Origin of the sequence: Moraxella pluranimalium (genome assembly GCF_002014825.1) — a bacterium.
Taxonomy (GTDB): domain Bacteria; phylum Pseudomonadota; class Gammaproteobacteria; order Pseudomonadales; family Moraxellaceae; genus Moraxella; species Moraxella pluranimalium.
In genome coordinates, this window is sequence record NZ_MUYU01000019.1 from 1 (window position 1) to 52,812 (window position 52,812).

Annotated in this window: 48 protein-coding genes, 5 tRNA genes and 2 pseudogenes; 30 read left to right on the forward strand and 25 right to left on the reverse strand. The window is 46.7% G+C overall.

Going from position 1 to position 52,812, the window contains the following annotated elements; translation table 11 throughout:
• Window positions 1–304 precede the first annotated feature (304 nt).
• A tRNA-Phe gene (locus B0680_RS08060) sits at window positions 305–380 on the reverse strand.
• Window positions 381–508: 128 nt separating this feature from the next.
• On the opposite strand from B0680_RS08060, the gene minC reads away from it, so the two are divergent.
• From minC to minE, 3 genes are all read left to right on the forward strand, one after another.
• The gene (gene minC / locus B0680_RS08065; protein ID WP_078254599.1) at window positions 509–1,339 is read left to right on the forward strand and encodes a septum site-determining protein MinC; all 831 of its coding nucleotides are present in this window, start codon (window positions 509–511) and stop codon (window positions 1,337–1,339) included.
• A gap of 176 nt (window positions 1,340–1,515) precedes the next feature.
• The gene (gene minD, locus B0680_RS08070) at window positions 1,516–2,331 is read left to right on the forward strand and encodes a septum site-determining protein MinD (protein WP_078254644.1); all 816 of its coding nucleotides are present in this window, start codon (window positions 1,516–1,518) and stop codon (window positions 2,329–2,331) included.
• A gap of 2 nt (window positions 2,332–2,333) precedes the next feature.
• On the forward strand, window positions 2,334–2,615 hold the full coding sequence (minE, locus tag B0680_RS08075; protein WP_078254600.1) for a cell division topological specificity factor MinE: 282 nt from the start codon (window positions 2,334–2,336) through the stop codon (window positions 2,613–2,615).
• 150 nt (window positions 2,616–2,765) lie between these two features.
• On the opposite strand, the gene topA is transcribed toward minE, so the two are convergent.
• The 3 genes and pseudogenes from topA to B0680_RS08090 form a co-directional block, all read right to left on the reverse strand.
• Window positions 2,766–5,393, reverse strand: coding sequence for a type I DNA topoisomerase (topA, locus tag B0680_RS08080; RefSeq protein WP_078254601.1), 2,628 nt, complete (start codon window positions 5,391–5,393; stop codon window positions 2,766–2,768).
• 160 nt (window positions 5,394–5,553) lie between these two features.
• Window positions 5,554–6,153, reverse strand: coding sequence for a hypothetical protein (locus B0680_RS08085; protein ID WP_078254602.1), 600 nt, complete (start codon window positions 6,151–6,153; stop codon window positions 5,554–5,556).
• A gap of 7 nt (window positions 6,154–6,160) precedes the next feature.
• Window positions 6,161–8,812, reverse strand: a pseudogene (locus B0680_RS08090) (DNA translocase FtsK); the annotation flags it as partial.
• Window positions 8,813–9,181: 369 nt separating this feature from the next.
• Here B0680_RS08090 and trxB point away from each other — a divergent pair.
• Entirely contained in the window at window positions 9,182–10,132 is a 951-nt protein-coding gene (gene trxB, locus B0680_RS08095; protein WP_078254604.1) for a thioredoxin-disulfide reductase, read from the forward strand.
• Between the two features lie 137 nt (window positions 10,133–10,269).
• Here the strand turns inward: trxB and B0680_RS08100 are convergent, their stop codons facing one another.
• Window positions 10,270–11,304: a porin gene (locus tag B0680_RS08100; RefSeq protein WP_158078315.1), complete on the reverse strand. Its 1,035-nt coding sequence runs from the start codon at window positions 11,302–11,304 to the stop codon at window positions 10,270–10,272.
• A 423-nt stretch (window positions 11,305–11,727) separates the two neighbouring features.
• The gene (locus B0680_RS08105) at window positions 11,728–12,828 is read right to left on the reverse strand and encodes a porin (protein WP_078254606.1); all 1,101 of its coding nucleotides are present in this window, start codon (window positions 12,826–12,828) and stop codon (window positions 11,728–11,730) included.
• Window positions 12,829–13,199: 371 nt separating this feature from the next.
• On the opposite strand from B0680_RS08105, the gene aat reads away from it, so the two are divergent.
• A complete protein-coding gene (gene aat, locus B0680_RS08110; RefSeq protein ID WP_078254645.1) occupies window positions 13,200–13,952 on the forward strand; it encodes a leucyl/phenylalanyl-tRNA--protein transferase in 753 nt (250 codons plus the stop codon).
• 77 nt (window positions 13,953–14,029) lie between these two features.
• On the opposite strand, the gene B0680_RS08115 is transcribed toward aat, so the two are convergent.
• From B0680_RS08115 to rsmH, 7 genes are all read right to left on the reverse strand, one after another.
• Window positions 14,030–15,262: a multidrug effflux MFS transporter gene (locus B0680_RS08115; RefSeq protein WP_078254607.1), complete on the reverse strand. Its 1,233-nt coding sequence runs from the start codon at window positions 15,260–15,262 to the stop codon at window positions 14,030–14,032.
• 263 nt (window positions 15,263–15,525) lie between these two features.
• On the reverse strand, window positions 15,526–16,623 hold the full coding sequence (gene mraY / locus B0680_RS08120; protein ID WP_078254608.1) for a phospho-N-acetylmuramoyl-pentapeptide-transferase: 1,098 nt from the start codon (window positions 16,621–16,623) through the stop codon (window positions 15,526–15,528).
• 28 nt (window positions 16,624–16,651) lie between these two features.
• Complete coding sequence (locus B0680_RS08125; protein ID WP_078254609.1) at window positions 16,652–18,130, reverse strand: UDP-N-acetylmuramoyl-tripeptide--D-alanyl-D-alanine ligase; 1,479 nt, start codon at window positions 18,128–18,130, stop codon at window positions 16,652–16,654.
• A gap of 46 nt (window positions 18,131–18,176) precedes the next feature.
• A complete protein-coding gene (locus tag B0680_RS08130) occupies window positions 18,177–19,736 on the reverse strand; it encodes a UDP-N-acetylmuramoyl-L-alanyl-D-glutamate--2,6-diaminopimelate ligase (RefSeq protein WP_078254610.1) in 1,560 nt (519 codons plus the stop codon).
• Between the two features lie 35 nt (window positions 19,737–19,771).
• Window positions 19,772–21,835, reverse strand: a complete 2,064-nt coding sequence (locus tag B0680_RS08135; RefSeq protein WP_078254611.1) for a peptidoglycan D,D-transpeptidase FtsI family protein — start codon at window positions 21,833–21,835, stop codon at window positions 19,772–19,774.
• Between the two features lies 1 nt (window position 21,836).
• Window positions 21,837–22,205: a cell division protein FtsL gene (gene ftsL / locus B0680_RS08140; RefSeq protein ID WP_078254612.1), complete on the reverse strand. Its 369-nt coding sequence runs from the start codon at window positions 22,203–22,205 to the stop codon at window positions 21,837–21,839.
• A 71-nt stretch (window positions 22,206–22,276) separates the two neighbouring features.
• Complete coding sequence (gene rsmH / locus B0680_RS08145) at window positions 22,277–23,260, reverse strand: 16S rRNA (cytosine(1402)-N(4))-methyltransferase RsmH (RefSeq protein WP_078254613.1); 984 nt, start codon at window positions 23,258–23,260, stop codon at window positions 22,277–22,279.
• 403 nt (window positions 23,261–23,663) lie between these two features.
• Between rsmH and gltX the strand changes: the two genes are divergently transcribed.
• The 4 genes from gltX (at window position 23,664) to B0680_RS08165 (ending at window position 26,393) form a co-directional block, all read left to right on the forward strand.
• Window positions 23,664–25,166: a glutamate--tRNA ligase gene (gene gltX / locus B0680_RS08150; protein WP_078254614.1), complete on the forward strand. Its 1,503-nt coding sequence runs from the start codon at window positions 23,664–23,666 to the stop codon at window positions 25,164–25,166.
• 200 nt (window positions 25,167–25,366) lie between these two features.
• Window positions 25,367–25,442: transfer RNA gene (locus B0680_RS08155), tRNA-Ala, on the forward strand.
• Window positions 25,443–25,552: 110 nt separating this feature from the next.
• A tRNA-Glu gene (locus B0680_RS08160) sits at window positions 25,553–25,628 on the forward strand.
• 78 nt (window positions 25,629–25,706) lie between these two features.
• Window positions 25,707–26,393 (forward strand): metal-dependent hydrolase, encoded by a 687-nt coding sequence (locus B0680_RS08165; protein WP_078254615.1) that lies wholly within the window; start codon window positions 25,707–25,709, stop codon window positions 26,391–26,393.
• Here the strand turns inward: B0680_RS08165 and B0680_RS08170 are convergent.
• Genes B0680_RS08170 through B0680_RS08185 form a run of 4 tightly spaced genes read right to left on the reverse strand, consistent with a single transcriptional unit; the run spans window position 26,390 to window position 29,578 of the window.
• Window positions 26,390–26,833, reverse strand: a complete 444-nt coding sequence (locus B0680_RS08170) for a hypothetical protein (RefSeq protein WP_078254616.1) — start codon at window positions 26,831–26,833, stop codon at window positions 26,390–26,392. The two genes, B0680_RS08165 and B0680_RS08170, sit on opposite strands and share 4 nt — an antisense overlap.
• Window positions 26,830–27,693: a DUF3025 domain-containing protein gene (locus B0680_RS08175; protein ID WP_078254617.1), complete on the reverse strand. Its 864-nt coding sequence runs from the start codon at window positions 27,691–27,693 to the stop codon at window positions 26,830–26,832. Before B0680_RS08175 ends, B0680_RS08170 begins: the two co-directional genes overlap by 4 nt.
• Window positions 27,693–28,580 carry a class II glutamine amidotransferase gene (locus tag B0680_RS08180; protein WP_078254618.1) on the reverse strand — a complete coding sequence of 296 codons (888 nt, stop codon included), beginning with the start codon at window positions 28,578–28,580 and terminating at the stop codon, window positions 27,693–27,695. Before B0680_RS08180 ends, B0680_RS08175 begins: the two co-directional genes overlap by 1 nt.
• Window positions 28,580–29,578, reverse strand: coding sequence for a homoserine kinase (locus tag B0680_RS08185; protein ID WP_078254619.1), 999 nt, complete (start codon window positions 29,576–29,578; stop codon window positions 28,580–28,582). Before B0680_RS08185 ends, B0680_RS08180 begins: the two co-directional genes overlap by 1 nt.
• A gap of 175 nt (window positions 29,579–29,753) precedes the next feature.
• Between B0680_RS08185 and hisF the strand changes: the two genes are divergently transcribed.
• The 6 genes from hisF to B0680_RS08215 all read left to right on the forward strand — a co-directional run bounded on the left by hisF (window position 29,754) and on the right by B0680_RS08215 (window position 34,065).
• Window positions 29,754–30,536, forward strand: coding sequence for an imidazole glycerol phosphate synthase subunit HisF (gene hisF / locus B0680_RS08190; RefSeq protein ID WP_078254620.1), 783 nt, complete (start codon window positions 29,754–29,756; stop codon window positions 30,534–30,536).
• A gap of 175 nt (window positions 30,537–30,711) precedes the next feature.
• Complete coding sequence (ribH, locus tag B0680_RS08195) at window positions 30,712–31,206, forward strand: 6,7-dimethyl-8-ribityllumazine synthase (RefSeq protein WP_078254621.1); 495 nt, start codon at window positions 30,712–30,714, stop codon at window positions 31,204–31,206.
• A gap of 231 nt (window positions 31,207–31,437) precedes the next feature.
• Window positions 31,438–31,965, forward strand: a complete 528-nt coding sequence (nusB, locus tag B0680_RS08200) for a transcription antitermination factor NusB (RefSeq protein ID WP_078254622.1) — start codon at window positions 31,438–31,440, stop codon at window positions 31,963–31,965.
• Window positions 31,966–31,967: 2 nt separating this feature from the next.
• Window positions 31,968–32,897 carry a thiamine-phosphate kinase gene (thiL, locus tag B0680_RS08205; protein WP_078254623.1) on the forward strand — a complete coding sequence of 310 codons (930 nt, stop codon included), beginning with the start codon at window positions 31,968–31,970 and terminating at the stop codon, window positions 32,895–32,897.
• A 9-nt stretch (window positions 32,898–32,906) separates the two neighbouring features.
• Window positions 32,907–33,503 carry a nucleotidyltransferase family protein gene (locus B0680_RS08210; protein ID WP_078254624.1) on the forward strand — a complete coding sequence of 199 codons (597 nt, stop codon included), beginning with the start codon at window positions 32,907–32,909 and terminating at the stop codon, window positions 33,501–33,503.
• On the forward strand, window positions 33,484–34,065 hold the full coding sequence (locus B0680_RS08215) for a phosphatidylglycerophosphatase A family protein (RefSeq protein ID WP_078254625.1): 582 nt from the start codon (window positions 33,484–33,486) through the stop codon (window positions 34,063–34,065). The genes B0680_RS08210 and B0680_RS08215 overlap by 20 nt, the downstream gene beginning before the upstream one ends.
• A gap of 39 nt (window positions 34,066–34,104) precedes the next feature.
• On the opposite strand, the gene B0680_RS08220 is transcribed toward B0680_RS08215, so the two are convergent.
• A complete protein-coding gene (locus B0680_RS08220) occupies window positions 34,105–34,533 on the reverse strand; it encodes a VOC family protein (protein ID WP_078254626.1) in 429 nt (142 codons plus the stop codon).
• A 186-nt stretch (window positions 34,534–34,719) separates the two neighbouring features.
• Between B0680_RS08220 and glmU the strand changes: the two genes are divergently transcribed.
• The 5 genes from glmU (at window position 34,720) to B0680_RS08245 (ending at window position 38,774) form a co-directional block, all read left to right on the forward strand.
• Window positions 34,720–36,075 (forward strand): bifunctional UDP-N-acetylglucosamine diphosphorylase/glucosamine-1-phosphate N-acetyltransferase GlmU, encoded by a 1,356-nt coding sequence (gene glmU / locus B0680_RS08225; RefSeq protein WP_078254627.1) that lies wholly within the window; start codon window positions 34,720–34,722, stop codon window positions 36,073–36,075.
• Between the two features lie 197 nt (window positions 36,076–36,272).
• On the forward strand, window positions 36,273–37,298 hold the full coding sequence (locus tag B0680_RS08230; protein WP_078254628.1) for a PTS transporter subunit IIC: 1,026 nt from the start codon (window positions 36,273–36,275) through the stop codon (window positions 37,296–37,298).
• A gap of 107 nt (window positions 37,299–37,405) precedes the next feature.
• Window positions 37,406–37,481 (forward strand) — tRNA-Gln (locus tag B0680_RS08235).
• Window positions 37,482–37,551: 70 nt separating this feature from the next.
• Window positions 37,552–37,627 (forward strand) — tRNA-Gln (locus B0680_RS08240).
• A 193-nt stretch (window positions 37,628–37,820) separates the two neighbouring features.
• Window positions 37,821–38,774 (forward strand): ribose-phosphate pyrophosphokinase, encoded by a 954-nt coding sequence (locus tag B0680_RS08245; RefSeq protein WP_078254629.1) that lies wholly within the window; start codon window positions 37,821–37,823, stop codon window positions 38,772–38,774.
• Window positions 38,775–39,013: 239 nt separating this feature from the next.
• On the opposite strand, the gene putP is transcribed toward B0680_RS08245, so the two are convergent.
• Window positions 39,014–40,513, reverse strand: coding sequence for a sodium/proline symporter PutP (gene putP / locus B0680_RS08250; protein WP_078254630.1), 1,500 nt, complete (start codon window positions 40,511–40,513; stop codon window positions 39,014–39,016).
• A gap of 396 nt (window positions 40,514–40,909) precedes the next feature.
• Here putP and rplY point away from each other — a divergent pair.
• The 3 genes and pseudogenes from rplY to B0680_RS08265 form a co-directional block, all read left to right on the forward strand.
• Window positions 40,910–41,200: pseudogene (gene rplY / locus B0680_RS08255) on the forward strand (50S ribosomal protein L25); the annotation flags it as partial.
• A gap of 104 nt (window positions 41,201–41,304) precedes the next feature.
• A complete protein-coding gene (pth, locus tag B0680_RS08260; protein ID WP_078254632.1) occupies window positions 41,305–41,886 on the forward strand; it encodes an aminoacyl-tRNA hydrolase in 582 nt (193 codons plus the stop codon).
• A 20-nt stretch (window positions 41,887–41,906) separates the two neighbouring features.
• Window positions 41,907–42,914 carry a calcium/sodium antiporter gene (locus tag B0680_RS08265; protein WP_078254633.1) on the forward strand — a complete coding sequence of 336 codons (1,008 nt, stop codon included), beginning with the start codon at window positions 41,907–41,909 and terminating at the stop codon, window positions 42,912–42,914.
• 40 nt (window positions 42,915–42,954) lie between these two features.
• Here the strand turns inward: B0680_RS08265 and B0680_RS08270 are convergent, their stop codons facing one another.
• Both B0680_RS08270 and rpsU read right to left on the reverse strand, forming a co-directional pair.
• Entirely contained in the window at window positions 42,955–43,449 is a 495-nt protein-coding gene (locus B0680_RS08270) for a c-type cytochrome (RefSeq protein WP_078254634.1), read from the reverse strand.
• 124 nt (window positions 43,450–43,573) lie between these two features.
• On the reverse strand, window positions 43,574–43,789 hold the full coding sequence (rpsU, locus tag B0680_RS08275) for a 30S ribosomal protein S21 (RefSeq protein WP_078254635.1): 216 nt from the start codon (window positions 43,787–43,789) through the stop codon (window positions 43,574–43,576).
• Between the two features lie 329 nt (window positions 43,790–44,118).
• On the opposite strand from rpsU, the gene B0680_RS08280 reads away from it, so the two are divergent.
• On the forward strand, window positions 44,119–44,475 hold the full coding sequence (locus B0680_RS08280; protein ID WP_078254636.1) for a hypothetical protein: 357 nt from the start codon (window positions 44,119–44,121) through the stop codon (window positions 44,473–44,475).
• Window positions 44,476–44,535: 60 nt separating this feature from the next.
• Here B0680_RS08280 and B0680_RS08285 read toward each other — a convergent pair whose 3' ends face one another.
• Together B0680_RS08285 and B0680_RS08290 are read right to left on the reverse strand one after the other, a co-directional pair.
• Complete coding sequence (locus B0680_RS08285) at window positions 44,536–45,066, reverse strand: hypothetical protein (protein WP_143821397.1); 531 nt, start codon at window positions 45,064–45,066, stop codon at window positions 44,536–44,538.
• A 120-nt stretch (window positions 45,067–45,186) separates the two neighbouring features.
• Entirely contained in the window at window positions 45,187–45,423 is a 237-nt protein-coding gene (locus B0680_RS08290; RefSeq protein WP_078254646.1) for a DUF2788 domain-containing protein, read from the reverse strand.
• 218 nt (window positions 45,424–45,641) lie between these two features.
• Between B0680_RS08290 and B0680_RS08295 the strand changes: the two genes are divergently transcribed.
• Together B0680_RS08295 and B0680_RS10880 are read left to right on the forward strand one after the other, a co-directional pair.
• Window positions 45,642–46,412 (forward strand): SPOR domain-containing protein, encoded by a 771-nt coding sequence (locus B0680_RS08295; protein WP_078254638.1) that lies wholly within the window; start codon window positions 45,642–45,644, stop codon window positions 46,410–46,412.
• 54 nt (window positions 46,413–46,466) lie between these two features.
• Window positions 46,467–46,637 carry a hypothetical protein gene (locus B0680_RS10880; RefSeq protein ID WP_169835336.1) on the forward strand — a complete coding sequence of 57 codons (171 nt, stop codon included), beginning with the start codon at window positions 46,467–46,469 and terminating at the stop codon, window positions 46,635–46,637.
• A 94-nt stretch (window positions 46,638–46,731) separates the two neighbouring features.
• Here B0680_RS10880 and B0680_RS08300 read toward each other — a convergent pair whose 3' ends face one another.
• Window positions 46,732–48,162, reverse strand: a complete 1,431-nt coding sequence (locus B0680_RS08300; RefSeq protein ID WP_078254639.1) for a lytic murein transglycosylase — start codon at window positions 48,160–48,162, stop codon at window positions 46,732–46,734.
• 264 nt (window positions 48,163–48,426) lie between these two features.
• On the opposite strand from B0680_RS08300, the gene B0680_RS08305 reads away from it, so the two are divergent.
• Window positions 48,427–49,134: a nitroreductase gene (locus tag B0680_RS08305; protein ID WP_078254640.1), complete on the forward strand. Its 708-nt coding sequence runs from the start codon at window positions 48,427–48,429 to the stop codon at window positions 49,132–49,134.
• Window positions 49,135–49,242: 108 nt separating this feature from the next.
• On the opposite strand, the gene msrA is transcribed toward B0680_RS08305, so the two are convergent.
• Window positions 49,243–49,761: a peptide-methionine (S)-S-oxide reductase MsrA gene (gene msrA, locus B0680_RS08310; RefSeq protein ID WP_078254647.1), complete on the reverse strand. Its 519-nt coding sequence runs from the start codon at window positions 49,759–49,761 to the stop codon at window positions 49,243–49,245.
• Window positions 49,762–49,837: 76 nt separating this feature from the next.
• On the opposite strand from msrA, the gene cmoA reads away from it, so the two are divergent.
• The 3 genes from cmoA (at window position 49,838) to B0680_RS08325 (ending at window position 52,757) form a co-directional block, all read left to right on the forward strand.
• Window positions 49,838–50,599, forward strand: a complete 762-nt coding sequence (gene cmoA / locus B0680_RS08315) for a carboxy-S-adenosyl-L-methionine synthase CmoA (RefSeq protein WP_078254641.1) — start codon at window positions 49,838–49,840, stop codon at window positions 50,597–50,599.
• A 17-nt stretch (window positions 50,600–50,616) separates the two neighbouring features.
• On the forward strand, window positions 50,617–51,642 hold the full coding sequence (gene cmoB, locus B0680_RS08320) for a tRNA 5-methoxyuridine(34)/uridine 5-oxyacetic acid(34) synthase CmoB (RefSeq protein WP_078254642.1): 1,026 nt from the start codon (window positions 50,617–50,619) through the stop codon (window positions 51,640–51,642).
• A gap of 191 nt (window positions 51,643–51,833) precedes the next feature.
• Window positions 51,834–52,757 carry a DUF808 domain-containing protein gene (locus B0680_RS08325; RefSeq protein WP_078254643.1) on the forward strand — a complete coding sequence of 308 codons (924 nt, stop codon included), beginning with the start codon at window positions 51,834–51,836 and terminating at the stop codon, window positions 52,755–52,757.
• Window positions 52,758–52,812 lie beyond the last annotated feature (55 nt).

The following is a 52,812-nucleotide window of genomic DNA, read 5'->3' on the forward strand; positions in this document are numbered from 1 at the left end:
TCAAGGGGAATTTGTGAAATTTTTACATATTTTTTATAACTTATTGATTTTCAATATTTAAATTTATTTTTTGGTTATATGGGTCTATTTTTACAGGCAAATTATCGCTTTAGACTTAAGGTTATTTGCATATTACTTGGTAGAATATCCTTTCACTTGCACATTTATATATGATTCTTTATCTGCGTATCACTTTAAGCAAGTGATTTGCCATGATCTAATAAAGGATGCCCACCAGCCCAAAAAACTTACCAAATAGCAAAACAAAAAAGCCTTCCGACATCATCGAAAGGCTTTTTTAATATGGTGGCGAGAGGCAGGATCGAACTGCCGACACACGGATTTTCAATCCGTTGCTCTACCAACTGAGCTATCACGCCAAAGTGGTGCATATTAAACCGTATTTTGGATGGTTTGTCAAGTGTAATTTACTCATATTTGCTATTTTTTCATCACCAAAAAAATGTTACAATCAGTGGATAACTTGATTAAGAATTATGGTACATCTATGACCCAAGCCGTCACCTTATATGGCAAAATGCTAACCTTTAGCCGTCTAAAAATCACCACCAATGATTTGGCGCAAATCCGCACCGAACTCGGTCGTGCACTCGAAGACAACCCAATCGCCGACAGCCTACCCATCGTCATTGATAGTGATGTCGATATTGAGCTTGATGCATTGATTGATATGCTATGGCTACTCAATGTCCAGCCAATCGGCGTGGTCAGTGGCGCGCTTGATGATCAGGCACACGATTTGCGTTTGGCGATTTTCCCTGCTGATGGCAAGCGCATCGAACGCCTGCCAAACTCTGATAAAGCAGATAAAGTCATCAAAGCCGAGCCAGCCCAGACACCTGCCCAAAATAGCTCAAGCAACAATGCCAACAATACAAGCAGTGCAGATGCCAAACCTGATGCCGAGCCTGTCTCAGCGGCAGCATCAAGCACCCAACAAGGCGCAACCTTAGTCACCGCCCAAGACCACAGCGTACAGCTTAGTAGCGGTATTCATACGCAGATGCTACGCTCGGGTCAGAGCCTGCAGCATCTTGGTGGCGATTTGACCATCATCGGCGGTGTCAATGACGGCGCTGAAGCCATCACCGATAATAGCCTGCATGTCTATGGTCGTGGTCTGGGTCGCTTGGTCGCTGGAGCGACAGGCGATAAGAATGCTCGTATTTTTTGCCAAAAATTCAATCCGTCACTGGTATCAGTCGCAGGGACTTTTTGTCTGCGTGACGCCATCCCAAGCGAGATGATTGACCAAGCTGTACAAGTCACTTATGATGAAGATAAGGGCTTGGTGTTCACCTTATTAAATCAGTTATAAGCATCTGTGAACATAACAGCAATTAGCAAAAATTAACATTTTCATCGCATAAAATTCATCAGATGAATTGATGATGACCGCCAAATATGCTATCCTAAAGCAAATTTATGGCGGTCTTATTTTTGGAACAATTTTTCCTACCGCTTGAGCGATTTTATCAGTTAAGGAGTGCCATTGTGGCAAAAATCATCGTAGTAACTTCAGGTAAAGGCGGTGTGGGCAAAACCACTACCAGCGCATCATTTGGTGCAGGTCTTGCCAAGCGCGGCTTTAAAACTGTCATCATCGACTTTGATGTGGGTCTTCGTAACCTTGACCTTATCATGGGCTGCGAAAACCGCATCGTCTATGACTTTGTCGATGTCATCAGCGGTAATGCCAAGCTGACCCAAGCACTGGTCAAAGATAAGCAATACGAAAACCTATTCATCCTACCTGCATCACAAACTCGTGACAAAGACGCACTGACCGACGAAGGTGTCGCCAAAGTGATGAAAGAGCTGTCAGAAGATTTGGCATTTGACTACATCGTCTGCGACAGTCCTGCCGGTATCGAGCGTGGCGCACAGCTAGCCATGTATCATGCTGATGAAGCACTCATCGTCACCAACCCTGAAGTATCATCAGTGCGTGACTCTGACCGCATCATCGGCATCCTACAAAGCCGCACCAAAAAAGTCGAAGAAGGCGGTAGCGTGCGTGAACATCTGGTCATCACTCGCTACAACCCAACTCGTGCTTCAGAAGGCGAAATGATGGACTATCGTACCATCGCTGATGAAATTTTGCGTGTGCCACTCATCGGTATCATCCCAGAGAGCAACACTGTCCTAGAAGCATCGAACCAAGGTCAGCCTGTCATCCATTTCACCGACTCGGCAGCCGGTCAGTGCTATGAAGATATCGTTGCTCGCTTCTTGGGCGAAGAAGTGCCACTGCGTCATCTAGAAGTGAAAAAGAAAGGTTTCTTTGAACGACTATTTGGGGGTTAATGATGAAAAAAGGATTTTGGAGTTCGCTTTTTGGTGGTGGTAATAGCAACCCAAGCAGTGCCGATATCGCCAAAGATCGCCTAAAAGTCATCGTTGCAAGCCATGATCGCCTAAATACTCGTTTGACCGCTGAGCGTATCGAGCAGATGAAACGAGAAATCTTGGCAGTGGTCGGCAAATATGTCAATGGCGTCAATATTGATGATCTAAACATCAATCATCGCCACGAAGACAGCGTTGATGTCCTTGAGATGAATATCAGCCTACCTGATCGTAAGGCTTAAATCTCTGCATTGGCACTCAAGTTGATGCTTGAGACAAATTGGTCAAGTACATTGCTTGACCAATTTTTTTATCTGTTTATAGAAACGAAAAAGCAAATCCGCGATGGATTTGCTTTTTTCATGTATGCAATGAATGGTTTATTCTTACAATTACTCACTCATCCAAGCGCCATTTCGCCAAACTAGCGCAAAACGAGTTGCCTTGCCGTCTTTTTCAGATCCGATATACTGCTCGGCATTTTTGCGACTCCAGCGTAGGATGGTCGGATTGCCATTATCATCGACATCAGGCGCATCAAACAGATAATGGAATTTTGGCTCTAGCTGGTCTTTGATGCTACGCAGTTCGGTGAGTTTTGGCGGACGAGTTTCACGCACTTTCGGGAATTTTGATGCCGCCAAAAATAGCCCTGCCGCCCCTTCACGCAGTACATAATGATCATCAAACTTCTGCGAGCGTAGCTCAGGCATGGCAATCGCCGTCATGCGCGGTGGCGCAGCTTGACCATTTTTGAGCACTTTGCGGGTATTATCACACTTACGACACGCAAAATACGCCCCAAAGCGACCGGTCTTAAGCTCCATTTGCCCATCGCATTTATCACAGTCAATGGTCGGCGCATCATTGGTCGCCCCACCGACTTCAAAGACACCCTGCTCAAGCAAATAGCCATCGCAGTCAGGATTATTACCGCAGATATGTAGCTTTAGCCCGCCATCGACGATATAGCCATCCATCGCTGCATTGCATTTTGGACAGCGTTTTTTCTCCATCAGCGCATTGACTTCGGCTGAATCATCATCAGCATCGAACTCAAATGCCGATACTGGCATCAGATTTTTGGTGCCTTTGCAGCGTTCTTTTGGTGGTAGATTGTAGCCTGTACAACCCAAAAATACCCCCGTACTACCTGTACGCACCTGCATTGGGCGAGTACAGATATCGCAGTGAATATCAGGCACATTGGTTGGGTCATTCGGACGCATACCGTGACTGGATTTGGCAGTTTCTAGCTTTGTCTTAAAGCCATGATAAAAATTATCCAGCACCGCTTTCCAGTCTTCGTGCCCCACCGCCACTTCATCCAGCTTATCTTCTAGCCCTGCGGTAAAGGCATAATCCATCAAATCAGGGAAACTCTCCACCAAGCGTTCGGTGACAATATCGCCCATTTTCTCGGCATACAGGCGTTTATTTTCAAGCTTGACATAGCCACGCTCTTGAATGGTTGAGATAATCGATGCATAAGTCGATGGACGACCGATGCCACGACTTTCAAGCTCTTTGACAAGGCTTGCCTCACTATAGCGAGCAGGCGGCTTGGTGAAGTGCTGTGATGGCTCAACGCTAATCAGTGGCAGACTCTCACCGACCTTGACCGCAGGCAATAGCACATCATCGCTCTTGGCAGGTGGCTGTACTCGGGTATAGCCGTCGAACACGAGCGTACGGCCTTTTGCCTTGAGCTCGACATTACCCGCAGTGACAATCAAATTCACCGATTGATAGCGAGCAGGTGTCATCTGACAAGCGACGAACTGACGCCAAATCAGCTCATACAGGCGCTGCGCATCTCGCTCCATGCCAGTTAGTTGTGATGATTTGACCGCTACCGATGATGGGCGGATGGCTTCGTGCGCTTCTTGGGCGTTTTGTTTATTGCCATAAAAATTTGGCTTATCAGGCAAATAAGCATCGCCAAAGTTTTGGCTGATATAGCCACGCACTGAATTTAGCGCATCTTGGCTCAAAAATGTCGAGTCAGTACGCATATAAGTGATGTGACCTGCTTCATATAGGCGCTGCGCTAGAATCATCGTCTTTTTGACGCTAAAGCCCAAGCGAGTGCTGGCTGCCTGTTGTAGTGTCGATGTGATAAATGGTGCCGATGAGCGTGATTGGGTTGGTTTCTCATCGATGCTTGAGACCACAAAGGCTGAATTTTGTAGGACTTGCACCACAGCATCGACTTCGGCTTGGTTGCTCATCTTGAGCGTTTTACCATTTTGCTTGGTGGCTTCTAGGCGTAATGTCTCGCCCGCTGCGCTGTTATTGGTATGAATTTCCCAATATTCCACAGGGACAAAGGCACGAATCTCTCGTTCACGCTCAACAACCAGACGAGTCGCCACCGACTGCACACGCCCTGCTGACAAGCCACGAGCAATTTTCGCCCACAGTAGTGGCGACACCATAAAGCCGACCACACGATCAAGGAAACGGCGTGCCTGCTGTGCATTGACACGGTCGATGTTCAGCTGGTCTGGATGCTCAAAGGCGTTTTGGATGGCGGTTTTGGTAATTTCGTTAAACACCACACGGCTGTATTTGGCATCATCACCGCCGATGACTTCTTTTAGGTGCCAAGCGATCGCTTCCCCTTCTCTATCCAAGTCCGTCGCCAGATAAATCTTATCGGCATCTTTGGCAAGTGCTTTGAGCTCTCGGATGACTTTGGTCTTATTTGGCAACACTTCATAGACCGCCTTCCAGCCGTGTTCAGGATCAACACCCATACGGCGTACCAACGCACGCTCGGCTTTTTGTTCACGAGACAGTCCTTCATCATCCGCTTTGGCAGTCTTGGTGGTTGTGCCGCCGACAGGCAAATCACGCACATGACCGACACTTGAGCGGACGATGTAGTCATTGCCCAGATATTTATTGATGGTTTTGGCTTTGGCAGGCGACTCCACAATCACCAAGGCTTTGCCCTTGGCGCTGGCTGTGGTCGTGCTTGCCGCAGCTTTGGTGGTGGTTTTTTTGGTGGTTGCCATGTCTTTGCCTTAATATTATCCAAATTCGCAATGATCCCTTGCGAAGAAATGTTACTAAAACTGCCTTTATAGGGGGTAATGAGCAATTTGTCAATTACTTTAGCGAAATTTTTATCAAAAAGTCAATGCACAATTGCAAATTTTAGCGATTTTTTTGGGTTTATGCCTGCTGTACACGCATCGCCCACGCCTGCAACGATGCCTGCATCGCCGTCAAATCCGCCGTCGCTTGTGCTTTATCCAGCTTATGTGCTTTGTGGCTAAATTGGTATTTATCATCGAGCCAATACAGGGCAATGGTATTTGCCTTGATGGATAAGCCAAGTACACACCCGCCAATGCTATCAGGTAGCTCAATCGGCACACCATCAAGCACACGCACTTGACGCTCGCCTTTTGGGGTATTGACCACGCCAATATCCATCAGCTGCCATACGCCGTCATGAGCAAGATACTGTGCCATCGGCAAGGATAATTCATCCATCACAAGGCTATACTGCGCAATCATTGGTGTGGTTTTTTTGGTACTTGGCAAACTTGCATCACTTGATTTGGCGGTACGCATAGCATCATAACGAGCAGTTAGCCAAGTTGGGCATGCCACAAGCTTAGGATAAATGCCAAATTGCCGTGCCATCAAGCGAAAATCCGCCACTCGTGTCTCATACGCCTTTGGGCGAGCACCCATAAAATTACCAATGGCAAAGCCTGCCACGCCAAGCACCACTAAGGTCGCAATCGCCCCACTAGATAAATCCATCTCTCACCTATAACAATAATTGGCGCTTGCCACTGTGGTCCATCGCTGTGACCAGTCCACGCTCTTCCATTTGGTCAAGTAGGCGAGCAGCACGGTTGTAGCCGATGCTAAATTTGCGCTGTACCGCCGAAATCGATGGCTTGCGTGTCTCCACCACAAAGGCGGCGGCCGCTTCGTACAGCTCATCAGCAGATGCGCCACCACTGCCCATATCGCCACTGCCTTCACCTTCAAAGGTGTAGCTGTCAGACAAATCGATATAATCAGGACTGCCGCGCTCACGCCACGCATCACAGACACGGTTGACTTCATCATCATCGACGAATGCGCCATGCATACGCTCTGGGTTATTTTTGCCCGGCCCGATAAACATCATATCACCATGACCGAGCATATCTTCAGCGCCGCCTTCTTCGATGATGGTACGGCTATCGACTTTTGAGTTTACTCTAAGTGCCACACGAGCAGGCACATTCGCCTTGATAAGACCTGTCACGACATTGACCGTCGGACGCTGTGTGGCAAGTAGTAGATGAATACCTGCGGCACGAGCTTTTTGAGCAAGGCGTACGATTGGCTCTTCGGCAGTCTTGCCAAGCTGCATAATCATATCAGCAAATTCATCAGCGACGATGACAATGGTCGGCAGTGGTTTTAGCTTTGGCGGTTTGGACTGACTGACGCTATCATTCATCTGCCATAGCGGGTCATAAATCGGCTCACCGACACTTTCGGCGTGTTCGACTTTTTTGTTAAATTCGCTAATCTTACGCACCCTAAGCTTACTCATCAGCTGATAACGGCGCTCCATTTCATTGACACACCAAGTCAATGCTGCTACCGCATCTTTCATATCGGTAATCACCGGTGTCAATAGGTGCGGGATATCGCCATAGTTGGCAAGCTCCAGCTGTTTTGGGTCAATCAAGACAAGCTTTAGCTCATCAGGCGTGTACTTAAGTAGCATGGATAATAAAAATGAGTTCACCAAGACCGACTTACCCGAGCCTGTCGTACCAGCGACCAGCATATGTGGCGCTTTGGCAAGGTCGGCAATCACAGGCTTACCACCAATATCCTTACCCACCGCAATGGCGATTTGTTTGTCAGGGTCACGAAAATCTGGTGTGTCGAGTAGCTCAATCAGACGCACCATTTCACGCTCTTTATTCGGCACTTCGATACCGATATACGGCTTACCCGGGATGACTTCAACGACACGCAGTGATGCCTTTGACATCGAGCGTGCCAAATCCTGCGCCACACGGCTGACACGGCTCGCCTTGACGCCCGGTGCCAGATCCACTTCAAAACGAGTCACCACAGGGCCAACCATCGCTGAGATGACATTGGCTTTGATGTTAAATTCTTGCAATTTAATCTCAAGCAATTCTGATGCTTCTGCAAGCTGAGCTTCGGTGACGACAGGTTTTTGGTCATAATTTGGCTTATCAAGCAAATCAAGTTCAGGCAGTGGCGTTAGGCTCATACGATAGCTAAGCGTATCCATCGCACGAGATTTGCTCGCTGTCTGCGGTGCAGGTGCAGGTGCATCATCCCACATTGCATCATCGTCATCATCAAAGCCATCATCCATCGGCATATCGGCATCAGCTTGCCAAGCACTGTGTGCAGTTTGCCAATTGTCATCTACTGATGGCGCATCATCTTGCCATAGATGATTATCAGCATCATCAGCATCGACATCATCATCCATAGCTACTGTCGGTGCGATTGATACTGTCGGTGCTTGAGTGGTTGTCGTGGTAGATACGGTTTGTTTGGTTGATGACTGCATTTCATCAGCAGGCATAGCCATCATAGCGGCAGATGCATCATCTTGTGCGACGTCTGCCATCTGCGGTGCTGAGTTGACCGCTGATTGTTTGATGGCTTGACGGGCAATTTTGCTAAAGCGAGATTCATTCTGCGAATCGCTATCAGACGCTTGTTCGGCTTCTGCCTTTTCTAGTTGCCAAACTGCTTTTAGGCTATCTTGTACACCTGAATGCTTAACAAAGCTCTCAAATGCACCGTTGTGATTGTGCGGGATATAATCATCAGGATTTTTGACGACTTTCTCCGAGTCTTGCTCATCAATATCCGCAATCAAGGTATCGTCAACAGGTGTTTCGTCTTCGGTTTTTTCTTGGCGGCGATTGGTTGGTAATAGCCAAGCCAAAAATACGCCAAGCACTTTTGCCCAGCGAATTTCAAACACCAACGCCGACACCAATAAAATAAAGAAAATCAAAAATAACGCCGCAATCGTTCCGCCAAATGCATTGGTCAGCGCCTGCTGGATCTCTTGCCCAAAGACACCGCCAATACTTGATGCCTGATCAGCACTGCGTAGGCTTGCACCATAAGTCAATAACGCCGCCACCGAACCAATCAGCGAGCCATAAGCCACCAAGCGAAATGGCCAAGCCACTTGCGTACGCATCCCCATCAAGCGTACCAATTCATACGCCAAAAAACCCACAAACAGCCAAGAACTCCAGCCAAAAAATGTACGCAAAATATCAGAAATCCATGCACCAAGCGCACCACCAATGTTCGTCACTGTGGCTTCTGAACTCACTTGCGACCATGCAGGATCGGCAGGGTTATATGACAATAAAATCAAAAACAAATAGCTTAGTGCCAAAATCCCAACTACGCCAAATACCAACTGCTTCACTGTTGGCATTTTTTTGACAATGGATCGTAAAAACTCAAGCTCTAAGATACGTTCTAAAAAATTCATTATGTAGATTTCATCTATGGATTGTATGGTACATCTTATCTATTGGCTTGCAAATCATCATATATTTGGGCGCTTGATAAGCAAATGGCGAACTCTACATTATAGCGAATTTATGCCATTTTACCAATGGATTTGCGTGTATTCTTGTGACTTTCGTTGATCTCATCATCAATTTGCACAATATTCATCAACATTCATCAACATTGACTTGTAATTCACCCAGTTGGTCTTATATACTGACTAGTTACACGACATCCAATGAACATCAAGGAAATTATTATGTCAAATCATCATCGCCTAATTATCCTGGGCTCAGGCCCAGCAGGTTATTCTGCTGCCGTCTATGCCGCTCGCGCCAATCTAAAGCCTGTCATCATCACTGGTCTGCAAGTCGGTGGACAGCTAACCACCACCACCGAAGTCGATAACTGGCCGGGCGATGCGCACGGCTTGACCGGTAATGGCTTGATGGATCGTATGAAAGCGCACGCTGAGCGTTTTGGCACTGAATTGATTTATGACCACATCAATCAAGTTGATCTACAAAATCGCCCATTCACCCTAACTGGTGATAACGGCACTTATACCTGTGATGCACTCATCATCGCCACAGGCGCAACTGCGCAGTATCTAGGGCTAGACTCTGAACAAAAATTCATGGGTCAAGGCGTCTCGGCTTGTGCGACTTGTGATGGGTTTTTTTATAAAAATCAAAAAGTTGTGGTTATCGGAGGTGGCAATACTGCGGTCGAAGAAGCACTGTATCTATCAAACATCGCAAGCGAAGTGACCCTAATCCATCGCCGTGACAGCCTGCGTTCTGAAAAAATCCTACAAGACCAGCTATTCGAAAAAGCCAATAACGGCAATGTCAAAATCGAATGGAACCATCAAGTCAAAGAAGTCATCGGTGATGACATGGGCGTCACAGGCGTGATCATCGAATCAACCGTCGATGGCAGCACCAAAAAGATTGATGCAATGGGAATGTTCGTCGCTATCGGTCATAAGCCAAATACAGGACTGTTTGAAGGTCAGCTGACCATGAAAGATGGCTATATCGTCGTCAATAGCGGTCTCAATGGCAATGCCACCGCCACGAGCGTCGAAGGTGTCTTTGCTGCTGGTGATGTCGCCGACCACATCTATCGCCAAGCCATCACCTCGGCAGGTACAGGTTGTATGGCAGCACTGGATGCTGAGAAATATCTGGATGCGCTGGCGAAATAGTCGCCATTAAGTCTTGATATCAATACACTCAATGCAATTGGGTGTATTTTTTTGCTTATACATCCCAAAAAAAAGACCGTGAAAAAAAATTCACGGTCTTGGTGTCTGTCAAACACTTAAGTGGAGTTTTGGTTTTATTAGAAACGAATACCTGAGAACAGAACCAGTTCTGCAGTTTTTGTTTCAGTCTTGGCAACATCAGCTGCAGTGTTGTTCAGCTTAGCCTTGTGCAAGCCCAACTCCGCACCAGCATAGACGGTTGAAGTAAAGTTCTTGGTTGCACCAGCAAGCAGTCCGTACTTGTCGCCGTTTTTGCCATCTGGATTATCGATCAGATTGAGCTGACCATAATACTCCATAGTGTCAATCGTCTTGGTAGCACCAAGCATCAATGCCTTTTCAGTTTCTGAACCCGTTGTCATGAAACGGTTGTGCTGATACATAGCGGCCAATTTCCAATCTTCTGTTGGCTTGTACCAAGTGTCAACACGGATGGCATCTTTTAGATTGTACCATTTGCCACCATGTGCATTATGGTCTGCTTTTTGACGATTGATTTCGTCTGCATTTACATTGGCGTTGACATATGCCGCTGCTAGACCATAATTATCTTTTTGGCGAGCGACCGAAACTGCATAGCCATCGCCACCAAGTGTATCATGACGGTTTTCGTCTGCAATATATTGCAGTGTGAATTGATTGCCATCAACCACTGGCGACTCATAGCGGATGCTATTGTTGGCACGGATACCATCAACAGCAACTGCCTGACCGCCTGGTACATTCTCATAATATGGGTCAAAAGTAATCAAACGACCTGCTTTGATTGTACCATATTCTTTGTGTGCAAGACCGATCCAAGCATCACGTGGCTCAAGCATACGATGCTCATTGTCAAATGTCGTGCGGTATTCCAAACGATATTGCACATCAACATTATCAGTCAGCTTCTCCGAACCACGAACGCCGATACGAGAACCATTATCATACAAGTGTGCACGTGTATGACTTGAGTCTGTGTTGGTAGTGCCATCGGTTTTGGTTGTGGTGGTTTTTTCGTAGCCTGTGATGCCGTTTACATAAAATGCACCATAAATTTGTGGCGCAGCATGGGCTACCGACGCTGCCAAAATACCTGCTGAGCTAAGTACAAAAAGCTTGGCTAATTTCATTTCAGTCATCTCCTGATAGACTATTTATAACTACAAAAGCTAAATTCCCTAAACCTTGAAATTCCATTCAAGGGTTCTCTAAAGTTACCAAAAAATAACAATAGATACTATTTTGTCATACGAATACAACATAATGTAATATAATGACAACAAAAATATATGATAATTTTGCAAAAAATACAAGCATTTGTTTCAAAAAATTTCTAGAATTTGTGCAATTATTTTATAACATATTGTATTTTAAAAGCTTTTTATTTTATTCAAAAAGTGAATTTTTAGTAGTCAATGAGCAAGAATATTGCAAAATACTCAAAATGAAATTTTCTATTGAGTTTAAACTGACAAAACAAAACCGCAATCAGATGATTGCGGTTTTGTGCTACTTGGTGACTCATTGTAGAATTTCGCCACCATCAACTCAGCTTAGAAATGAAAACCACTGTACAGTGACAAACCAGACGTTTGATCTTCGATACGATGCGCCTTAACAGCACTGCCGGCATCCATATGCGCAGGAACATCAGCTGATTTTTGGTAGTAGAATGCCTCTACACCAGCATAAGTGGTTGAGCTAAAGTCTTTTTTTGCGCCAAAGATGATATCAAATTTATTATCATATCTTGTGCCGTATTCATTAAAATCTTTATAGACATTGACTTGACTATAAAGCTCAACCGACTTATCCAGTGTACGGCTAGCACCGATAGCAAAGGCTTTTTCGGTTTTGGCGGCTTCGCCATACTGAGTGCCATTATGGCTATTTTGTTGATACATTGCTGCCAATTTTACAGTTGGCGTTGCTTGATATGATGCATTGACACGCCACGCTTCATCTAATGGCTGTACGATATATCCCACGCCACGTCTTTCTGCCTTGTCATCAGTTTCAGCATTTACATAAGCAACACCAATGCTATATTTATCAGTGTTGCGACTCAGCGTCAGTGCATAGCCATCACCATTCAGTGAATCTGTACCCGCAGTCGTGCTGTCTGTATTCTCATCCATGATATATTGAGCGGTGAATTGATTGCCTTTCACCACAGTTGACTCATAGCGCAAACTGTTATTCGTGCGCAGACCGTCATAATATGATGGGCGACCCCATGGCATATCATTCAAATAAGCATCATAAGTCAGCATACGACCCGCTTTAAATGTGCCATAATCCTTGTGCGCTAGACCAATCCAAGCATCACGCGGTTCTAGGGTACGTGTATTGACATCGAATGGGTTGCGCCATTCGATACGATAACGAAGATCAACTTTATCAGATAGCGTCTCTGAGCCACGAACGCCGATACGAGATGCATCATCAAAAATCAACACTCGGTTACGACCAGAAGTGATTTCGGTTGGTGTGCCATCAGTATAGCTAGTCTTGGTGCGAGAAAAGCTTGCATCAGAGTTAATATAGATTGCACCATAAATCTGTGGCGCCGCCAACGCTGATGTTGAAATCATACCCGTGCTTAGCAAAGCAAGTGGCGCTACACACGACATAGAAAAAATATTAAACTTCATAGACAAGTAGTCCTTAACTTGTGATTCGGGAGTGAGTCTTCATAGACTATAAATGTTATTATGTAACAATTTATAAGAATCCATAAAAAACTTGTGCAATATATCTGTATTCTTACCAAATTGCAATAAAAAACGTTATATTTATGTATGATTTTTTACGATATGTATATGAATTTATTTGATATAATTTATTCAATTCATGATATCTTATAACAAATAATTATGGGAATAAGCATAAGTCCGTGGATAGCCCGTGATAATTTATTGTATAAACTCAATCACATAAAGCCACCAATCACATTTGGCAATACGCTGTCTTGCATAAAATATGATACAATTTTTGCATGGATTTTAATGCAGTACATACCAACATGACCACATCAAACCACACCTTGACATCACTTCACACCCTAGCTGACACTTGCCCGTATGATTTTCAAAATGCTGCACTAATGGCTGATGGCGATGGATTTTTGGGTACGGGGGCGGATTTGTCGGTGGCGACGCTACTGCACGCCTATCGCTCGGGCGCGTTTCCTTGGTTTGATGCCGATGACCCGATTTGTTGGTGGTCGCCAAGTATACGCTGTGTGCTTGTGCCTGATGCGTTTCACCCGAGCAAATCGCTCGTACGCACTGCCAAAAAACAGCCTTGGACACTCACGACCAATCTTGCTTTTGATGCCGTCATCGATGCCTGTAGTCAGCCACGCCACTATACGAGCGAGACTTGGATTCATGATGAGATGAAACTGGCATATAGTGAATTGCACCGCTTGGGCGTGGCGGTGAGCGTTGAGATTTGGGCGGGTGCGCCGATGACAAGTGAGCTGATTGGCGGACTTTATGGGGTGAATATCGGTGCGATTTTTTGTGGTGAAAGTATGTTTCACCGACAAACCGACGCGTCAAAAGTGGCGTTTTGGGGCTTGATGCGATTGTGCCAACAATCAGGGATTGCGCTCGTTGATTGCCAGCTTGAAAATCCACATCTGATGAGTCTTGGGGCGACACTGATGCCACGCACAGAATTTTTGCAGACGCTAAAGACACTTGTGCATCATGATGTGGCAGGGCTTGGCGGACGGCAGATTCAGCTGAATGTTAGCGAGTTATTGGCATAAAAAAAACCCACGCACAGCTTGGCGTGGGCATAGCTTTGATGGCTTTGTGATGACTTTGCCATCTATTTATTAGCCGATTAATCCATCTTGGACAAATCCAGTCTTGGGTCAAGGCGATACGCAAGCAGCGCACCAAGCACCACAAGCACGCTGATGACCACACCAAGACGCAACACGACATTTAGGTCAAACAAGCCAATGAGCAATCCGCCAAAAATCCCCACCGAAAATTGTAGCGACCCTTGTAGCGCACTTGCCATGCCTGCTCGCTTTTTTTGGTACGCCAGTGCAATGGCGGCGGCATTTGGCTGGGTAAAGCCAAGCCCTGCAATACAACAAAAAATGCTCAAAAACACCAGCACCACATTGGCATCACCGCCAAAGACAAGCCCAAGCGCCAACAATACCAGTGATGAAATCAGCTGAATCAGCACACCAAATCTGAGTAGCTGTACTAAGCGAAACCGCTTGGTCAAAAACTGATTAACCTGTGTCAAGGCAATAAAGCCAAAGGCATTCGCCCCAAAAGCGATGGCAAACTGACGCTCGGTTAGCCCAAAATTCACCATAAATAGCTCACTGGATGCCGACAGATAAATAAAAAATGCCCCTTGTAGCAGTCCTGCTGACAGCGCAGGTACAATAAAAGTTTTATCTTTTAACAAATCTATATACTGACTGATAACATGACTGACAGGCTCGGTGTTGCGATTTTCAGGCTTTAGGGTTTCTTTTAAGAATAACTTAGTCAAAACTGCAATCAGTACGCCATACGCCGCCAAAAACCAAAACACCGTATGCCAATCCGCCACCTGCAAAATCGCCGCGCCCAGACTTGGTGCCAAAATCGGTGCTACACCCATCACAAGCACCATCAAGCTAAACGCGCGAGCCGACTGCACAGGGTTTAGCGTATCACGAATCGCCGCACGAGTCACCACCGCCGACACACACGCACCGAGCGCCTGCATGGTACGAGCGGCGAACAGCACATATTCATTGTTGGTCGTCGCACAAATCACTGACGCCACCACAAAAATCGCCATGCCCAGATACATCGGCTTGACACGACCCACACGGTCGCTAAATGGCCCATAAAACAGCTGACCCAGCACCAATCCCACAAAATATGCCGGCACAGATTTGGAAATATTTACCACACTCACGTCAAACGCATCCGCCATCTTTGGCAGTGCGGGCAGATACATATCAATGGCAAGTGGCCCGATAGCAACCATCAAGCCAAGCATCATCACCCACAGCGTGGGAAATGGCGCAGCGGTCGCCTGTTGTTGATTTTGATAACTCATGATGTACTTCTTATTATTTTATTAAAAAAATTGATAATTATCATCGATATGCACTTATCTTCAATGAACTACCACTCAAACCTGTCGATGATAATGGGAATTAATATTGTAACACAGCATCGCAAGTGATACCTGATTAAAGCTTGTAAAAACCGTGAATACAGCTTGCAGATTTCTAACTTGACAAAAAAATACCGCCCCATGCAGAGCGGTAAATTCACATCAGTGATTATCGTAGCTTTGTAATTAGCGCAGTTTTATAATTAGCGCAGTTTCAAGGTCATCAAGCCAAGCACCACAAGGATGATGCAGACGATGTAGAATCGGGCGACGACTTTGGTTTCTTTGAGTCCCATTTCTTCAAAATGATGATGTAGTGGCGCCATCAAGAAAATGCGTTTTTTGCGCAGACGATACGAGCCCACCTGCAATATCACCGACACCGCTTCAGCGACAAAGATACCACCCATGATGGCAAAAGCAAGCTCTTGGCGAGTCATCACCGCAATCGTACCAAGCATACCGCCCAGCGACAATGCGCCCACATCGCCCATAAAGACATCGGCAGGCGCAGCGTTATACCACAAGAACCCCAAGCCTGCACCAATGATTGACGCACAGACGATGGTCACTTCGCCATTATAAGCAATGTGCGGTACGTGCATATAATCTGCATAGTTGGCAGAACCCGAGATATAAGCGAACACACCAAGACCAGCAGCAACCATCACCACAGGCAAAATCACCAAGCCATCCAAGCCATCAGTCAAGTTCACGGCATTGGACGAGCCTGCCAAGACAAAATAAGTCGCAACAATAAAGCCAAGCCCCAACGGAATCGCCGAAAATGGAATCACCACATCTTTAAACAGTGGAATTAGCATATCTTGCATGGCAACCATCGTCACTGCATCTTGCTGTGTGGCGATATAATACAGCGAACCGCCGGCGAACAATGAGCCAACCGACAGCCAAAAATATTTTTTGCGAGCGATTAGACCTTGTGGGTTTTTGTGCTTGATTTTTAGCCAGTCATCCGCCCAGCCGACGGCGCCAAAGATGACCATCACCACCATCAAAATCCACACATAAGGATTGGATAAATCCGCCCATGCCAAAGTCGCAATTCCAATCGCCACCAAAATCAGCACACCGCCCATCGTTGGCGTGCCCTGCTTGGCTAGGTGGGTTTTTGGGCCATCATCACGCACCGCTTGACCGTATTTAAGCGTACGCAGATAATTAATCACAGGCTTACCACCCAAGATCACGATGACCAATGCTGTAATTACCGCAAGCAGGGCTCGCAAGGTCAATGACCCGATGGCGATGTCTGTTTGTTGCAATAACCAATAAAGCATAATTTTTCCTTAAAGTATCTTAACTGTCTTAGACGGTGGCCAAATCATTAATTAGTGTTTCCATTGCCATACCACGAGAGCCCTTAAATAGCACGGTGGCACTGCTTTGGTTAAGTAATTGTTGTAAATCCTTAAGCAAAGTTGGCTTATCTTGATAATGTGTCGCAATCGGCTTGATGGCATTGATGGCATTAGCGGTATGCGTCATATGCACCCCCAAAGTCAATACATGATCAATGCCAAGCGTCGCCAAATGCTCGCCCAAGCTTGCGTGCTCACTGTCGGCAGCATCGCCCAGCTCAAAAATATCACCGATGACCAAAATTTTGGTATTTTCTTCGGCTTCTAGCACACGAGCGGCTGCCATCATCGATGTTGGATTGGCATTATAAGTATCATCAATCAAGATATGCTCGCCAAAGTCAATGCGTGTCAAGCGACCTTTTGGCGGTACAGCTGACTCAAGCCCTTTGACAATCGTCGGCAAATCCACGCCCAGCGCAAAAGTCGCTGCCGCTGCTGCCAGTGCATTGGCGACATTATGCTCACCGATGAATGGCAAATGCACAGGCAGGCTTTCGACATCATCTACATCCAGATTGGTGTTTAGAGTAAATGTACAATGCGTGGCAAAGCTTTCGATATCATCAGCGAATAAATCACCCATCACAAGCACGCTATCCACGCCTTCTACTTTGAGCATCTGCGCATCAGCTTCATCAAGCCCTGCTTCATCGATATTCACTAATTTTTCACCAAAGCTTAAGGCTTGTTCGGTGAATTTGGCCGCTTCATTTGCCAAAGTTTCATAAAATTCATCAGACAATGGCAACACCGCCACGCCATCGGCTTGCAGCGCTGAATAGATTTCGCTTTTGGCACGGGCGATATTGGCACGACCGCCAAACTCGCCCAAATGCGCCGTGCCGATATTCAGCACCACAGCGACATCAGGACGCACCAGATTGGCAGTATAAGCAATCTCACCCAAGTGGTTCGCACCCAGCTCCATCACAGCAAAGCGGTGTTCATCGCTGAGCTCAAGTAGCATCATTGGCACGCCAAGGTCGTTATTAAGATTGCCACGAGTCATCAAGGTCGGTGCAATTTGGCTTAAAATCGCCCCAATCATCTCTTTGGTAGTGGTCTTGCCACTTGAGCCAGTCAAGGCAACGACGGTCAAATCAGGATGTGCATCACGGCGATATTTGCCCAAATCCCCCAAGGCAAGCTTGGTATCTTTGACAATCAGCTGTGGCACATCACAGTCCACTTCATGCTCGACAATCACCGCCATCGCACCATTGTCTTTGGCGGTCTGTACAAACTCATGCGCATCAAATCGCTCGCCTTTGATTGCCAAAAAGACATCACCAGCACCGATTTTGCGGGTGTCGGTGGTGATGGTGGTCGCAGTGATGACAGTATCGTTGAGATTGTGCCACTGACCTTGAGTGGCGGCCTGGAGCTTGTCTGCTTGCCACACATAGGCGGTTTGATTGGTCATGAGATTGCCTTTATTTACTATAATATTAAACTAATCAATGTATCGATTATTTATTAAACTTAACTAAAAATTCATCCAAGATTGCCAAGTCATCAAAGTCATGGCGGACGCCCTTGATTTCTTGATAAGTCTCGTGCCCTTTACCTGCGATCACCACAATGTCATTAGCACAAGCGGTGCGAACCGCTAATTCTATCGCTTTTTTGCGGTCGGCTTCGATAGTAATTTTGTAATGATCTTCACAAGATAGCCCTTGTTGCATATCTTTTAGGATGGCATTTGGGTCTTCGGAGCGGGGATTATCCGCTGTCAAAATCACATGATCAGCAAAATCCAGCCCCGCTCGTGTCATCAAAGGTCGCTTGGTGCGATCACGATCACCGCCACAGCCAAACACCGCAATCAGCTTGCCATCACAGTGCTTGCGTAGGCTTGAGAGTACTTGCACCAGTGCATCAGGGGTGTGCGCATAATCGACGATGAACGAGCCAGTCTTTGAGACAGCTCGCTGCATTCGCCCACGAGCACCGACAAGCTGGGTAATATAAGTCGACAAAGTATCCGCCTTTTGTGGATACAACGCCAAAAATGCCGCCATGCTTGCCATCAGATTATCGACATTAAATAGGCCAAGTAGCGGACTATGTACCATCATCTCGCCATGCACTGTGTTGACATCGATCGCCACACCGTCTAAGCTTGGCTGCACTGTCTTGGCATAATACTCAGCCGCGCTGTCTTTTTGGCTATAGCGATATACTGGGTACGATTTGGTGTCACCAAACAGCTGATACTCGGCATCAGCATTGATGACACCTGCTTGTAGCGTTGGGAAAAGCGTTGGTTCAAACAGCTTTGCCTTGGCATCACGATAATCATCCATATCACGATGATAATCGAGATGATCATGTGATAAATTGGTATAAATCGCCACTGCCACAGGCACGCCCTGCAAGCGATATTGATCCAGTCCATGTGAGCTGGCTTCTAGTGCTACCATCTGCACGCCTTCTTTTGCCATTTGGTACAAAAATTCATGCACCATCAGCACATCGCCTGTGGTGTTCGCCGACTGCACCAACTGCCCCAATCGCCCATTGCCTGCCGTACCCATGATGGCAGATGACACGCCAGATGATTGGCACAGCTGAGCGACGAGCTGACTGACGGTGGTTTTGCCATTCGTGCCAGTGACAGCAACGACCGTTGGCAGTGGCACAGCACCATTAAGCTGCAATCGAGCCGCCACCAAATCACCCAAAATCGTTCGAATACTTGGCAAGCTCACTACAGGGATGGATACGCCATTAAGATTGAGCGTTGTCGCATCAAACTCGGTGATGATAAAGCTTGCGGTATCTTTGACGGCCTGAATGTAGCGATTGGCACTGTCGATGGCGCTCGTTTCATCCTGGCTTGTGCTTTTGAGCAATACAAAGCCATCTTTTGCACCAATCTTACGACTATCCAAACAAAAATTTGCCATCTCGTGCGACAAAATCGGTGCGAACCAAGCCTGCAACTGCGCCGATCCAATGGCTGATGCAACGGTATTTGGTGTCTGTGCGACACGATCTAAAATTTCGCTAAAGCTGACCACGCTCATGATATTTCCTTACTGTATTTTACGATTTTACGGTTTTACGGTTGTTTTTTGGTTGGTGGTGTATCTTGTGCTGTTGCCTGAGCTTTTGGTGCTTCGGCATATAATGGCTTGTCATAAGCGACATTATAAAGACGCAACGCCTCTTTCATGACATTATGAAATACTGGTGCAGACACCTGCCCTGCGTATGACTGCTTACGTGGATCTTCCACCAAAATCGCCACGACAAAGCGTGGGTTGGACGCCGGTGCCATACCGATAAATACCGCACGATGCTGATCGGTATAATAACCCCCTTTCGGATTGGCACGGCGTGATGTACCTGTCTTACCTGCGACACGATAGCCATTGATCGCTGCTTGGGCACCCGTACCGCCCGATGCTGTCACCAGCTCCATCATTTTGACAATCTCTTGGGCATGCGCCGCCGAAATCACTCGCTCCGGCTTGGCTTTTTCGATGTCTTTGACCAAGTTCAGTGGCTGTTTGACACCATTATTGGCAAGTGTCGCATAAGCCTGTACAAGCTGTGCCAAGGTCACTTCTAGACCATAGCCATAGCTGAGCGTTGCTCGGCGTGATAATTCATTTGCCGACGGGACTTTGAGCGTGCCTGATGCTTCTGATGGGAAGTTGAGTGCTGTTTTTTGACCCAAGCCAAATTTTTGTTGCATACTGACAATGGCATCATTAGGTAGTGCCAAAGCGATTTTTGCTGATGCAACGGTACTTGAACGCTGAATCAAACGTGCCAACGTGATTGCGCCAAAATTTTTGCCATCACGGATGGTATAGCCACCAACACTCAAATTGCCCGGATTGGTATCAATGATGGTATTGGTCGAAAATTTACCCGACTCAAGCGCCGCCGCCACCGTGAACGGCTTGACCACCGAACCCGGTTCAAAGACATCCATCACAGGACGATTACGCTCATTCGCACCATCACGATCCGATAGCTTATTTGAGTTAAATGACGGCCAAGAACCCATTGCCAACACTTCGCCCGTCTTGACATCAACCACCATGCCCGAGCTTGAGCGAGCAGATTGCAAACGCCCCACTTGCTCAAGCTCTTTGTACAAGACATACTGCAAGCGAGAGTCAATCGTCAGGTGCAAATCTTGGCTTTTGACTTGTGGCTTGGATTCCGACAATTCATTGATTGGCATATTGTAGCGGTCATGCAAAACAATCAGCTCGCCCGGTGAACCCGTCAAATACTGATTGAACTGCGCTTCAAGACCGGCACGACCAACCACGCTATCATCTTCTTGCGATCGCCCCATAAAGCCAAGAATCTGCGCATTTGGCTCTGCTTGTAGATAGTAGCGTTGGTCAAAGCGTTCGGTATTTAAAATATTTTTAATATTCAGTGCTTGTAGTGGTGCTGCAATCTCTGGTGCGACTTTATTTAATAGCACCAGTCGGCGACTGCCTGCGCCTTTTGGCAGTGCCTGCTTGATTTGATCATCAATATCATCAGCTTGATAATTCAGCTTATGATTCAACGCCACCGCTTCTTGTAGCTTTGCCAATGGGAAATTTGCCACAGCAGCAATTTTGACCAAGTCCATCTCTTCAAGCGCTTTGGTGGCACGTTCTTTGACAGCGTCTGATTTGCTGGTCTGTAGCGTCTTATTCAAGTCATAATAACGCTCTGCATAAGCCACAGGGTCAAGCGAGATGGTATAAAGTGGCGCATTGGCGGCCAACGGCTTGTTATTGCGATCAAAAATCAAACCCCGTGTTGAAGTCAGGGCACGTGTCCTTGTGGTCTTTTCATTGCCCCACTCAACCAAATACTGCGCATCAAAGACCTGACGATACACAGCACTACCCGCCAAATAAATCGCCCCAAGCACAATCAAAAACCAAATGACATGGTATCGCCAGACGTCCTGAGTACCGCCCATCAAGGTTGCTGATTGGCGTTTTGGGGCAATGATTTTGGCAAGTAGCCATTTTGCGCCTTGCACTAGCTTATTTGATGATTGAGCACTCTTTTCTCGCTTGGCACTGACACGCTTGCGACGCAGTGGCGGTGTGATGGTCGCACTTTTTGGCGCAGTCTTTTGGGATTTATTATCTTGGCTCATCTTATTTTCCCTGTTTCTCTGACTGCGTTTGCCCTGCTGATGGTGCAATCACTCGGCGATTTTCACCCGTTGGGAAAAACATACCCAGCTCACTAACTGCACGGCTTGCCACTTGTGGTGTGGCACTAAAGGTTTGTTGCTCGATCATCAGCCGTTGCTCTTCGGTGCGAAGATCGCTAAGCTCAAGATCCAATTTGCGAATCTGAATATGCACCTGATGTCGCTCATTGGTCTGCTCAACAATACTCAGCGCCGTCCAAAAAATCAGCAACACAAGAATCGCCAAAATCACACGCAATACTGTTGTAAAATTGGTGCGAATGGCTTGTGTGTTTTCATTTATAAAATTACTGAGTTTTGGACTGCTCATGTTGCTCTACTAACTATCACTAAAAAATATCATTAAACTTTATCAATTATCAAATCATTGCCATCTAGCAATCACACATCGCCTACCCACGCCACATCGCTACGGGTTGCGCCACGCAGCCACGCACTGCGTGCACGGGGATTGGCTTTGACTTCGGCATCACTTGGCGCGACTCGCTTTGGCTTGCCAAAGTATTTTGGGCGTACAGGCGGTATCGGTAGATGTGCATCTTCGTCGTATTGCCCACGGCTATGTTTTTGTAAAAACTGCTTGATACGGCGGTCTTCGAGCGAATGAAAGCTAATCACGGCAAGCTCGCCACCTGCTTTTAGCACATCGATACTTTGGGTAAGAAACTCATCGACATCGCCAAGCTCATTATTAATAAAAATCCGCATCGCCTGAAAGCTTTGGGTGGCAGGATGTTTGCCTTTTTGCCAATTTGGATGCGCCTGCTTGATGACTTCTGCCAGTGCCAGCGTTGAGTCATAATTCTCCATCGCCTTAATCGCCCGAGCGATACGCCGTGAATGACGCTCTTCGCCATATTCAAACAGCACATCGGCAAGCTCATCAGCAGACACACGAGTAAGCCACGCCGACACAGGCTCGCCACGAGTGGTATCCATACGCATATCCACCGCCCCATCTCGCATAAAGCTAAAGCCACGAGTGCCGTCATCCAGCTGCGGACTTGATACACCAAGGTCTGCCATCAAGCCATCGACTTTATCAATGCCAAGTGTCACGAGGCTGTCTGTCAGACTTGCAAAGCTGTCATGCACTACCTTGATACGAGCATCCGCCTGCGCCAAATCCTGTGCCACCGCAATGGCTTCAGGGTCTTTATCAAACACCACAAGGCAAGCATCATCTGCCAAATACTCAAGCAACAATCGGCTATGCCCGCCCCGCCCAAAGGTCGCATCGACATAGATGCCCGATACCGACCGCTTTGGCACATCGGCAAGTGTCTTGACACCAAGCACCATTGCCACCGTCTCTTCGAGTAGAACGGTAGTATGACTAAAATCGGCTGTGGCTTGGCTTGACATATCGCCCCTTATGCTGGTTTTGGTTTGGCTTGTTTTGGGTCTTAGCTAATTTAGTTTGGCTAAGTTTTAACGAATTGACAGTCATTCAATGGCTGATGATGCATCATGATTCATCAAAATTCACCAAATTATGTGCTTATATTTCAAAATTTAATAAATTCACCATAAAGTAAATTTTATTAAACAATCGCATGGAAATATAACCTTACTATTTTAGCAGTAATTGGTGTATTTTTGGGGAAAATGTGGCGGTTTTTTGTATGCGTTTGTTACTGATTTTAAACAGCTTTGCCAATCCATCAGCATTCAGCCATCTTCAGCTACCAAAAATCGTGCTAATTTGGTATCATAACCACAATTTATGCGTTATCTTAGCCATTTTTGAAATTATTTTGAGATTATTATGACTCGTCCAGTTCGTACTCGTATCGCCCCAAGTCCAACAGGCTTTCCTCATGTTGGCACTGCTTACATTGCACTATTTAACCTAGCTTTTGCCAAATCGATGGGCGGCGAATTTATCCTGCGTATCGAAGACACCGACCAAGTACGCTCAACCGCCCAATCCGAGCAAATGATTCTAAATGCCCTAAAATGGATGGGGCTAACTTGGTCAGAAGGCCCTGATGTCGGCGGCCCGCACGCACCGTATCGCCAATCGGAGCGTAGTGAAATTTATAAAAAATACGCCCAGCAGCTACTTGATGATGGTCATGCGTTCCGCTGTTTTTGTACGCCCGAAGAGCTTGATGCCATGCGTGAAGCGCAGATGGCACAAGGCCTGCCGGTCAAATATGACGGTCGCTATGCCAATCTTAGCCGTGAAGAGTCGGATGCACTAGCCGCTAGCGGTAAGCCATTTGTCATCCGTATGCGTGTGCCAACTGAAGGCGTGTGCACCATTCATGATATGCTGCGTGGTGAAGTTACCATCCCTTGGGAGCAGGTCGATATGCAAGTTTTGCTAAAGACTGACGGTCTGCCAACTTACCACCTTGCCAATGTCGTCGATGACCATTTGATGCAAATCACCCATGTACTGCGTGGTGAAGAATGGCTGCCATCAGCGCCAAAACATCAGCTATTGTATCAATATTTTGGTTGGGAGATGCCTGTACTGTGCCATATGCCACTACTGCGTAACCCTGACAAATCCAAGCTGTCTAAACGCAAAAACCCAACATCCATCACCTACTATCGTGATGCTGGCGTATTGCCTGAAGCCCTGCTAAACTATCTAGGTCGCATGGGTTATAGCCTGCCAAATGAACAAGAAAAATTCACCCTAGATGAGATGATTGCAAGCTTTGATATTAAGCGCGTCTCACTTGGTGGCCCTGTCTTTGATATCGAAAAACTCTACTGGCTAAATAGTGAATACCTGCGTGCGATGGATGTAGAAAATCTAAAAAATACTATCTTATCATGGGCAAGCGATGATGCTAAGCTTACCGCCATCACCAAAGCCATTCAGCCACGCATCAATCTACTGTCTGATGCCATCAACTGGGCGGGTTTTTATTTCCAAAACCTACCAAATGTCACCGCCGAAGATTTTGCGCATAAATCACTCGACACCGACCAACTGCTTGAAATCCTATACCTTGCCACATGGCAACTTGAGAGCTTGCCTGAATGGAGCGAAGAGAACATTTATAAGGTGCTCAAGGGCTTGGCAGCGAATTTTGAGATTAAGCTTAAGGACTTTATGCAGCCGTTCTTTGTTGCCATTGCCGGTAGCACATCAAGCACCCCTGTGATGAACTCGATGTTCGTGCTTGGTGCAGATATGACGCTAGCTCGCCTGCGCCATGCCACCGAAGTGCTTGGCGGTCTTGGCAAGAAAAAGCTGAAAAAGCTTGAAGAAAAGAACAAAGCTTTGCCAAATTTCTTGGCGGATGAATAATTGCTTGGCTTAGTAATGGTTTGGTGATAGCCAAGTTATAGCAAGCACAAAACGGCATATCCGTCATCGATGTGCCGTTTTTTATTGATAATTTATGAACAAAATCAAAGCATTATGGGATTTATGACAAATTCGCAAATTTTTTGCAAAAAAGGCTTGACGCTCCAAAAAATTACTGTATAATACGCACTCATTAGCACGGGGCTATAGCTCAGTTGGTAGAGCACTTGCATGGCATGCAAGGGGTCAGCGGTTCGACTCCGCTTAGCTCCACCAAATCGCTAATGATGAATGTAAGCACCTAGGCATTTTCTTGCATTCTAAAGCTTAAACGCTTAAATTTGAGTTATTTTTTTGATTAAAAATAAAAAAATAACACGCTTTGCGTCCCATTCGTCTAGAGGCCTAGGACACCGCCCTTTCACGGCGGTAACAGGGGTTCGAATCCCCTATGGGATGCCAATATTCTTCTCATCTGAGAGCAAAAAGCCAGTCATATAGCGACTGGCTTTTTTGTTATACGGCATTTATCCGAGCATTATGGCAAATTTTCATACTCATCTTGGCGTTGGTGCATTGGCAAGTGTTGGTGTTGCTGTTGCAGGCTTTAGCACGCAGTTGTATGGGCTGACGACAGCACTACTGTGTGCTATCATCGGTACGCTTGGCAGTTTGTTGCCTGATATTGACCTTGAGCATTCACGCCCTGCCGCACAGGGATTTTTGGTCGTCTCGCTCATCACATCGACACTCATCACCATCTTATACGCCAACCGTTATAGCGGTGATGAGCTGATATTGCATTCGCTGATGGTCTGGGCGGTGGGATTTTTGGTGCTACGATTTGGGGTGTTTGAAACCTTTAGCCGTCTGACCACACATCGCGGCATGGTGCACTCGATTCCTTATATGGCGGTGTTTGCTTTGGTGGTGGTTTGTGGGGCATTTTATGGACTGCATTTGACAGCCTTTGTCAGCTGGCTGTTTGGGCTTGTGCTATTTATCGGCTCGATGGTGCATTTGCTGCTGGATGAGATTTATAGCGTGGATGCGTTTGGCCTGCGACTCAAGCAATCCTTTGGCACAGCGATTAAGCTGTTTGAAAAAGATAAGCTCGTGCAATATGCTTGCCTATATCTGGTGCTGGGCGTGCTGTATTATTTTGCCCCACCCTATCAAGATTTGTGGCGCGGCTTGGTGCGTATCACTCGTCAGCTGATGGGTTAATACCGAAACGCCATCCCTGTCGCCACAAAACATAATGACCACAGACAAATCAAGCCCACATGAACTGCCATCACCTTGAGCGTGCTGTCGGTAAAGTTGCCCTGCTCAAGCTTTGCCACCACACGAAATCTTGCATGTAATGCGGTGATGATGGTGAGCAGTAGCCAAGTTAATTTGGCATGAATCAAGGCAGTCAAAGCCCCCATCGGTGTCAGCCAAGTTGCCACAGGCGTGATGGCGTTTAGCATATATAAGCCTGTGATGATTTGCACTGCTAGGGCTGTCATGCCAAGCGGTTCATAGCTTTTCTCGAATGTTAAAAAGCCTGCCACATCTTGCTTGCGCACAAAAGTTGGCATCAGGCGAATGAGTAGATACAGATGTCCACCTACCCAAATGCTTGCACCGATTAAGTGTAAAAATAAGGCAATTTTCATCATGTTCTACGCCCACTACGAAATACGCTGGTATCTTGATAAAAGTCAGCATCTTGACCATCCCAAAAATACGGCACACCAAGCACAGGCAAGGGCTGTAAGTCTCTTGGCGTGGTAGCAGGATTAGATAGCCAATGATTCAGCTGTGCTGCCACACGCTCATCCAATACCGTCAAGCGTTCGGCAAAAGACATCTTAAAAAACGAGCCATCCACCGGGACAATCAGCGTATGACCGCACAGATTTTTGCGGGGATGAATCAGTTGCTCTAATAGTGCATGCCCAAAGATAACAGCTTGGGCATGGACATCTGCTCGCTCATCGGTATTTGGCTGATGCCAAAACTGTCTTGGGGCAACAAGCGACCCCATCCAATCAAACTGACACAAACGCTCGGCAATAGCTGCCCCTATCGCATCATCGCTCACCGCTAGGATAATGCCATTTTCATCAAATACCGTGATGGCATCACGCACACGATTACGCCCATTGCCTGTGGCATCGTCGCCCAGATGCTTTAGATGATGAAAATTTAGCATGGCTTTGGACTTTGGAAAACTTGCCCAAATGCACGCCCCAAACCAATCGTGCAGATTATCCCGTGTGGGGATTTTGCCCGTCTCGCCGATATAGCGTTCATACGCCACGCCATGTGGCAAATCGCTTTGGTCGGTAAAGCTAAGCGCTCGCCCTGTGTGGCTTGCTAGCGATAAATGATTTTCTTTAAAATACTCATTCAGCCATGCAGACAATGGCACTTTACCATCCATGCCAAATGCCTGATGCATACGAGCAAATGGCGCTAGCCAAGGGCATGCTTGGTCAATGGTGGCAAATGCATCGGCAAAACTGGCAGTCGCCATCAGACACTTGCCCCGACTGAGCGTGCCAAAGCGATGCCTTCTTCGATGCTCATATAGGTTTTTTTGCTGGGTGTATCACGAAATACCACATCACCATCTTTAAAAATCACGCACTCATCGACGGCAAGCTGTTGCCATTTTTCATTATCCGTCAAAGGCACAGTGACCAAAATCGTTACCTTGTCATTTTCGGTGGTGACATCCTGAAAATTAATCGTCATCTCGCCATCAGACAGCTTGGCTTCACCAAATGGCGCTTTGCGGGTTAGATAAAATAATAAACTACCTGCATACGCCAAATGCCAATCACCATTAGACAATAAGCAATTGTACAAACCATTGGCGGACAGATAGCGACACTGCGCCGTCAAAAAGGCAAATAACGCTTCGTCCGATGGACGGCTTTTAAAGGTGGCTTTTAGGCGGTTCAATAGATAACAAAACGCCAATTCGCTATCAGTCGTACCCACAGGCGTATAATGCTCGGCATTGCCGTTCGCCATCAGACGCTCGGTGCGTTTGACGAAACTCTCGGTCATCTGCCCATTATGCGCAAATGCCCACTGCTCACCCCACACTTCACGCACAAAGGGATGGGTATTGGCAAGGCTGTTACTGCCCTGCGTAGCTTTGCGGATATGGGCAATGACATTCATCGCACGAATGGGGTAATTATTCACCAAATCGGCAATCGGTGATGAATGGCTTGGCTTATCATCATGAAATTGGCGCAAACCCACGCCTGCTTCATGAGCATTTTTTTCAAAAAACGCAATCCCAAAGCCGTCTTCGTGATGGTCGGTCAGCCCGCCACGCTGCCGAAAACCCGCAAAGCTAAAGCCGATATCTGTTGGGGTGTTGCAGTTCATTCCTAGAAGTTGGCACATCAGACACGCCCCCAATGAAAACTCGCCAAGCGTTTCATCAAATCAGGATTTTTGACCATAATGTCATCGCCCGTACGTCCTTGTTCACGGTTATAATGGATGACATTGAGACGCAGTAGCCAAAAGATGGTCGCAGAATAGGAAAGCATCACAGGCAAGGCTCTCTTTTCATCATCAGTCAAAGGACGCACACTCTCATATCCCGCCACAAAGGCATCCATCTTGGCGGTGTCAAAATTCACACTCTCGCCATCGGTGGCATTACCCCAAGTAGTACAAAAATCATTGATGGTGATTGCCACATCCATCAAATAATGCTCAACCGACACTTCAGTAAAATCAAGTAAGCCCGTCAAGCGTGGCGTATCCCCGCTAAAATCCCACAAGGTATTATCAGTAAACATATCCAAATGGCACAAGCCCTTTGGTAAATCGCTCGGCAAATTGGCATACGCTGTCCAAATGTCGTTCATAAGGCGAGCTTCATCGGTCGGCATAAAGGCGGTTTCACGCTCTTTGACCCTTGCCCAGTCGTACAGTGGCACGCCATAATCTTCGGCAGGCTGCAGGGTTGTTAAGGTGTCATGTAGCACTGCCAATGCCTTACCCATTTCATGACACATCACGGTGTCTGTCTGTGTCGGATGACTGCCTGCCAATTTTGGCACGAGCAAAATCGCTTTATTTTCATAACGCATGACGCAGTCTTCGCCGATTTGATTGCCTTTGGCAGTGAGCTTCACAAGCGGTGGCGCAATCGGTAATTTATCCTTTAAAGCGTGCATGACGGTTGCCATCTTTATAATATCAGCAGGCACTCGCTCTTCGTATAGGGTAAATACATAAGAAAAATCATTGCCTTCGTCGCCATCTGTCTGCACGAACCAATTGGAATTTTTCACCCCCTGAACAATGGGAATGGCTTTTTTGAATTTGACACCAAACAAACCACAAAACGCAAAAAATTCATCTTCAGACAAATGGGTATAAACAGACATAAGATTTCCTACAATCAGCACAAATCGGGCAAATCGCCCTGCGATAAAAACTTGCTGATATTTTAATGATTTTTTGATAAAATTGCCAAGTTATTTTAGGATTAAGCAGTGATTATTTCTGGCATAAGCGCCAATTACTGCCAACTATTGCCCATAATCTGCCATAGGATACGCCATGCTTGCCAAACGCCTGATCCCTTGCCTTGATGTCGAAAATGGACGCGTTGTCAAAGGCGTGAATTTTGTTGATATCAAAGATGCAGGCGATCCTGTCGAAGTCTCAAAACGCTACAACGACCAAGGTGCCGATGAAATCACCTTTTTGGACATCACCGCCACATCCGATGGGCGAGATACCACTTACCATACCGTTGAGCTGATTGCCAAGTCCATCTTTATTCCGCTAACCGTCGGTGGTGGCGTGCGTAAAATCGAAGATATCAGAAACCTACTGAACGCTGGCGCAGACAAAGTCGGCATCAACTCTGCTGCCATCACCAATCCTGATTTGGTCAATGATGCCGCCGCACGCTTTGGCAATCAGTGCATCGTCGTCTCTATCGATGCCAAGCGAGTGACCAAGCCTGATGGCAGTATGGGCTTTGAAATCTTTACCCACGGTGGTCGCAAGCCAACAGGTATCGACGCCATCGAATGGGCAAAACAAATGACCGCTCGTGGCGCAGGTGAATTGCTCGTCACCAGCATGGACGGTGATGGCACACGCCGTGGCTATGACCTTGAGCTGACTCGCACCATCGCTGACAGTGTCAATATTCCTGTCATCGCATCCGGTGGCGTGGGCAACTTACAGCATCTTGCCGATGGCGTGACCTTAGGCGGTGCTGATGCGGTACTTGCGGCGAGTATTTTTCACTTTGGCGATTATACCATCGGTGAAGCCAAAGCCTTTATGGCGGCTCAAGGTATTCCCATGCGATTGGTTGAGCCACGATAAAGCACGACAAGCACGATAAAGTCAGTTAAGCCAGTTTGTATTAGCCAATCAGACAGCTGAATCATAAGCAATTTTGCAATCAAAGGTTGCAAAATGACGCTTAAAAACACAGCCAATGTATGCTACAATAGCCTCATGATAATCATTCATATATTTTTAAAATTAGGATAAGACAATGACAACTTACACTGCACAAAAAGCCGCCATCACGCACATCGAAGGCGCTTTGGACAATAACACTGCTGTACGCATCGGTATCGCTGTTGGCCGTTTTAATGGCTTTTTGGTCGAAAGCTTGGTTGAAGGTGCTATCGACGCCCTAGTACGCCACGGTGTGCAAGGCGAAAATATCGATGTGGTGCGTGTGCCTGGTGCATTTGAGCTACCACTCACCGCCAAGCGTTTGGCTGAGTCGGACAAATATGATGCTATTATCGTACTCGGTGCCATCATCCGTGGCGCGACACCGCATTTTGACATCGTCGCCAATGAGTCTGCCAAAGGTCTAAGCCAAGTCGCACTCAGCCTAGGTAAGCCTGTCATTAACGGCATCTTGACCACCGAAAACATCGAGCAGACCATCGAGCGCGCCGGCACCAAAGCAGGCAACAAAGGCTATGAAGCCGCGATGACTGCTCTCGAGATGGTCTCAGTCCTAAAAGCCATCTAAGTTTATCCATCTTGGCATATCCATCATAGGGTGGATATGCTCGGTGCGTTTTGGCGACGCATCACGAATGAGTCATCATTCTGCACTATTTAACAGCTTCAATTGATCTTTTGCTTTGCAATCGGATGCTTGGCACGCCTTGCAAATTTGCTTGATTTGCCAATTTATGCACTGGCGAATTTATGGTATAGTAAGCCATATGCATCCTTTTGCCATTACTGGACATCGCTTATGACAGACCATATTATCCCATCAGACACAGGCTATAAGACTTCTCACACCGCCGTGCGTAAGGCACGCCGTTTTGCCCTACAGGGTCTTTATGAGTGGCTATTGACCGATTATCGCTTCTCAAAAATTGATCGCCATCTGATGGGCGGCAACGAGCCACACACCATCGCCGCTCGTACTCGTGCGGATAATGCCATGCATACTGTGCATTTGGGCTATTATCATGAATTGATGCGTCAGATCCCAGAGCAAGCAGATCAATTGGTGCTGGAATTTTCAAGCTACATCGATCGTAGCTTTGATCGTCTTGATCCTATCGAAAAAGCCGTACTGCTCATCGGTGCGTACGAGCTCAAATACAGTCTGCACATCCCTTATAAAGTCGTACTTGATGAAGCCATGCAATTGAACACCCATTTTGGGGCGACCGATGCGCATAAGCTCATCAATGCTGTGCTTGACCAATACGCCAAAGTCGTACGTGAAGCCGAAGTCAAAGCTGATCAAGCGAAAAAATCAAACGGCTGATTATGTCCGAATTTTCGCTCATCGCTCGGCATTTTTGCCGTCATCCAGCCGCTGCTGATATCGCCATCAGCGTCGGTGATGACTGCGCCGTCGTTGATGCGCCCATCGGTCAGCAGATTGTGATCTGCACCGACACGATGGTGGCAAATCGCCATTATCCAATGGACACACCAGCGCGCGCCATCGGTCATAAGGCGGTGGCGGTCAATCTATCTGATCTATCCGCAATGGGTGCGACGCCCCACAGCATCACCCTTGCTTTGAGCCTGCCAAGCTATGATGAAGCTTGGGTGGCGGATTTTGCCGATGGGCTATATGCGATTTGTGATCATTATGGCGTTAAGCTCATTGGCGGTGACACGACTTATGCACCGACCACCACCATCAGCGTGACGGCGATGGGCTTTGTGCCTGCAGGATGCGCCATCACACGCACAGGCGCTAAGCCTGATGATATCATATGTGTCAGTGGCAAGATTGGCAGTGCTGCTTTTGCCTTATTTGAGGTCCTATCAGGGCAGGCAAGCCCACTTCGCACAACACTGGATTATCCCGAGCCGCAGGTGGCACTTGGGCAAGCTTTGCATGGCTATGCCAATAGCATGATTGATATTTCTGATGGCTTGGGGCAAGATTTGGGGCATATCCTAAGCGGTAGTGGCGTGGGTGCAAAGCTATATCTGGACAATATACCTTGCGATGACTCATTGAATCAGTTGCCCTTTGCCCAAAAATATCAGCACATCCTAAATGGCGGTGATGATTATCAGCTGTGCTTTACGATGAATCAAGAAAAATTTGCCCAATTTCAAGCGGATTTTCCCGATTTATCCATTCATGCCATCGGAGAAATCACGGCAGATAGCGGCGTGCAGTTATTCGAACATGGACAAGCGGTAGCCTTTGACATCAAAGGATTTGAGCATTTTTAGGATGATGATATGAGCGATAATCTTGAAAAAACCGAACGCCTGATTCGTGAAATTAATCTGATTCATGCCAAATATTCACAAGATTATTTTGAAACAGGTAAGGTGCAAAAGGTCAATTTAAGCCGTACACTAAAAAATGTTCCCATTGAGCATATTTTATCCTATCGGCTCAATCTGCACGAAGCGATTAACGACTATCTGCTCTTTGCCGACACCAAAGATATTGCTTTTTATTATCGGGTGAAAACTTCCGAAAGCATCCACGCCAAAATCGCTCGCTATTTGGCAAGACAAAATCAATATCCCGTGAATAATATCTTAAATGATATTTTTGGTGCTCGTATTGTTTTGCCATCGGCGGATATTGCTTTGATTTTGGATAAATTGGATGAATTTAAAGAAAAATACGGTCTAAAAAACTGGTATCTGCGAGATGTGGATGGCTACATTGGCATCCATGTGTATTTCAAAAATGCCAGCAACTTTTATTATCCGTGGGAATTGCAAATTTGGGATGAAAGCGACGCCCTGACCAATATCCAAAACCACATCGCCTACAAGCGTGACTTTGTCAAACAGGAAAGCCATGAGCCAAGCCAAACCTGACATCTACAAATCCAATCAATGCCCACCTTGCCCACCGAGTGCCAGCACCTTTGACAAGTGCATCTATTGGCTTGGCATTGGCTTGGGCTCGGGCTTGCCACGCCGTGCTGCTGGCACTTGGGGGACGGTTGGCGGATTGGTGATTGCCCTGCCTTTGATTTGGGCGGGGTTTTGGGTGTTTTTGGCAGTGACACTGATTGGACTTATCATCGGCAGCCACATCTGCGGCAAGACATCACAGCTGATGGATATTGAAGATGATCCGCACATCGTATGGGATGAATGGGTGGGTATGTGGCTAAGCCTATTGCCGACGGTATTTGTGCTACATCAGTTTGGGCAGATGAGTGAGTTTTATCCAAATTCCGTGACTTTTTGGATTGTCATTGTGCTTGGTTTTGGGTTATTTCGACTGTTTGATGTGCTAAAGCCTGCACCGATTAGCTGGGCGGATAAGTATGTCTCGGGCGGGTTTGGGATTATGCTTGATGATGTGCTTGCAGGTATCATTGCAGGGATGATTACGGTGATTGTGGTGTTTAGCTTTGTGCCATTTGGCTGATAAACCACACAACGGCAGTTTATCAACCAAATCAATGGCTTATAGCTGACAGTTCACCATCCATTGGATGCCGAATTTATCCTTAATCACGCCAAACATCGCACCCCAAAAGGTCTTATCGAGTGGCGCAACTACCGTACCGCCATCAGACAGCGCATGATATAGGCGTGTCGCTTCATCCACTTCATCAGCGGTGAAATCTAGACTCACTGAATGTGCATTACCACGCAACAACGACTCATCACCGCCGCAAGTGCCTGATACCACATCCGATGCCATCAGACAATGCTCGCCAATCATCAGTTCAGCGTGCATAATCAAATTGGCATCACGCTCGCTAAGAGCGTTGTTGCCTGCTGGCATTTGCCCAAATCGCATCATGCGTGGCTCACCACCAAACACGCTGGCATAAAACTCAAATGCCGCTTCGGCTTGACCGTCAAAATTGATATAGTGATTGATTTTCATACAGTTTTCCTTGTGGGTGTATTTGTGTTATTTTTCATTATAAATACATGGCACATTGAATGATATTGAAGTTTTGTAAACTCCCTGATTTATAACAAAACCACAACCAAAGCTGTATAAAATTTTGCCAAAATCTCATGAATTTTTGCTAAAATTGATGGATTAACAATTTTTAAGGAAAATCCCATGACGCTACACACCATTATCTTAGCCGCTGGCAAAGGCACTCGCATGAAATCACGCCGCCCAAAGGTACTACAAACCTTAGCAGGTAAGGCATTGGTTCGCCATGTACTTGATACTTGCCAAAGCATTCAATCTGACAGCACGGTGCTGATTTATGGCTTTGGTGGTGAGATGGTCAAGGCGGATTTGGCGGATTATGCCGTGACTTTTGCTGAGCAAGCCGAACAACTGGGTACGGGTCATGCGGTCAAGATGGCGCTACCGCACTTGCCTGCCGATGGCAAAAGCTTGATTTTGTATGGTGATGTGCCGCTAACCCAAGCAGATACCTTGACCAAGCTTGTCGAAGCGAACACCGACGGCATTTCAATGCTGACCTTGAATGTTGCCAATCCATTTGGACTAGGTCGCATCATCCGTGAAAATGGCAAAGTCGTCGCCATCGTCGAGCAAAAAGATGCTACCGATGCCCAAAAAGCCATCACTGAGATTAACAGCGGCATCTACTGCGTGGACAATGCCCTACTGCATAAATACCTACCCATCCTAAGCAATGACAACGCCCAAGGCGAATACTATCTCACCGACATCGTCAAGCTTGCTGTCGCTGATGGCGTGACCATCGCTACCATCGCCCCAGAATACGAATTTGAAATCGAAGGGGTCAATGACCGCATTCAGCTAGCCGCTCTTGAACGCACCTATCAAGCGCACCAAATCCGAGCTCTACAGGTGAACGGCGTACAGTTCGCCGACCCAAGCCGTGTCGATATTCGTGGCACATTGACGGCGGGCAATGATGTGTTTATCGACATCAACACCGTATTTATCGGTGATGTCACTCTAGGCGATGGCGTGCAGATTGACGCAGGCAATGTGATTAGCAACACCACCATCGGCACAGGCACGCACATCAAGCCAAACTGCGTCATTGATGACAGCATCATCGGTGCTGATGTCGCCATCGGGCCATTTGCACATCTGCGTCCAAAAACTGTACTGGCAGACAAAGTCAAAATCGGCAACTTTGTCGAAACCAAAAAAACCCAAGTCGGTCTGGGTAGCAAAATCAACCACCTAAGCTATGTTGGCGATGCCGCCTTGGGTGCTGATGTCAATATCGGTGCAGGAGTGATTACTTGCAATTATGATGGTGTGAATAAATTTAACACCATCATCGGTGATAACGCCTTTGTGGGTAGTAACTCAAGCCTAGTCGCCCCTGTCAAAGTCGGTAAAGGTGCAACCATCGGCGCAGGCTCGGTCATCACCAAAGATGTGCCAGAAGACAAGCTATCATTAGCTCGTGCTCGCCAAGCCACCATCGATGGCTGGAGTCGCCCAGCCAAAAAATAAGCCATCAAGTCTATGACAATCATCAGCACAAATCATCACGATTTGTGCTTTTTTTATGGCTAATTACCCACCCATATTCACATAAATTTGTATAATCAAAATTTAATATTGCCAATTATTCACCACTGGATTATAATTGCTCAAATTTTAAGCATTTTTATCATACGCTTGCAAATATCTCCGCACAAGGACGACACATGACCGCTTTTTCGCTCAAGGCACATTTAGAACGCCAACATATCGTCATCTCATGGCAACGCTACGGCATCGAAGCGCTCAATTTTATGGCGCTTGGGCTGTTTTCGTCCTTGATTTTGGGCTTGATTATCAAAAATATCGGCACTTGGGCAAATCTACCTTGGCTCATCGACATCGGCACGCAGGCGCAGAGTATGGTGGGTGCAGCCATCGGCGCAGGGGTCGCTTATGCGCTCAAATCGCCACCGCTCGTGCTATTTACTAGTATCATTACAGGCTTTGCAGGGGCAAGTCTTGGCGGGCCTGTGGGGGCATTTGTGGCAGCGCTGATTGGTGCAGAATTTGGCAAATTCGTCCATCGCACCACACCGCTTGACATCATCGTCACGCCAGCGACGACGCTGATTGTCGGCATGGCGGTGGCAGGATTTGTCAGCCCACTCATCGCCGAGCTGATGACTTCATTGGGGCAGTTTATCATGTGGGCGGTAGAGCTCTCCCCCATCATCATGAGCATCGTCGTGGCGGTGGCAATGGGGCTGATTCTCACCTTACCCATCTCAAGTGCTGCCATCGCCATCAGTCTAGGCTTGGGCGGTTTGGCAGCAGGGGCAGCGACGGTGGGCTGTGCGGCACAGATGATTGGCTTTGCGGTGATGAGCTATCGGGATAATGGCATGGGCGGTGCGGTTGCTTGTGGGCTTGGTACGAGCATGATTCAGATGCCTAATATCCTAAAAAATCCCAAAATCTGGCTACCACCAACGCTGTCTGGGGCGATTTTAGCACCTTTTGCCACGGCAATGTTTGGCATGACCAATATCCCATCGGGTGCAGGCATGGGCACATCAGGGCTTGTCGGACAAATCGGCACGCTTGATGCTATGGGGACGAGCCTTAGCACTTGGGGGCTGATCATTGCCTTTCATGTGCTACTCCCTGCGCTTTTGACTTGGGTATTTGCCAAAATCATGCGTGCCAAAGGCTGGATTAAAGATGGCGATTTGGCGCTGGATAAGGCTTAATTAATATAAAAAGTCATTAAAAATCAAACTCTTATAAATTTTTGATAAAATCATTCCCAAAAACACTTGCAAAGGATAAAAATTTCGGTATAATTATCGCCCTATATAGGGGTATCGCCAAGTTGGTAAGGCATCAGGTTTTGATCCTGACATTCGTTGGTTCGAGTCCAGCTACCTCTGCCATATTTCCAAACAAATGCCTCCTGTTTGTTTTGGATAAAGTTCGCAAATCTTTATAAAAAAATTTGCATCTAGGGGTATCGCCAAGTTGGTAAGGCATCAGGTTTTGATCCTGACATTCGTTGGTTCGAGTCCAGCTACCTCTGCCAAATCCAATCAAGCCGATCAGCAATGGTCGGCTTGATTTTTTTTGCATTTTTCACCCTTTACCAGCAAAAAACTTTACAAAAATCACTAAAAATTATCACACCCCCTGCAAATTTCGCCCCAAAGATGCTAAAATATACACTTAATCGGCTTGTATTTTAGCTTTTTTCGATTTGCTTTTATAGGATTCTTCCCATGTCATATATGGCTGTCTTTTCAGGTAGTGCCAACCCACAGCTTGCCCAAACCGTTGCTGATAATCTTCACATTCCATTGGGTAAAGCAGATATCACTCGTTTTTCTGATGGTGAAATCGCCATCGAAATCAAAGAAAATGTGCGTGGTAAAGATGTTTTCATCCTACAGCCAACCTGTGCGCCAACCAATGACAACCTGATGGAAGTCATCTTGCTTGCAGATGCGCTACGCCGTTCGAGCGCTGGTCGTATCACTGCGGTGATTCCTTATTTTGGCTATGCTCGCCAAGACCGTCGCCCTCGTTCAGCTCGTGTGCCAATCTCTGCCAAAGTTGTCGCTGATATGCTGTCAATCGCTGGTATCGACCGTGTGATGATGGTGGATCTGCACTCTGACCAAATTCAAGGTTTCTTTGATGTACCAGTGGACAACCTATACGGCACGCCAGTCCTACTAAAAGACCTAAAACAACAAAATTATGACAACCTAATGGTCGTCTCGCCAGATGTCGGCGGTGTCGTGCGTGCTCGTGCGATGGCAAAGCTACTAGGAGATGCTGACCTTGCCATCATCGATAAACGCCGTGCTCGTGCCAATGAATCACAAGTCATGCACATCATCGGTGATGTCTCTGGTCGTGACTGTGTGATTGTTGATGACATCGTGGATACCGCAGGTACGCTGTGCAAAGCTGCTCAAGCGCTCAAAGACAATGGCGCACGCCGTGTCGTGGGCTATATCACCCACCCTGTACTATCAGGCAAAGCGATTGAAACCATCAAAAATTCAGCACTGGATGAGCTGGTTGTCACTGACACCATTCCACTATCAGATGCAGCCAAAGCCTGTGGCAACATCCGCCAAGTCAGCATCGCTGCGATGATTGCCGAATCGCTACGCCGTATCAATAACGAAGAGTCAATCAGCGCCATGTTTGAATACGATGTCTAATCGATGATGATTGATTCAAATTCATAACAAACAAATCCGCCAAATACATCATTTGGCGGATTTTTTTAGCCTTACCTTGCCTTGCCCTGCCTTTAATTTAATTCTTATACCAAGCCACCAAACCCATCAAGCTTTACAAACTTAGTATAAGCGAACACAGCTTAACAAGGCTTGATAAAACTATCCAAAAAAAATACCGCCAACTCAAACCAAGTGGCGGTATTGTGTAGAGTGTGAAATTAGCCTTTTAGACCTTTTTCCATCTCTTCAAACTGCGCAACAATCTTCGCTTCAGGTGGTGCAGTCATTAGGCTGACCACGATGGTTGCAATAAAGCTGAATGCAAAGCCTGGTAGGATTGAGTAGATGGCATCATTGGCAGGCTGACCACCAATTTCAAAGCCGCCATACACCCACACAATCACGGTCAATGCACCAACAATCATACCTGCCAATGCGCCGTTGCGGTTCATGCGTTTCCACATTAGGCTTAGGATGACCAATGGGCCAAATGCCGCACCAAAGCCTGCCCAAGCGTGCGAAACCAGCTTCAGTACTGAGCTGTTGCTATCACCAGCTAGGAAAATTGCCACTAGAGCAACAATCACTACCGAGATACGACCAACCAAGACTTGGCGTGCTTCTGTCGCTTCACGGTCAAGGAATAGCTTGTACACATCACGAGTCAATGAGCTAGATACCACCAGTAGCTGAGATGAGATGGTACTCATAATCGCTGCCAAGATCGCTGCCAATAGGAAACCTGAAATCAGCGGATGGAATAGAACCTGCGAGAATACTAGGAAGATGGTCTCAGGGTCATCCAGTTTTTGACCAGTCTTAGCGATATAAGCGATACCAGCCAGACCAACCATCAATGCACCGATTAGGCTTAGAATCATCCAGCCCATACCGATAGCAGTCGCTACAGGCACATCTTTGACCGAACGAATCGCCATAAAGCGTACGATGATGTGTGGCTGACCAAAGTAACCAAAACCCCACGCCATCAGTGAAATCACGCCCATCACGGTCACGCCGTTCATCCAGTTAAACACTTCAGCGTTGGCTTGCTCGGCAATAGCCAAGCCTTCTGATACACTGCCAATCTCGCTAAATGCCACGATAGGCACAAGTAGCATGGCGATCAGCATGATGACACCTTGAACAAAGTCAGTCAATGACACCGCCAAGAAACCACCAAACAGCGTATAAGCCACAACCACACCAGCTGTCACCCATAGACCTAGGCTATATGATAGACCCAGCGAGCTTTCGAACAGCTTACCGCCTGCCACTAGACTGGCTGCGGTATATACGGTAAAGAACACAATCACAACCACCGCTGATACGATACGCAATAAATGCGACTTATCTTGGAAACGGTTGGCAAAATAGTCAGGCAAGGTAATGGCATTATCCGCCACTTCGGTATAGACACGCAAACGTGGTGCAACCAGTAGATAGTTGGCAAAGGCACCGATGGTCAAACCAAGTGCAATCCAAATACTCACAACACCTGATGCATACATATAACCCGGCAAGCCAAGCAATAGCCAACCTGACATATCCGACGCACCTGCTGACAATGCCGTCACCGCAGGGCCTAGATCACGACCGCCAAGCATATAGCCTTCGACGTCATTTTTTTGTTTAAAATAGGCATAGACACCGATGGCAATCATCAAAATAAAATAAATTGCCAACGAAATCCATACGCCACCAGCCACTTCTCCCATGGCATACTCCTTAAAAACCACACGGGCATCGCCCGCAAATATCTTACAAATAATATTTTACAAATATTGTGTACTTAGATTTGTGCGATACTATTATGAAAAGTTATCGACACATAAGCACAACTATTATAACACAAAAATAACAGATTATCTTTGAATGATAATCATTTTCATAAATATCCCATGATTTCTCCGATCATCTTGGCAAGTTACCATCATGAGCGGATTATTTTTGCCCAAATTTTTAAAAATACTTTGTCAAATCATCATAAATTGCGTATAATATTGGGCTAATTTGCCACAGCTACTAGCTTGGTGAATATCGTCCATCGGACAGTTATTTTTTTGACGGACTGGTCGCAAGTTCGTTATCCTATTTATTTTTAAGGATCTATCATGAGCCAATTCACTCTAAACGGTGTTGCACGTGCAGCAGACCAGCAGGGCAAAGGTGCGAGCCGCCGCCTGCGTAAAAACAACCTAATCCCAGCAATCATCTACGGCGGCAACGCTGAGCCAGTTGCTATCTGCGTAAAAAACAACGAACTTGTTAAAGCGCTAGAAAGCGAAGCGTTTTTCTCAAGCGTCACTACCATCACTGTTGATGGCACTACACACAATGTAGTTATCAAAGCCCTACAACGCCATCCAGCAAAAGGCTTCCCACTACACGTGGACTTCCAACGCGCCTAATTTGCGTTGTACCAAGTTTTGCGCACAAGCGCACCAAAACCAGTAGGCGTGCTTACTGGTTTTGTTTTTTATGATTAATTTTTTTAGAATAAATCCTTATGAGCATAAAACTCATCGTCGGTCTGGGCAATCCCGGGGCAGAATATGCCAATACTCGCCACAATGCAGGCTTTTGGTTTGTTGAAGCCATTGCCCAAGAATTTGGCATCAGTCTAAGTTTTGACAAAAAATTTCACGGTCAAGTCGGTCGTGGTAGCATCTATGGCAATGATGTGCGCTTGCTATTGCCTGAGACTTTTATGAACCGCTCGGGGCAAGCTGTCGCACCGATGGCGAAATTTTATGGCCTTGATAGCAATGAAATCTTGGTCGCTCATGATGAGCTAGATATTGGCGCAGGTCAAATCCGCCTAAAAACCGGTGGCGGACATGGCGGACACAATGGACTCAAGGACATCGTGCCACATCTAGGGCAGGATTTTCACCGCCTGCGTATCGGTATCGGTCGCCCTACCCATTCATCTCAAGTCAGCAATTTTGTGCTAGGCAAGCCCATGAGTGATGAGCGTATCAGCATTGATGCGGCCATCGAGTGTGCCATCGGTGCACTCAAAGACATCATGGCAAATGATTTGGACAAAGCTCGCAATCAGATTAATGGCTTTAAACTGCCTGCTTAACCTTTGGACGACGGATTTTTATGTTACTTTCATTATTGGCAATCATAGTCGGTCTTGCGATTTTGATTTATAGCGCTGATGTGTTTATTGATAGTGCGGTGGCAATCGCCACCAAATATCATATGCCAAAAATGCTCATTGGCGCTCTGATCATCGGTGTCGGTACTTCTGCGCCAGAGATGGTGGTCTCTGCACTGTCGGCGATGGCAGGCAGTCCCGGTCTTGCACTCGGCAATGCCTATGGCTCAAACATCGTCAATATCATGCTTGTACTTGGTGTGACCGCCATCATCGCCCCTATCGTCATCCAAAAACAAGTGCTCAAAACCGACTTTGTTTGGCTAATCAGCTCAACCATCATCTCAGTCATTCTACTGCTAGATGGTCAGATTGATCGCTTGGATGCGGGTATTTTGGTAGCTGTACTGGTCGCCAATATCATCGTTCAAATCATCTACGCCAAGCGCCATGCCAAGGCCGCTCAAGAAAGTGCTATCCTAGCCAGTGATGAACACGCCTATGAGCTCAGCCAAGACGAACTACCTGACCCTATCAAAGTCAATACCGCCAAATCCTTGATCAAGCTCGTTGCAGGACTCGTCGTCCTAGTCCTAAGCTCACGACTTATCGTCTGGGGTGCTGTTGAGCTTGCCAAACTATGGGGCTTATCTGATCTCATCATCGGTCTGACCATCGTCGCTGTCGGCACAAGCCTGCCTGAGCTTGTCTCATCCATCATCGCTGCACGCCGTGGTGAGTTTGAGATGGCACTAGGCAATGTGCTTGGCTCAAACCTATTTAATACCACAGGTGTCGTTGGTATCGCAGCACTTATCGCACCGATGGCGGTTGATCCTGAAGTACTCAGCCGTGATACGGTCGTGATGTGCGCCATCACCTTAGTGCTTTTTGCTATGTGCGCATTCGCACTCAAAAAAGACGGGCAAATCGGTCGTATGTCTGGCGTCTTTTTGGTGCTATGCTTTATTGGCTACAGTGGCTGGCTTGCATATACCGCCCTAATCTAAACCATAAAAAATGCTCAAGATATAACCTTGAGCATTTTTATTATTTGGCTTGGCTTAGCATATAATCTACCGCCGCATAGACTTCAGCTTCGCTCACTTCAGCACTTGCTTGTGCAGGCATCTTATTAAAGCCTTGTGCAGAATGTTGATATAAGGTCTCCACACCCTGCTCAGCACGCTTCGCCCACCCTGCTTTGTCGCTTAGTTTTGGTGCATCGAGCATACCTTGGTCATGGCAGACTTTACAAGTCGCTTCATAACGCGCTTTACCTACTTCGAGTGATGCAGGCTTGACCATCTCCGCTTTGGCGGTCGTATCCGCTGGTGTTGGCTCTGATGGCTTGGCAGTCGCATCAGTCGCATCCTTATTGGCATCAGTGCTGTTGCCTGTCGCTTGGGTCTTGGTATCGGTGGCGGGTGCGCTTGTCTGCGCTGCTGCAGGCTTGGCAGGTGCGTTTTCTGCCTTTTTTTCTTCGCCACACGCCATCAAAGCAAGGCTTGCACACAGCAGAACAACCGGATAATGCAATTTCATAAAATCCCCTTATGGATGTATGGTTTTTTATTCATTATACGCCGATAATCAGCGCTTAGCAACATTAGTGCAATAAAAAACCCCGAAATCACTTTCGGGGTTTATGGTAAAAACCAATCAGAAATTAGTATTTACGAGTTGTGCGAACTTGCTCGCGATATACTTTTTTCTTGTAGCGTTTAACAGCAGCAGCTTTTTTACGCTTACGCTCTTGGGTTGGTTTTTCGAAAAATTCTTTTTTACGAACATCAGCCAAAACGCCTGCTTTTTCGCACGCACGCTTGAAACGACGGATTGCGATATCTACTGGTTCGTTCTCTTTTACCTTAACTGAAGGCATGGGTTTCTCCTATCAAGACGGTGGCATCAGCTTGGCTGTATTTATATTATATAGCACCATCGGTCTTGGGCGATGGACATCAGCTCAAACTGGAAATATCCGCAGCAACCACTGCTACAGACCGTGCTATTGCACAAAATTAGTCGCTAATTATAACAAAGATTTCACCGCTAGACAAGTCATTTGGGCGTAATATCCGCCAAGATACGATATTTTGCAAGAAAATTTAACATTGGTGATAATCATCCGTTTATTTATGGCAAAAATGTGGCATAATATAAGGATATAAACTTCACCCTGTGGCGAAATTGATTTTTATTGGAGACCGTATGAAAGCTTATGCCATCATCCTACCGCTAGTTGCCGCTGTTGCCTTGAGTGCCTGTGGCAAAAAACAAGAACACGTTTATGCTGTTGACAAAGTAGAAGAAGCGCAAGCGGCTGCTATGGAAAAAGCGCCAAAAGCTGAGCCGATGAAATTCGATGACGAAGGTCAGCCAAAAGTCGGTATGAGTGCCGACGGTACAGCAGCACCTGCAGCCGATGCAGCGGCAACCGACGCCAAAGCGACTGACGCAGCAGCACCTGCAGCAACCGAAACTGCAACTGATGCCAAAGCAGAAGCGCCAGCTGACAAGCCTGCCGATGCAGCAGCAGAAGCCAAGCCTGAAGAAACCAAAAAATAATCAGTGCTCAAAACAGCAAAAAATCGCTCCAAGACTATGGAGCGATTTTTTTATCAATCATCAGGTATCAAAAAAGCCATCCGAACGACCGTAGCCTGAATCGGGATGTAGATTGATAACCGGTAACACGGTATCAGATACCCTGCCTGCATGAGGTGTTCCGTTGTCTTTTTGCACCCAGCGGCGCACCCATAGAGCAATGATGACACCGACACTATAAGCTATGGCAACCCCTTGCATTAATTGAGCGGTAGTCCAACCAACCGACACCAAGCCAAATACCGCAAAAAAGACCGCAAAGACGATGTACCAACCAAAGTGCAACTTGGGCTTGGCATACGCCATCACTAGACTGACAAGAAATATCCACGCCCACAAAGATATGCCAACTGCAATCATTAGGGTCAAATCATCCATACGGACAAAATCCAATTTGGATAAAGTCCAATCAAACGTCGCCGACCACATCCACAGCAAGCCTGACACGACAAAATGCATCCAATGCACTGCATGAAACCGACCATAATGATAGCGCAATATCCCTGCAAACACGCCGAACGCCACTAGCCCCAATATGGCCAATCCATTCATGCCACGCTCCTTGTTCGGATGATAATTTTGACCATCATACACAGCCATGCCATCATCTGTCAATGGCATTGTTTATGTTGATATGATTAACTCATCCATCAGTATGAGTAATGAATTGGATTAAAGCACCCAATGCTCAAGCACAAATTCAATCACAAGCTTGGCAAGAAAGCCAAAAAAGCCCATGCCAAGTGCGACAAAAATCCAAAAAGTCCCCTGCTTGCCTGCGTCGGACTTCTTAGAAATATCCCACATAATAAAGAACAAAAACCCAATAAATACAGGCAATAAAATATACAACCCCAAATCAGTAATGGTCTCGGCAGACACCAAAAACACAGGCTTAGGCATGGTCATCATAATACATCTCACATATTCGCTAAATTGGCGGTCAATTCACTGACGTAAATTATATCACACTCCCCAAATTATCCCAAAACATCACAACCACCCCAAAACCGCCCAAAAAAGTACAAAATGCAACAACTGATTTAGACATAAGCAATACACAAGTTAAAGATTTTTGTTATAATATCAAAAGCATATTGAATTTAAACAAGTTTTAAGGGTAATCTATGGCAAGCCGACCAACCAGACCATCTGCCGTGTACAAAGAAGACAAGGAACGTACTCGCTCGGGCGTGACTTCGATTGTGCTGTTGCTGGTTGGCGCATTGATGGCGATTGTGCTGATGGCATTGGCGTATTTTTCGCCCTTTTTTGACAGTTTTCGAGCCAGTCAAGAAAGCACTGCACCTGATGAAGCGATGGTCGAGCCAATCAAAGACCCTAGCGCACCGATTGAGTATGAATTTTATGAAGTGCTACCAGAGCAAGAGTTTCGCAGTGTGCCTGAAGGGGTAAGCGTCCAAGAGCCGACCACATCACAGCCTGCCACGCTCAGCCCTGATGCCATCGTGACCGCCAAGCCTGCTAGCAAGCCCAAAGCTGATACATCTGCCGATGCTGATAGCACTGATAAATCTGACAAAGCCGATAAAGCCACTAAAGCTGATGACAGCGTGAGCATCACCGAAGAGAGCACGACTTATGATGAGCCTGCAAGTAATGGCACATCATCAAATACCGCCGACGCCAAAACAGGCACAACCTATATTCTACAAATCCGCAGCTACACCACCGCCGATGAAGCGGATGTCAAGCGTGCCGAAGTGCTGATGGCGGGCGTCGATGCTGTCGTCGTCAAACGCACCGACAGCGCTAAGGGCACGCATTTTTATCAAGTGGTTTCAACCCCGATGAAAAGCCGTGAAGAAGCAAGCCAAGCGAGCACTCGCCTGCGTAATAACGGCATTGATTCACTCATCGTTGAACAAAAACGCTGATTTTATTGACTGATTTATTAAATTATTGATTAACAATCAAATCAAGGACTTATCATGACTGACACCATCAAAACCCAAATCGATACGCTTGACACTCTAAGCGACACCATGCACCAAGCCGAAAAGAAACGCACCCTTGAAGAACAAGTCGCCTACCTAAAAAGTCAAGGTATCGACCCATCCAAGACCTATGCTAAGTGGGATGATGATAAAGAAGACGAATAATTACCAAGCTTTTGCCAAGCTTTGATTTAGTATCATAGTTATCAACAAAAAAGCTCAAAGTGCGATACTTTGAGCTTTTTTGTATGGATGATGATTATTTAACCGGTACAAGCGATGTTGAACCATCAGCATTCACCACACGGCGATAGACAGTGCCTGCTGGCGTACTGGTGCTAACACTCGGCGCAGTCATACTTGGTACAACGCTTGGTGTCGTGCTTTGGTAAACAGTAGGCTGACTGATGGTCTGATTGACAACTTGGCTTGGTGATTGCGATGAAAAGCCTGAGCCCATCGGCGCACTTGGCTTTTGACCATTCATAATCAAGCGATGGAACTTCTGCCCTGCACGGCCATCAGGGGTCACACCCATACGGCGTTGATAGCCCATGATGGCACGGCGAGTATTATCCCCGATGATACCATCGACCGCACCGATGTCGTAACCGGCATCGAGTAGCGCTTGCTGAATTTCTTTGGATTCACGGCGACCGATACCCGGGTCATCTGTCGGCCAAGGGGTGGCAAAGCTTGTGTTGGTGTTTTCGCTTGTGACCAAATCTGACAGATGTGCGATGGCAAGTGCATAGCTTTCTGACGCATTATACGCATAAAAGGCATCAAAGTTTTTACCCACCAAGAACGCAGGGCCGTTTTTGCCCGCAGGTAGCAATAGACCTGCCGATGCCATATTATTTGGCAATGGGCGACCATCAGGCAGGGTTAGACCCATATTTTGCCAATGGTTGATGGATTTTTTGTCACGGCGGCCGCTTGAGCCGTCATAGCCATTTAGCTTGACTTCATAACCCCACGGCTCGCCACTGCGATAGCCTTTTTTGGCAAGGAAATTGGCGGTACTCGCTAGCGCATCGGCTTTTGAATTGACCAAATCTTTACGGCCATCACCATCAAAATCCACCGCCAATTCTAAAAAAGTACTCGGCATAAACTGCGTCTGACCAAATGCCCCTGCCCATGAGCCTGTCATGTCCTGTGGGCGGATGTCGCCATTTTGGACGATTTTTAGCGCATTGGCGAATTCACCACGAAAATAGCTCTGACGACGGTCAAAGCAAGACAAAGTCGCTAGGCTGTCAAATAAGTTTTTCTTACCCAAAGTCTGCCCAAAATTACTCTCAACGCCCCACACGCCAAGCACATGCTCTGCCTTGACGCCATAACGGCTCTCAATACGGCGCAAGACTTCCGCCTGTTCACGCTTAGCACGGATACCATCTTCGACACGCTCGCTATCTACGAGTGATGCCAGATAATCCCAGACATCTTTTTTAAATTCAGGTTGATAATTGAGCGAGCGAATCACCGTCGGGTCAGGCTGACTTGGGCGATAAGTTTCAAAGGTTTGACTTGAGACGCCACGAAATGCACTGCTGTTTTTTAGTCCATCAAGGCATTGTTGAAATTCGCTGTTGCTTAAGTTTGGCAAATCATTTGCCATCGCCGTTTGACCAAATGCCAAACCGCTCACTGCGAGTGACAATACCGAAAGTGTCTTTTTCATAAAAAAATCCTTAGGATGATAATCAGACTTACAAATAGCCTAAGCTTACCCAATTTTGCCAGTGATTTCAAAATAAACTTGGCGTTTGCCGACAATTTCAACCATCAGGTAACAAATGCGTAACTTAAATCGCTTGTCAGACAACTAGACAATAAATTACCTACTAAGCTTGCCCTGACTGCATTTGACAAGCCCAAAGCGCTTTGGCATAATCATGAAAACACTTTCAATCATCACCACAACAACCACAAACAAGGATTACTCATGACCACCCAACAACAAACCGCCATCGTCGATGATGTCATCACCGCTCGCCATTCGGTGCGTGCATTTTTGGATAAGCCTGTCGATACGCAAACCATCAAGGACATCCTAACGGTGGCAAGCCGCGCACCATCAGGCACGAACACACAGCCGTGGAAAGTCTATGTGGTGACAGGCGACACGCGAGCCCAGCTGATTGATAATATCTTTGCTGCCAAACAAGCCATCGCCGCCGATCCAAGTCTTGCGGACAAATTCCAAGAAACTTTCCCCTACTATCCGACCGAATGGATCTCGCCATTCATCGATCGTCGCCGTGAAAATGGCTGGGGGCTGTACGGTTTACTTGGCATCCAAAAAGGCGATAAAGAAAAAATGGCAGCACAGCACGATCGCAACTTCAAGCTATTTGATGCGCCTGTTGGGCTATTTTTCACCGTCAATAAAGTGATGGGCATCGGCTCAAAAATGGACATCGCCATGATGATCCAAAATGTGATGATCGCCGCCAAGGCTCGTGGGCTTGACACTTGCCCGCAGGCTGCGTTCAATCATTTTCACCCTGTGGTGCTTGAGACGATTGGTGCAGGCGATGATGAAGAGCTGGTTTGTACCGTCGCACTTGGCTATGCCGATGAATCAGACATCGTCAATACCTTTATCACACCACGAGTGCCTGTCGATGAATTTGCGGTGTTTTTGGATTAATTTGGATAAATTCATCAAGCTTTAAACACCGACAAGCAAAAACCGTTCATTCAAGTATGATTTGATATGAACGGTTTTTGTTTTATTTCAATAACTTACTTTAATAACTTACTTTAATAACTCGGCAAATGACGCTCGCAGTTTTGCCAATTTTGGTGGAATGGCAAAATTACAATACGGCTGTGTTGGGTTATTAGCAAAATAATTTTGGTGATAACTTTCGGCAGGATAAAACTTGGGCGCAGGCTCAAGGCGAGTGACCACAGGCACGCTATCAGTGATAAGTGTATTTATCATCTGCTCGGCGATGGCTTTATCGCTTTGATTATCATAAAAAATCACCGATGCGTATTGCGTACCGATGTCATTGCCTTGACGGTTCAGTGTCGTCGGATCATGAGTGGCAAAAAACACCGCCAAAATCTGCTCAAGGCTGATTATCGCATCATCATAGACCACCTGCACGACTTCGACATGACCTGTCGTACCTGTGCAGACCGCTTGGTAATTGGCGGTATCAGCCGTGCCACCTGCATAGCCACTGACGACACTTTGCACGCCTTTTAATGCGCCAAACACCGATTCGGTGCACCAAAAACAGCCGCCACCCAATAAGATTGAACGAATCATCATCACATCCTTAATTTCAATTTATCAAATCAATGCTATAATAAGCCCCATCTTGTCAGTCTATCATAAGCCTATGCCAAATACCAAGCACGACACCTTATTTACCACGCCACTGGACAAATCAGCCCGCTTTAGCTTTGATGAAGAAGTGGTGGCGTGCTTTCCGGATATGATTCGTCGTAGTGTACCCGGCTATGGGCAGATGCTCGCCATGTTGCCGATTTTGGCTCGCCGTCATTGTCTATTTCGCCAAAATAGTGCTGATGGCAAAAAGGTCAGCCGTGTGTATGATCTTGGCACATCGCTTGGGGCGGTAAGCTTTGCTTTGGCGGATAAATTTGGCCCTGATGAGCTAGAAATCCACGCCATCGACATCTCAAAGCCGATGATCGACCGTGCCAAAAGTGTCGTTGGTGAGCATTATCCTAGCCATGACATTCGCTTTGAGCTTGCCGACATCACACAGATGGATTTTGAGCCGTGCGATTTGATTGTGATTAATTTGACCTTACAATTTCTCAATCCTGATGCCCGCCTAGCTCTACTGCAAAAATGCCATGATGCATTAGCTGATGGCGGTATTTTGATCTTGACCGAAAAAACGCATCTCACCGATGAGCAAGACGACGCTTGGCGAGTGGAACGCTATTATGATTTTAAGCGTGCCAATGGCTATAGCGAGATGGAAATCAGTGGCAAACGCAATGCACTTGAAAATGTACTCATCACCGATACGCTTGAGATGCACCATCATCGATTGCACCAAGCGGGTTTTGAGCGTAGCTTGACTTGGTTTATGTTTTTGAATTTCGCCTCGATTGTGGCGTTTAAATAGTTTTGATTGATTTGTTTATGAACACCATTGCCCGTACCGAAAAAGCCTTATTTGACACCTTATTTGACCTCGCCCAACATCACCCTGTGGCGTATGAATGGCTCAAACGCCTACCCGATTGGCTTGGCAGTATCAAAAATAAAGAGCGTTATGCACACGCCCCTTATTATGAATCTGTGATTAACAAACTTCCCCAAATTACGCCCAATCACATCGACCTAACTGCCAGCTGTATCACTGCCAATGTCAGCCTTAGCCACAGTGATTATCGTAAAGCTGAAGCGCTATTAAAGAATCTTATGCCGTGGCGTAAAGGCGGCTTTATCATCGGCGATGACACACATTCGATCCACATCGACACCGAATGGCGCAGTGATCTGAAATGGGATCGTGTCCTGCCGCACATCAGCGATCTTAGCGGTAAGCGAGTGCTGGATGTCGGTGGTGGCTCGGGTTATCACGGCTTTCGTATGGTGGGTGCAGGCACAAGCAGCGTGGTGGTGATTGATCCATCGTGTTTGTTTTATCATCAGTTTATGGCGATACGGCATTTTTTGGGTGAGATGACAAACCGCTACAATCAGTCGCCGATTCACTTTATCCCTGTCGGTCTAGAAGAATTGCCAACTGGTGCGCTGTTTCATACCGTGTTTTGCATGGGGGTGCTATACCATCGTGCATCGCCGTTTGATTGTTTATTACAATTAAAAAATCAACTTCTCAAGGGTGGTGAATTGGTACTTGAGACTTTGGTCATTGATGGCGATGAAAATACTGTGCTCGTACCAAAAGATCGCTATGCGATGATGAATAATGTGTATTTTCTGCCATCGGTGGCGGCACTGACTTTATGGCTCGAAAAAGCGGGTTTTGTTGATATCAAATGCGTCGATATCAGCACCACGACAAGTATCGAGCAGCGTGCGACCGATTGGATGACTTATCATTCATTGGCGGATTTTCTTGATCCTGATGATGATAGCAAAACCATCGAAGGCTATCCACGCCCTGTGCGTGCGGTGATGGTCGCCAAAAAGCCGTAACAAGCCATCAAAGACAGCGATACAAATGGGCATTTGTGCTAATTTTATACAATTTACTACAAACCATTTGCCCAAGCTTGATTATAATAAGCCAACCGTCATGCGTTTGGCTTATTTTTGTTTTTACCAAAGAGCTGAAAATCGGTGCATGACACATCATTTACAACAAAATCCAAAATTAAGGTGAAAATATGGCAGGTGGTAGCCTACTAATGCTACTTGATGACATTGCAACGATTCTTGACGATGTCTCAGTGATGACAAAAATGGCAGCAAAAAAGACCGCAGGGGTGCTCGGCGATGACCTAGCGCTGAACGCTCAGCAGGTGACAGGCGTGCGTGCCGACCGTGAGCTGTCGGTGGTGTGGGCAGTTGCCAAAGGCTCATTTGTCAATAAAGTCATCCTAGTACCGGCAGCTCTACTCATCAGTGCAGTCGCAGCGTGGCTGATTACGCCGCTGTTGATGCTCGGTGGTGCGTTCCTATGCTATGAAGGCGCTGAAAAAGTGGTGCATAAATTCGCCCCAAGCCTACTACCGCATGAGCTCGATGACGAGACCGCGCACCATGATCGCTTGGTCGCCAATGCTGATGAACAGGTGGATCTGGTCGCTCTTGAAAAAGACAAAATCCGTGGTGCAATCCGCACGGACTTTATCCTATCTGCCGAAATCGTGGTAATCTCGCTCGGTGTGATGACCGCAGCGACACTTGCAACCAAAGCGGCGGCACTGACTGCGATTGCGATTTTGATGACTGCCGGTGTCTATGGCTTGGTAGGTCTGATTGTCAAGCTAGACGACATGGGCGTGCATCTACTCAATAAACCAAGCGCATCATCACAGGCGATGGGTCGTGCCCTGCTTGCCTTTGCACCCAAGCTGATGAAATTCTTGTCAATCGCCGGGACACTTGCGATGTTCTTGGTCGGTGGCGGTATCTTGGTACATGGTATTGGTATTTTGCACCATCAAGCACAAGATTTGGCAGCACTATCAGGTATCATCGGTGGCCTGGCTGAAACTGCCTATAATGGCGCAGTTGGTCTGATTGCAGGTTTGATTATCCTTGCTGTGGTGATTGTGGCGAAGAAGATGTTTGGTAAGAAGCATTGATTCTAAAGAGAAAAAAAATCAAAAAGCAGTCAAATTATGAGCCGCACCCCAAAAG

Coding starts and splice junctions, on each gene's coding strand:
- B0680_RS08265 (WP_078254633.1), top strand. CDS start 41,907: ATGTTACTTTCATTATTGGCAATCATAGTCGGTCTTGCGATTTTGATT.
- B0680_RS08305 (WP_078254640.1), top strand. CDS start 48,427: ATGACCACCCAACAACAAACCGCCATCGTCGATGATGTCATCACCGCT.
- B0680_RS08130 (WP_078254610.1), bottom strand. CDS start 19,736: ATGAGCGTGGTCAGCTTTAGCGAAATTTTAGATCGTGTCGCACAGACA.
- B0680_RS08180 (WP_078254618.1), bottom strand. CDS start 28,580: ATGTGCCAACTTCTAGGAATGAACTGCAACACCCCAACAGATATCGGC.
- B0680_RS08285 (WP_143821397.1), bottom strand. CDS start 45,066: ATGAATGGATTGGCCATATTGGGGCTAGTGGCGTTCGGCGTGTTTGCA.
- mraY (WP_078254608.1), bottom strand. CDS start 16,623: ATGCTTTATTGGTTATTGCAACAAACAGACATCGCCATCGGGTCATTG.
- B0680_RS08210 (WP_078254624.1), top strand. CDS start 32,907: ATGAGCGATAATCTTGAAAAAACCGAACGCCTGATTCGTGAAATTAAT.
- B0680_RS08185 (WP_078254619.1), bottom strand. CDS start 29,578: ATGTCTGTTTATACCCATTTGTCTGAAGATGAATTTTTTGCGTTTTGT.
- trxB (WP_078254604.1), top strand. CDS start 9,182: ATGTCAAATCATCATCGCCTAATTATCCTGGGCTCAGGCCCAGCAGGT.
- nusB (WP_078254622.1), top strand. CDS start 31,438: ATGACAGACCATATTATCCCATCAGACACAGGCTATAAGACTTCTCAC.
- B0680_RS08230 (WP_078254628.1), top strand. CDS start 36,273: ATGACCGCTTTTTCGCTCAAGGCACATTTAGAACGCCAACATATCGTC.
- B0680_RS08245 (WP_078254629.1), top strand. CDS start 37,821: ATGTCATATATGGCTGTCTTTTCAGGTAGTGCCAACCCACAGCTTGCC.
- glmU (WP_078254627.1), top strand. CDS start 34,720: ATGACGCTACACACCATTATCTTAGCCGCTGGCAAAGGCACTCGCATG.
- B0680_RS08085 (WP_078254602.1), bottom strand. CDS start 6,153: ATGGATTTATCTAGTGGGGCGATTGCGACCTTAGTGGTGCTTGGCGTG.
- ftsL (WP_078254612.1), bottom strand. CDS start 22,205: ATGAGCAGTCCAAAACTCAGTAATTTTATAAATGAAAACACACAAGCC.
- B0680_RS08215 (WP_078254625.1), top strand. CDS start 33,484: ATGAGCCAAGCCAAACCTGACATCTACAAATCCAATCAATGCCCACCT.
- B0680_RS08135 (WP_078254611.1), bottom strand. CDS start 21,835: ATGAGCCAAGATAATAAATCCCAAAAGACTGCGCCAAAAAGTGCGACC.
- B0680_RS08115 (WP_078254607.1), bottom strand. CDS start 15,262: ATGAGTTATCAAAATCAACAACAGGCGACCGCTGCGCCATTTCCCACG.
- B0680_RS08100 (WP_158078315.1), bottom strand. CDS start 11,304: ATGAAATTAGCCAAGCTTTTTGTACTTAGCTCAGCAGGTATTTTGGCA.
- B0680_RS10880 (WP_169835336.1), top strand. CDS start 46,467: ATGACTGACACCATCAAAACCCAAATCGATACGCTTGACACTCTAAGC.
- putP (WP_078254630.1), bottom strand. CDS start 40,513: ATGGGAGAAGTGGCTGGTGGCGTATGGATTTCGTTGGCAATTTATTTT.
- minE (WP_078254600.1), top strand. CDS start 2,334: ATGAAAAAAGGATTTTGGAGTTCGCTTTTTGGTGGTGGTAATAGCAAC.
- hisF (WP_078254620.1), top strand. CDS start 29,754: ATGCTTGCCAAACGCCTGATCCCTTGCCTTGATGTCGAAAATGGACGC.
- B0680_RS08165 (WP_078254615.1), top strand. CDS start 25,707: ATGGCAAATTTTCATACTCATCTTGGCGTTGGTGCATTGGCAAGTGTT.
- B0680_RS08270 (WP_078254634.1), bottom strand. CDS start 43,449: ATGAAATTGCATTATCCGGTTGTTCTGCTGTGTGCAAGCCTTGCTTTG.
- rsmH (WP_078254613.1), bottom strand. CDS start 23,260: ATGTCAAGCCAAGCCACAGCCGATTTTAGTCATACTACCGTTCTACTC.
- B0680_RS08290 (WP_078254646.1), bottom strand. CDS start 45,423: ATGACCATGCCTAAGCCTGTGTTTTTGGTGTCTGCCGAGACCATTACT.
- B0680_RS08170 (WP_078254616.1), bottom strand. CDS start 26,833: ATGATGAAAATTGCCTTATTTTTACACTTAATCGGTGCAAGCATTTGG.
- aat (WP_078254645.1), top strand. CDS start 13,200: ATGACCACATCAAACCACACCTTGACATCACTTCACACCCTAGCTGAC.
- cmoB (WP_078254642.1), top strand. CDS start 50,617: ATGAACACCATTGCCCGTACCGAAAAAGCCTTATTTGACACCTTATTT.
- B0680_RS08220 (WP_078254626.1), bottom strand. CDS start 34,533: ATGAAAATCAATCACTATATCAATTTTGACGGTCAAGCCGAAGCGGCA.
- gltX (WP_078254614.1), top strand. CDS start 23,664: ATGACTCGTCCAGTTCGTACTCGTATCGCCCCAAGTCCAACAGGCTTT.
- B0680_RS08105 (WP_078254606.1), bottom strand. CDS start 12,828: ATGAAGTTTAATATTTTTTCTATGTCGTGTGTAGCGCCACTTGCTTTG.
- B0680_RS08300 (WP_078254639.1), bottom strand. CDS start 48,162: ATGAAAAAGACACTTTCGGTATTGTCACTCGCAGTGAGCGGTTTGGCA.
- B0680_RS08175 (WP_078254617.1), bottom strand. CDS start 27,693: ATGGCGACTGCCAGTTTTGCCGATGCATTTGCCACCATTGACCAAGCA.
- thiL (WP_078254623.1), top strand. CDS start 31,968: ATGTCCGAATTTTCGCTCATCGCTCGGCATTTTTGCCGTCATCCAGCC.
- B0680_RS08325 (WP_078254643.1), top strand. CDS start 51,834: ATGGCAGGTGGTAGCCTACTAATGCTACTTGATGACATTGCAACGATT.
- rpsU (WP_078254635.1), bottom strand. CDS start 43,789: ATGCCTTCAGTTAAGGTAAAAGAGAACGAACCAGTAGATATCGCAATC.
- B0680_RS08280 (WP_078254636.1), top strand. CDS start 44,119: ATGAAAGCTTATGCCATCATCCTACCGCTAGTTGCCGCTGTTGCCTTG.
- pth (WP_078254632.1), top strand. CDS start 41,305: ATGAGCATAAAACTCATCGTCGGTCTGGGCAATCCCGGGGCAGAATAT.
- ribH (WP_078254621.1), top strand. CDS start 30,712: ATGACAACTTACACTGCACAAAAAGCCGCCATCACGCACATCGAAGGC.
- minC (WP_078254599.1), top strand. CDS start 509: ATGACCCAAGCCGTCACCTTATATGGCAAAATGCTAACCTTTAGCCGT.
- cmoA (WP_078254641.1), top strand. CDS start 49,838: ATGCCAAATACCAAGCACGACACCTTATTTACCACGCCACTGGACAAA.
- B0680_RS08125 (WP_078254609.1), bottom strand. CDS start 18,130: ATGACCAATCAAACCGCCTATGTGTGGCAAGCAGACAAGCTCCAGGCC.
- topA (WP_078254601.1), bottom strand. CDS start 5,393: ATGGCAACCACCAAAAAAACCACCACCAAAGCTGCGGCAAGCACGACC.
- B0680_RS08295 (WP_078254638.1), top strand. CDS start 45,642: ATGGCAAGCCGACCAACCAGACCATCTGCCGTGTACAAAGAAGACAAG.